The sequence below is a fragment of the Mesorhizobium shonense genome (assembly GCF_040545255.1).
Classification (GTDB): Bacteria; Pseudomonadota; Alphaproteobacteria; order Rhizobiales; family Rhizobiaceae; genus Mesorhizobium; species Mesorhizobium shonense.
Window position 1 is genome coordinate 280166 of sequence record NZ_JBEPLM010000007.1, and the last position, 50962, is coordinate 331127.

Consider the following 50962-nt stretch of genomic DNA (forward strand, 5'->3'; position numbering starts at 1 on the left):
CTGCCACGACGAACGATGATCTCCAAAAAGAAGCGGCCCTAAAGGTCATAAGATTGGCAATGGAACTGTCGATCGCGTGGGAAGCAGCATCCGAAGCCGGCGTTCCGATGGTCATTGAGGTGGATGAGATCCCTCTTGGTAAAGCCGGCCGCACGGTGAAGCAGGTTTTGGCTCGGTTGCTCGTCCCATAAGATACCCCCAACTCGCTGGTGTCCGTCCATACAAGAGCGAGTTTTTGCCGGGAGGCGTTGTCGGCGTGGAACGAAATGAGGTGTGGTTTATCGCGGTCGTCGCCACGACGATGGGGTTTCTCGCCGGGATGGTCTGGATGGACGTTGGCCACTCAGCGGGGAGGTTGGAGAGGTATCAAACCCTGATCACCGGCTTCTTAGCGGTTGGTGCGGCCTTCATCACTGTGAACGCGATGAAACGGACGGATCAAGAGCAAAGGGCGAGACACGCCGAGCAAATGGAGCAAGCAAAGCGACCTGAACGCCTTGCGCGCCAGCGCATCGTCGAAACCTACCCTGCGGTGTTCGACTATCTTGCATCGGAGGCGGAGCTCGTCGGCCTAGGTTCTGTATTCGTTTGCATCAGATCATGAAGGACGAAAGTATCCGATCGGCTCGCCCCTTCTTCGACGGCTCGATCGAGATGAATCTCAATTTTCTCGCGTACAAGGACGAGGAATTTGAAAAAGACGAATACCGGCAATTCCTGAAAGACCTGGCCATCAGCATTCTCGACGGCACGCCCCCGGACCCCGAAAGCAGGGACTATTTTTTCAGGTTGTGTCACGCCATCCAGGATATGAGACAGCCACTGACGGTCCTTTCGATTTACTTTGCTGCCTTTGCCGACGATCAAGCCTCTAGGGGAGCAAGAGCGGCACTATCGGAAAAAGCTTAAAGAGGGTTGGAAATGAAAGGCAAAGACAATGCGCATGTTATTGGCTTCCGCGAAAACAAGTTGAAGCCGGGAGAAGCTATCAAGGCTCACCTGGAAGGCTGGATCGGCGAAATGATGGGATCTGGCCGCAATACGCAACGCAACGGTCAGTTTGTTCTGACCAATGAGCGCGCCTGCTTCTACAGAAAAGGCTTTCTGGGCGAGGTCTTCGAAACGATACCGCTTTCGAAAATTACCTCGGTCGAGACACTCTCACGCTTGGGCTATCGCGTGCTTCGGCTGCACACCTCTCACGATGATCTGGCGTTCAAAACGTTCGAAGCGAAGGACGTTTTCGACGATCTCTACCAAAAGCTGGAGGCACTTAGGCATGGTCCTACAATTGATCGGCCGAAGTCCGCCCCGATCGATAGCCCGGCCGATCTTCTTTCAAGGCTAGGGCAGTTGCGTGATGCCGGCGTTCTGACCGAGGAAGAGTTCAAAGCGAAAAAGGCAGAGATACTTGCGCGGATCTAGCGTCTGCTCCGGAAAATCTCGCATGCGGCTTAACCGAGGGCTCTTCCGATTGTGGCTGGCATTGTCACTAGCGTGGATCGCCTTTTGGAGTTGGCGGGACAACGTGCCTTGCCTGCTCGGGTTCGATCTTACCGGTACAAGTCCCTGGTGCAAGACCGGGCTCTATTTAGCTGCCCGGCCCCGAATTGAAACGGCCGAATTGGTGCTGGGAGCGCCGTTTGCCGGCGCAGTGGTATTGACGTTACTCGCCTGGATCGCGGCGGGCTTCAGAAACACGAACTGACGCCTTCGGGATGCTGATCTTTTCCAGAAGGACCCTACAGAAAATGATCAACGGAGTAGCTGACCATCTCAGCTACCAAGAGATCGACCGAATAATCCAGCATGTCGACCAACCTAAGAGGAACGGTATCCCGTTCGTCTGGGAATTGGCGCTGTTGTGGGACCCCGATCATAAATCGGGGTCCAACGGACCGTCGGCGGTCCGACGAAGTGCGCCTCAAGAACGACGTCTAGCGGCAAGTTGGACAGCACGGCGCTGCTGTTGCATTGGTCACGCATCGGTGAGAAGCCGCTCTTCCTGGTGAAGTTGACCATTGTGCACGGCTAAAGTAGCATTACGCGACGAAGGCGTCTCCTCTTTTCATCGAAGGAGAAATGAAATGGGGAGGGTTAGGAGAAAGCTTTCAAGCTTGCCGGCAGCAATTGCACTTTGCGGTGTTGTTGCTACTGCTCCCGCCTGGAATACAGAAACGTATGCGGCCGAGCTGAATTCGCTCAGGTTGAAATTCGAATACGTTAATGACTTTGCCATCGGCTATGATTCAGCGAAGCATGTCTACAAAAACTCCTTTATCCAAAGCGCGATAACGGAGCCTAAGTCGCGGCCGATCAAAGCCAGCGTGTGCAATTCCTTGCCAAAAGCGCAGATCCGCACGACGTCGAGAGTTGACGGCAAGAGTTGCCAGCCACGCGAAGTGCGCCTGGCACCGGGGGCTGCCTCCTTCGTTTGGACATTGCGGGGGAAGCATTCGCTTCTAAACCGGTCAACTAACATCCAGACGGTTCGCAGAGATCTAAGGCATCTTTCGCGCGAGCCAGATGGAAGCGGCTGCATTCCTCTTCAGCTGCCGAAGGCCGCGTTGGCACCTGACAACGCCTGCCAAGTGAGCTTTGACGTGCCGCTGCGAACTGCGGCTGGAGCCGGAGTCAATGAGCGATTTTCAATTCATTTTGAAGCGCTCGACGAAAAAGGAACGGTGATTGAGTCGCGCAGCAGGGAGTTCGGCATGCCAGGGAAGGTGCCGCTGATCGTGTCGGTCGGCGACTCTTTCGCTTCGGGCGAAGGCAACCCTGATGTGCGCGGCAAGTCAGAAGATGACAACTTCAATCTCTTGGGCCAGCGCGACTGTGAGGACGATACCGTTGTCATGTATGCCCGCGACAAGAAACCGGAGATGTCGAAAAAGCCACGATGGCTCGATGATGACTATCACCGTTCCCTCCAGTCAGGTCCGGCGTTGGCGGCCAAGGACCTTCTAAAGGAGTGGCCTTACGTTCACTTCATTTCATTGGGACAATCTGGAGCTACAGTCTATTCAGGCAATCGTAAGAACGACATTATTGATCAGGTTACTTACGCCGGCGAGCTTTTGAACGAATATCCTGTCGACGTTCTACTGATCACCGCGGGAGGAAACGACGTCGGCTTTTCTAATGTGTTGGAGTGGCTGACGAAGGATTTCAAAAGGAACAGCATCAGAGAGGCCAACAAATCATTCAACAGCGGGCTCAGGCTCCTCGGCGACAATGACTACCCCGCCCTAGCGCGTGTAGTCAGAAAATTGAATGTCAAGACGATCTTCATCAGCGAGTATCCTAACGCCTTGTTCAACAATCGTGCCGGAAGACCGACAGAAGGTTGTGGAATATTTAAGAATACGGGCGTTGCGAAAGTTTCGAGAACCGATGCTAGGGCAATCACCGCGCTAGGCAAGCGCCTGAACGCGCAGGTGGCGGACTCTGCCCGGCAATTCGGCTGGCGTTTCGTCTCCGGGCTCACCGAGAGCTTCTCGAAGCACGGTTATTGCACAGGCAAACAGTCCTACTTTCGCTCGGCTGAGGATTCATGCGATTTCCAGGGTGACTTCAAAGGCACGATGCATCCTAATGAGCGGGGCACCGCGATTTACGCTAATATTCTTGCGGCCGAAATGCGCAAGGTCCTTCCGAAATCTGATGTTCCAACGGCCGCGGAGTAAAGGGCACTACTAGTTCCGGACTCACAACTGGTGTGATGTCCCTCGGCTGAATTTACGACGAACGAACCAGCATGTTGGCTTCAGTGCTGCAGCTGCAGGCCCGCAGAGATGCAACGCCTGTCTGTCAAAGGCAGCGCTTTGTCGAACATCCTGGTCCAAGGAAGCCCTTGATCCGTCAGGTTCTGGTTTCAGCCGAATGAACTCACCAGAGCGCACCTGACGCTTGCGGCACAACCTGATCACAATGGAGTGGGGAAACGTCCTTGGAGCCGTCTGAGCGGCGTCCTACGTCGTGAGGCACAAGGCCAGGAGGTGCGACCGTCCGCCGGCTGCTCGGCAGCAACCAGTCAGCTCGGAGCTGCGGCACGCGATGGGGGGGTGGCGGCTCAAGTTCAATGGGTTGGCTGAAAATCTGCAATCACCCCTGGCGGCCTAGTGAGATCGAGATTGTCGCCAAACTAGGATCGATGGGAGCTACCCGCCTCTCGAAGGCCAGGACGACAGCCGTTAGTGAACAAGGCAATGTCCCGGATCTGGTCAGAGCGCCCTTTCGGTCGCCCACGGCAGAACGCAGGCTTATGGCGCAACCGCGATCTCCAGCGCAGTCGCCGGATTGTCCGCTCTTGGGCAAGCTATCCTTCAATGGCCACCGTGAGGCGCAAGGCCGCTCTGCGGTTCTCAGTTTGTTCTGGCGTGGTGGAAGAATGGCGCGCCGCAAGAGATTCGAACTTTCATGTCGAACAGTGCGACCGGCACGGGGTCGCCTGCAAGCAACCAACTAATCGGAAGCTTTGAAGGACGTTCATGGCGCAAACTCACTTACTGGGTCAGCAGGACGATGACCGCTTTTGGTAGCGAAATGACTGACATGCGGCGAAATGCGGTCGTTCATCGGTCTGGCAAGAATGACTGGAACGGGTCAGACCCAGACATCACACCAGCCGATCTAAGAATCTGCTCTCGCAGGACGGTCCTTGAAAGCTGCCTGACCAGAATCGGCCCCGTTCCAGCCATTGCTAATATCACCGGAACTGACGGAATGGGCAGGCCTATTGACGTCAAAAACACACGACGCCCCTTCAATGTTCGCTTTTTGTGCTTCTAAAGTCGCATAAAAGGCAGTCTGTAATTAACGCATATGTTGCTCTCAAACAGGGCGCTGGGCTGCAGTGCTCGCCTCGTTTTTCAGCTTCTCAAGCCGCGCGCGGCAGACTGCTTCAATTCGCTCGATGAGGTCGGAGACGCGATCCGCAAGCCACTGAAGCGCTTCCGGGGTGATCTCGAAATGGCGAGAGTAGCGGGCCTTCACATAGGCTTCGTTGATGACGTTGAACCATGCAACGAAGCGCTGGTGATCGCGGGGCCATACCTCGGCGAGTTGCTGAGCCTGGTCCTCGGCAAGGCTGCGCAGGAATTTTATATTGTGAGATGCAGGGCTGTAGTTCGTCAAGATCAGCAGCAAGGCTGCATAGGCCTGCTCAATGGATTGGTGAAGGAGGAAAGCCGCTTCTTTATAATTCCCCTCTCCAATAAGAAATTGAACCGTCTTCGCAAACACTCGTGCCTGCGGCAGCCTGTCCTCGAAGTGCTCGCGCGCCACCCTCGCGACGTCGGCAGGCCTTGCGATGACCGGGGCGGCAAGCGGCTCCTGATCGAGCTCATAAAGGACGATCCCATCGCGGCGGATATCGACAAAGAAATACTGACCTTCGCGCAGCGCGGTGTTCACCTCGCGGCGTGAGTGCACGATGAAACTCACCGGAGTGTCGATCTCTCGCATCAACCGGTCGGCTGCTGCCTGCCAGTAGCCGGCGAAATCCGTCAGTTTGCGGTTGTTGACCACCACCAGGAGATCGAAATCGGAGCGGTAACCCTTCTTGGTATGCGGCTCGTCGACCCAGCCACCGCGGGCATAGGACCCGAAGAGGATGATCTTCAGAATGCGTCCGCGCTTCTTGAAATCGGCCGTTGCGCCCTTTAGCGCGTCGTCGAATTCCTCAAGCAGCACCTCCACCGTCCTGGTCAGCTCACGCTGCTTCGGCGGGGGCAGATGATCGATGCTGGATTTCATAAACAAAGGCCGATCGTCCACTACTAATGCATAGCCGAGATTAGGCCGCGAATCCTCATAGTGCCCCGCTTGTCCAAGCTAAGCAACGCAAATCGCAACTTTAAACTGTGATGATTTGTTGCATCAATGTGAAGAACATTGCAACTTGCAAAATCTACGCGCTTCAGCTCTCTACTGAGGGCGCTCACCGAGCGATTGATAATCTTTCCTGGATTTCGTCTGTGGGCAATCGGTGCGGCATCCTTGGGTGCCCGACTGCAATGGAAGAACCCCTCCATCTCTGCGTAGTCGACTCTCACCCGCGCGCTCCGTTCTCAAGGTCCCGCAGGAAGGCTAGAACTGCTTCGACCCGGCCGTCGGCGACAAGTTCTTCCGCGGTACGATGGCCATACTCGGCGATAATTCCGTTGCGGTACCAGTGGATCGCTTTATCTACGGCGCCGGTGTGTTCCGTTGCAGCCGAAATAGCCGTCACCATGTCGCGCATCCGACCCTGCAGTTGCTCCGATGACGGATTACGGAGTGTGTTGGGGTGAACGCCTGTCAACCTCGCCAGGTTGGCCATCTCCACGCCCAGCAGCTGCGACAGGCGTTTCGGGGAGATATGGGGTGTGCGCGGCTCCTGCAGCCTACGGACAAAACCTGAGAGCTCTCTCGAGTGCGCATGAGTCACGACAATCTCCGGGTGTCTTCTGACGCGCGACGTATGCATATTTCAGCGCCTGGCAAACGAACGGGGCTAGCCTCTTGTAGGGCCTTGCATGCGCCTGGTCACCATCGAATTGAGGTGTCGGCAGCAACGCGCCGCATGTCGGTCGTGGAATTCTGCCTATCGAATCATCAGGAGCAGGCCTCACATTTGGATCTCGTCACGATGCTCAACTGGGCGGTAGTCAGACGTGACCAGGCTGCTCATCGAAATCATTAAGGACGATTGCGGTGCGGCACGCCTCGCCGGGGGCGCTGCCCCGCGTCCCGCCTCAGGCGGCGCTATGCTGACGCTCCTTAGGCCGCCCTATTGAACCGGTCTCGGCGTCACGAACCGGCTCCACGATGAAATGACAATGTCCGTGCGGCGGACATTTCATCGTCTGCGCTTTGTACGCCCTCATTTGCTTTGGCCGCTGCGCGGCGCGGCTGACGCCGGAAACGGATGGAGACTTTTCCCCGGTGAGGAGAGGCACAGCATTGACGTCTCGAAAGTGTTGCTGAATGCGGACGGAATTTGTTACCGGGCCAAGACAGCGCAAATCAACAAGAGCGATACAATATCATATATCAGAACGGCGATATGATCATTATGCTACATCGGCCGGTTGAGAGCGCGACACGCTAGATATAATATCCTGATCACTTGAGCATTTTTATCCGGATTATATATCATGGCGTACCAGAGCGAAAACCTGATCGCGCAAGCACGCGAGGTCCGCGAGGCCTCCGGCGTTAGCCAGCGCGCGCTCAGCGAGCGGGCCGGGCTGACGCAGAGCCATATCTCGCAAATCGAGAGCGGCAAGATGGAGCCGGGACTGTCGAGCTTCATAGACCTGACACGGGCGCTCGATCTCGAGGTCATGCTCGTGCCGAAGAAGCTCGTGTCGGCGGTGCTCGGCCTGGTCAAGGCCCAAGCGACGCCGGACATGCATATCCATGCCGGTCAGCCAAACGACAAGCGTTTTGCCCGTGCCGAGCGCCTGGTCAAGAAAATGAAGCACCTTTACGGCAGCTCAGCCGACCTCGATCGCATCGAAGATACGCTGCGCTTTCTGCGGCGGGTGAATCTCAGCGATCAAGAGATGCAGCTCGTGCGCGAGCTGATCGCCCGCCTCGAGCGCTATCAGGCGAGCGCGCAGGCGGCACCCATCTTGCACGAGATCGCGCAGAACCTGCAGCGACTTCGCAACTCGCTCGCCCATCCCGTTCCGTCGGAGCCGCGACCTGCCTATTCGCTGGACGATGGAGATGCGGATGCCTGATGTCTCGGTTCTGGATGTACGGCTCTACGACGAGCCTATTGGCACGCTAACCCACCTGCAGGGCGATCGGACGATATTTGCGTTCAACGAAGACTACGTCGATAACCCGGATCGGCCGACCCTCAGCCTGTCGTTCAAGGACGACCTGGGCGGCCTCATCACCAGGATCCGCCCGACACAAAAGGTCGTGCCGCCATTCTTCTCAAACCTGTTGCCGGAGGGCGGCTTGCGTCGCTATCTCGCCGAGCGGGCCGGGGTCAATCAGCAGCGCGAATTCGTCCTGCTGTGGGTGCTGGGGCTCGACCTGCCCGGAGCACTCTCGATCCATTCTGCGATCGGTGACGGCCTTCCTCCTGGTGATGACGAGGATCTTCCGAAGAACGCCAAACCCAATGCGCTGCGCTTCTCGCTCGCCGGCGTGCAGCTCAAGTTCTCCGCGTTTCAGAACGCAGGGAAGGGCGGCGGCCTGACCATTCCCGCCGAGGGCGTCGGCGGATCGTGGATCGTGAAGCTGCCGTCCCAGCAGTTCACCGGCGTTCCGGAAAACGAGTTTTCGATGATGACGATCGCCGGGATGATCGGCATGGAGGTGCCCATCATCAACCTGGTCGATCTCGATGCAATCGTCGGTATTCCCGAAGGCGTGGGTGAATTAAAAGGGCAGGCGCTTGCTGTCAGCCGGTTCGACCGAACCAGTGACGGTCCTGTCCACACCGAAGATTTCGCGCAGGTGTTCGGGGTCCTCCCGGACGACAAGTACAAGCGTGCAAGTTACGCCAACATCGCGCGCGTGATCGGCACCGAGGCGGGCGATGTCGGCGCGCCGAGTTCATTCGCCGCCTCGTGTTCAGCGCGCTGATCGGCAATGGCGACATGCACCTCAAAAACTGGTCGCTGATCTATCCGGACCGGCGCTCGGCCGCGCTCTCGCCGGCCTACGACCTGGTGTCGACCATTCCCTATATGAAGGGCGAGGACACGGCTGCGCTTAATTACTCTCGGACGAAGAAGATGGCCAAGCTCGATACCGATGAGCTTCGGCATCTGGCGGCCAAGGCACTTCTGCCGGAAAAGCTCGTCGTCGACACTGCCGCGGAAACCGTCCAACGATTTCGGCAAGTCTGGGAGGCTGAGAAAACGCACCTTCCTCTCGCCGCTACCGTCGTGAACGCAATCGACGCGCACGCTCCGACCGTGCCGCTATTTAGCGAACTCGCATAATCAAGACTCGCCTCAGCACGCCGTCGCCTTGAGAGCATTCGATCTGGCGCATCCGCTCGGGTCTCGGCGGTCTTTGGTATAGCCTCTGCTATTTTGCGCGTCTGAGAGTAAGATGCGCCGCGGTTTTCACTCTCAAGGATGCGCATCGTGGAGATAGCGCACCGTCAAATAAGACGCCGCAGGGCAACACGGTCGCCAAGGCCGAAACGTCGCTCTCAATTGGCATCATCCGCCGCTTCTTCGACGACATCGATTTGTCCTTCCCGCCTTGCCGAGGATCATGGGCCATCATATCTGGATCGCCTCCGCTGCCCAACGCGGTCGGGATTTGCTACCGAGGCTTTGACCTGGTCGCTGTGGTTTGGGCGAACTGGACTTCGACAGAATTGGCCTGAGCTTCGGTTCCAGCCGGGAGAGCGCCTGCAATGGCATTTCGATTTGTTCATACGGCCGACATCCATCTCGATTCCCCTTTGCGCTCACTTGCGCTGCGCAATCCCGAGCTTGCCGAGCTCGTCGGGGATGCCAGCCGCCAAGCATTCACCGCGATCGTGGATCTGTGCCTGGCGGAGCGTGTCGACGCTCTCGTGATCGCCGGCGATCTTTACGATGGCGACCAGACCTCGATGAAAACAGCGCGCTTTTTGGCCTCCCAGATGACGCGCCTCCATCAGGCCGGCGTCAGGGTCTACACGATCCGCGGCAACCACGACGCCATGTCGCGGATTACCAAGCAGCTCGTCTTGCCGGACACGGTGACCACTTTTGGCGGCCGCTGCCAATCCGTGATCCAGCCTGGCGCCGGGGTGGACGTCACATTCCATGGGCTGAGCTTCGCCAGCCCCAAGGCGCCCGAAAGCCTGCTGCCCAAATATGCCGGCCCCCGAGAGGGAGTTGCGAACATCGGCATCATGCATACGAGCCTGGCTGGTTCTCCAGGCCATGACGTCTATGCACCTTGCAGCGTCGCCGACCTGCACGGCCATGGCTTCAACTATTGGGCGCTTGGCCATATCCACGTTCGCCAGGTCTATTCCGGCGCGAGCACGCTGGTGATGCCGGGAATTCCCCAGGGGAGGGACATCAATGAGGCGGGCGAGAAGTCGGTCACGCTGGTGACCATTCGCGATGATCGCTCCGTCGACATCGAGGAGAAGCTCACCAGTGTCGCGCAATTCGAGCGGGTGAACGTCGATCTGACCGGGGCATCGGAATGGAACGAGGCCATCATCCGGATCCGGGCAAGACTTGAACAAGCCAGGGAGGAAGCGAGATCGCGGTATCTCGTTGCCCGCCTTCGGCTGGTGGGCACGTCTACTCTTTCATGGTCGCTGATGCGTGACCGGGACCTGGCTGTCGCAGAGGCCGAACAGGCAGCGGAGCAGGTGGGCGACACCTGGGTGGAGAAGCTGGAGCTTGATTTTTCGGCCCCCGTTGTCGGAGACTCGGGCAATGTTGCCGATCCCACGCTTGAGCTCGCCCAGTCCATGCGCGCCAATGCGAGCTCTGAAGCATTTCGAGCGGAAGCGCGGGAATTTGTGTTGAAGACGATCGCGGACCTGCCGCCCGATGCGCGGGGCTTCGCCGGCAAGGATGAAACAGGGTTGGAACAGTTTCTCGACCATGTGCTTGCCGGAAGCGTTGACCTGGTCACGGCAAGGCTCAAGTCAGGTGCGACGCGATGAGATTGCGGCGCCTTGATCTGACCCGTTACGGCAAGTTCACCGATAAGGCGATCGACTTTGGAGAGAAGCCTATTTCAGCTCCCGATCTGCATATCGTTTTCGGCCTCAACGAGGCCGGCAAGTCGACCGCGCTTTCCGCCTACCTTGATCTGCTCTTCGGCATCGAGGAGCGCAGTCGGTATAATTTCCTGCACGACTATAGCTCGATGCGCATCGGCGGGCTGCTCGAATTCGAGGGACGGACGCTTGCCGTTTCGCGCACCAAAAGCCGCAGCAACTCCCTGCATGATGCCGAAGGCAAGCCGGTCAGCGAAATTGCTATCTCCGCGCAGCTCGCCGGACTGTCGCGAGAAGCCTACAGCAGCATGTTCTCGCTGGACGACGAAACGCTGGAAGCGGGCGGCAAGGCGATCCTTGAATCGCGCGGCGATCTCGGCAAGCTCCTTTTCACCGCCAGTGCTGGGCTTGGCCATGCCAGCGATGTCCTGGCCGCATTGGAAACGGAGGCCGATGGTCTTCATCGAAAACAGGCGCAGAGCACGGAAATCGCGCTGCTGAAGAAGCGGTTCGCGGAACTCAAGTCGCGCAAGGAGGCGATCGACACGCTGGCCTCGACATTCGAGGCGCTCGAGGCGGAACGCGTGGAAGCCCAGGAGAAGTATGACCGCTGCCTCGCTGAACGCGCGGCGATGTCGGCCCGGCTCGCCACGATTGACCGATATGTGCGCGCCGTGCCGCTCCTGGCCGAAATGAAACGCAAGGCAAGCAGGCTGGCTGAGCTGCCGGACATGCCGTCTCCTCCCAGGACCTGGAGCGGCAGCGTCGCGGAATTGATCGATCAGGACGCGCGGCTGAGAACCCGTCTCCAAGCGAATGGCGATGAGATCGATCGGGCGAAGGCAAAGATAGAAGCAATCACTGTCGACGACGCTGTGCTGGCGATCTCCGAGCAGGTGCGAGGACTGGCCGACCGCAAGGCGCGCTATTTATCCGCGGGCATGGATCTGCCGACCCGCAAAATGGAACTCCAGGTGCTCGACCAGACGGTGGCTAACTGTCTCGCCGCGCTTGGAAGGTCGGCCGAACAGGATCCGTCCCGGCTCATCCTGCCGGCCGTTGTGGTCGGCACGCTTCGCAACATGGTCGAACAACGCTCCGGCATCACGACGAGCCTGCGGATGGCGCGCGATGAGGCCGCTGCCGCGCTCGACGGACTCAACGCTGCGCGAGGTCGCATTGACGAGGAGAGGGCAGTGCCCGAGCCAGCAAGAGCCAGGCTGATGGCAGCGGTGTCGGAGGCCAAGGCCAGTGGTCACACACGGGAAATCAGAGAGGCGTACGCATTCGAGGACGAGGGGGAAACAGGGCTGGCCGATGCGATGCGGCGCCTTCGGCCGTGGTCGGGAGAGGGGGAGGCACTTTCGAAAATGTCGGTTCCAGTGCCGACGCAGATGGCCGCCTGGAAGAAACTGGCCGCGGACCTTCAAAGGGACAGGGCGGTCTTCTCGGAGCGTCTGGTTGAGCATGAACAAAGCCGGATCCCGACGTCGGCTCGTCTGGCTGCTGTCCGCGCGTCGGCCGACATCGCCGACGACGAAACCGCCGCAGCCATTCGGCGTGAGAGGGAAGAGGCCTGGCGAAATCACCGGGCGGACCTAAAGGCCGAAACGGCTGATGTCTTTGCGGCGGCACTGGCCAGGGACGATCAGGTCGGCGCGGCTCGATTGGCTCATTCGGGCGAGCTGGCGGACCTGCGTGCAATCAAGCAAAAGGCGGGGGAGATCGAAGCGGCAATAGAGCGCATAAGCCTCCAACTCGGTACTGTGGCTGAGCAAGCAGAAATGGCTTCCACTGAAATCAAGCGAATGGCCGGAGCCTTGCTTGAGGATTGCCAGGCGCAGTCGCTCGACCTCTTGATCGGTCTTCTCGAGGAGCGCCTTTCCGCGCGTGCTGACGCGCTTGCCGCTTGGGACGGCATCCTGCTCGCACGCGCAAGGATTGAGCGCGCGACAGCCGAAGGAGAGCGAATCCATCTCGGACTGACCTCAGCTCTTCGAAGCGTTGGAATTCAGCCGGAAGCCGGTGAAGCCCTGGACGTGATGGTGGTCGCCGCCGACCGCTTTCTCGACAGGCAGGCGAAGGTCGACGCGGAACGAGCGGAAGCGCTAAGAAGCGTCGCCGCGAAGGAAGAGGAGCTGGCCGCAAGGCGGCTCGCTGTTGAAATCGCCGAGCGGCGAGAGGGTGCATGGCAGGCCGAGGTCAAGGAAACGCTGAAGGGCACCTGGCTGGAAGAAGGCATCGCCGGAACCGGGCTTGGCAGCGTCCTCGATCAGCTGTCGGAGCTATCAAAGGCCCTGCAGGATCGTGAGGCCATGCGTATCCGCGTCCGCAAGATGGAGGCGGACAGGACTGCATTTGCTGAAGAGGTGGCCCGGCTTGGTGCGCAGGCCGGGGAGCCCGCGAGCGACGAGCCGCCAGAACAGGTGAGCGTCAGGCTGACAGGGCGTCTGGAGCAAGCCGAGCGTGCCCGTGAGGCGAGGGCAAATCTACTCCTTGACGTTCAAAAGTTGCAGGACGTTCGAGAGGCACTGAACGCTGATGTCGCGGTACACGAGACAACAAAGCAGGCAGTGCTCGATGCCTTCGGGGTAAGAACGCTGCCGGAGGTCGGGGAGCGCGACGAACAGCTTCGCGAGCGAGACGGTCTCCATAGTGCCAGGGTCGAGCTTGAGGAAAGACTGACGAGCGAGCTCGCTCTCGACGACTTCACCCAGGCCCGGTCGTTGCTGGAAGGCCTCGATCTTGATGGGCTTGCAATTGAAAAGGCCGAAGTCGAGCGGCGTCTCGCCGACCTCGATGACTCACTGCAACAGCAACTCGTCCGACGCACCCGGGCGACCGACAAGCTCGATGCGATCGGCGGCGACAGCGCAGTTGCCCGCATCGATGCCGATCGTCGCACCGTCCTTCTCGAAATTGAGGAAAAGGCCGTCCGCTTTATCGAGTTGAAGCTTGGGGTGATGTCGGCATCGAGTGCGCTGCGGGTCTATCGCGAACGTCACCGCTCCGGGATGATGAGCGAGGCCTCCGACGCCTTCGCACTGATCACGCGAGGGCAGTACACAGGCTTGACGACCCAGCCGGTAAAGGGCGGCGAGGTGCTCATCGCGACACAGAAAGATGGCCAATCGAAGGTCGCGGACGCTCTGTCGAAAGGCGCGCGTTTTCAGCTCTACCTGGCTCTACGCCTCGCCGGATATGACGAGTTTGCCAAGGTCAGGCCGGCTGTTCCGTTCATCGCCGACGACATCATGGAAACGTTCGACCATCTCCGGTCGGAGGAAGTTTTCCGATTGTTCGGCGAGATGGCTAGTGTGGGCCAGGTGATTTACCTCACGCATCATCAACACCTGTGTGAGATTGCGAAGTCGGTTGTCCCTAACGTGGCCATCCACGACCTCCGGTAATTCAAACGGCATCGTTGCTGGCGCGTTCTCGAGATAAGTGGCATCGCCAATGACCGCTTCGCGCCGATTTCGGACGCTCAAGCAAGTTTGAACAGCTCCGGAAAGCGGACATATCCTGTATTGGCTCCTTCGTTTTGACTTTCTGATCGTCCGCAAATCCAAGCGGCCCCAAGTTATGACAAAACTCGGCTCGGCTTCAGATCACCGCTTTCTATCAAACGGATCAAAGTGCGGCGCGCTCACTTCTGCCCTCAAGCGATTGAGCGCTTCCTGCTGCCACGCTCCCGCTCGAGCCGGTAGACGTCGGGCAATGGTTGCCAGTCCTTCGGCGTCAGCCGCATGCACCATTTCTCGCGCCTGTAGCCTTAGTGCGCTAGCCCGACCATGTCGGACCCGTCAAACCACACTGACACGTTGAGCTTGGGAAAATGCAGGCACCTGGCCGCCCACCAGACCCTGTCGATGTCGGCCTCGCCGTTGCCTTCCTTCCATGGCGTCCAGCCGCAGCTAGGTCGTTCGGTAAGCTCATCGTCACGCATCGGGTCTCCTCCGCTTGTTGGCGTCACCGCATGATCCGTGAATTGTTGGTTTCGATCGTCGCGGCCGGCGTTTCGGCACTCGTGACAGTAGATGATTTCGATCAGATCCCGGTGCAAGCACCTATGGTCCGGCCCGAGCCGCTTCACCAGCTCGGCGACGTCTAAATGAGCTTTTCGCTTGCAGGTCAAGCAGTCGACCGAGAGACCTGTGCCAGCCTCCAGCTTCTTGCCAGGCGTGTTTTCTACGAAGGGGAATTTCATTGTCATTGGCGATCTCCGAAAATGAGGTCGCCGCACCAGGGAAGATTATATTCCTGATCGCCTGGCATTTGCCAGGGGCAGGCCGCCGTCTCAATGGAATAAGGGGCTATATGCTTCGTTTATTCGGACCAATGCGCTTGGAAGTCTGGACCTCGGTCGATTTGCGGGCCTGCTGGCAAATCAGACAGTCTCCCGATCGCGCCGGCTGATAAACCCCAAGCCCCCGCCCATCAGTCGGCGCATAGCCCGGCTTGCGAACCTCAATCATAACCCCAAAAGCAAGCCGGGCTCATCTAGCGCCGAGGCCGCACTTCGAAGCGCCGGCCGCCGCGCCGTAGGGCAAGATGCGCTGTTTTGGATAACCAGCGCGCGCTGGCCTGGTCTTGCACTGGCCTGGGTTTGCCAATGTCCCGTTTCGGCACCAAAATGCTGGCACCCGCCTTGCAACTGAAGAGATTGCCGGTGCTAATCCTCCCACCGGGTCCTGATCGGGGGATCAGGAAAATAAGCTCTCGCCGGGCTTGAGGTGCTTGGGGTTCCTCGCCCGGCGAGTCTTTCTTTCAACGCAGCACCAGCGCGCCGACGACCTTGCCGCAGGAAAAAAAGCGCTATGTTTCGCGCGTCGATCTTGTTGAACGAACGTTGTTTTCGCGCATTGGCGCCCTGACGATTTTTCCTCTCAATTTCGAAACTGGAGCGTATGGCTGCCAGCCAGACGCGATGATTTGCACCGATTTGAAAGGAAATCGTATGGCTACTGGAACAGTGAAGTTCTTCAACGCTACCAAAGGCTTCGGCTTTATCGAGCAGGGTAATGGGCAGCCGGACGTGTTCGTCCACATCTCTGCCGTTGAGCGCGCCGGCATGCGCACGCTTGCGGAAGGCCAGAAGGTCAACTTCGACGTCGTGAAAGATAACCGCAACGGCAAGAGTTCGGCTGAGAACCTTCAGGCCGCGTGAGTGACAACCCTTCTGGCTTGCGACCACGGATGTACTGGCGCGGCCATCGAAGCGATGATGAGAAGGTCGGGCATGTCCCGGCCTTTTTCGTTGTAAGGATTTATTTATGCGCCCCACAATTCCGAATGGCGTTTTTAAGCCGAAAGCTTCTCCCGGCGAGGTGAAGCAGGACGCCACAAACAGAGCAGCCAAGGTGATCATAGAGAACGAGGCCGCAGCGAGGGAGGCGAAAACCGAACGTTTGCGACGTGCGCGGCTTGCTAAAGAAACAGCCGAGCCGGAGACCCCGCCGAAGAAACGCTAATCGACGCTTTATCGCGCCGACCTATGGAAGCCGAGCCGACGCTAGTGGGGGCGTTTCCTCTGACGGTCCATGTCATTCAGAAAACCAACTAAGTCGAGCACCAGCCAGAAAGGCATGCTTTCGAGCAGGAGGCCGCAGATCTCATGGGGAAGCCCGGTCATAACGTCGATCACCGAAAAGGTACCGTCCGGGTCGCTTTCGATATCGTAACGTTCTGCCACCATGCGCCGAACATATACGGCAAATGAGGCCTGTGGATAGTAACCGGGAATTCAACGAGGCTCCGTGCCGAGGCAGACGTGATTTGCCTTGTGAGCGTGGCAGACCTAGCGTGCCCGTTTTAAGGGGGGCCGCTACACATGAAACCAGCAGTATCCAAGCCGGGGCCTTGTCGGCATTTTCTGGTAGTACCGCCGCATGGTGCCAAGTTCGACAACCTAGTGATGCTGATGAGGATCGAGGCCGGCCTGAACGCCGAGTTCGCTGGCTTTACGTTTGTCGTCACCACCGACGGACAGCGCTATGACGACTTCTTTCTGGTGCCAATACTCGGCACTGTGAACGACCCGGCCGCACCCCCTTTGCAGGTCAAGCCGGATGTCCAACTCTGCATGAACATCGCGAGCTTCCTTTCTCGCTACGTCAACGAGGAACGGCCCAGGCTGAACTGACAAAAAAGCCCGCCGACCGGAGCCAGACTTATATGCCGGCCAGCGACTACGAAGACGACGAGATCGGGATCATCTGTCCCGCCTGCGACTATGAATCAGGAAAAGCATCGGCTGGATTCGCAGGCACGTACAGCTCGAATGTCCCGGTTGCGGGCAGGTGATCGACATCGAGAGCAGGAATTTCCGAATGCCTGCCGGACACGCCCCCCCCCGCGATCCATGACGCTGATACAGCGGGGCGAGAGAAGCGCCCTCCGCAGTCGGCAAACAAGTGCGGAGAACCGGTGGCATCCCGCCGCTCACGCGGACGACGGCCTAAAGCTGCCTCCACTTTCGACAGTTCGTTGCGCCCCCGGCGCGGGCCGACGCGGTAGCGGACCTTTTCCTTTTGGCTGAGGCAGCAGGCCTTCTCTCTGTGCGCGCTTCCTGGCCAGCTTATGTGCTCGTCTGATGGCTTCGGCTCGTTGCCTAGTCTTTCTCTCGGAGGGCTTCTCATAGGCCCGGCGAGCCTTCATCTCACGAAAGATGCCTTCACGCTGCATTTTCCTCTTCAAGACCCGAAGGGCCTGTTCGATATTGTTGTCGCGTACGAGTACCTGCATTGCATCTCCCTTGCTGTCCCGTCGCTTTGCACGGGCGTTGCGGTCTGCCAACCTGGCGAACCGTGACGCGCACCATAGTCCTTCTCACAGGAAAGACGACCTCCACCGGGGCCTGTGCATGCTACTTGTTCTTTTTCAGAAGACGCGCCTCGCGAAGAAGCGAGCTCGCATCTAAGCCGATCATACCGACAAGTTCACGGGCCTGGGCCTCGGTAATGCCCGTTTCGTTCATAAGGAACTGCACCCGAAATTCCTTCGCTGCCTGCAATTGCAGTTCGCGCTCTTGCTTGGTCTCGGCCATGGGATGGGCCTTCGCACGAGTCAGTTCTTGTCAGATGCCCTGACCGAGGATTCTTGCCTGATTTGACCCGCTTTAGAATCTGGTGGGATTGTTCGATCAGGCGACGGCTTTCATCGATGAGGTGCTGTGTCTCATCAGAGCGTAACTCGGCGCGACGTCGAGCGCGGCGAATGCTTCGCAGATAGGTGTCACGGCTGTTGTCGTGGGCTGACATGCCCCCAACGCCCGAATGCGCCGAATGGTTCAAAAGCTGGACCTGCAATGCGAGTGCGCAACTCTTTAACACTCTTGCGGCAATGCTCTTGCTGCGCTTTTGGAGGATGCGCTCATCCTCATCAGGCAGCTGGCACACGGCACGTGGACTAAAGGTTGGCAAAGCAAGGAATGCAAACCCGAGATGCCTTGAAGGACTCAACTATGTCCTGACCGAGGTGGTTGCGACAGGGCCAACGTCAACAGCCCGATGGCCACCTGGCGGAGCAGTTCCTATTGCTTCAAGCCACGCCTCGGCGGGCGTGGGATCCGAAAGCAGGGCCAAGGCTTCGGTCGGCGTTAGTCGTGGAAGCCGCTGCTGCCGACAAAAAAGCGACAGGCGGCGTTCTGGACGGCCACCGTCTTGCCGATGATTCCAATGATGTTGGTTCCTCCACTATCGGAGCCCACGCCGTCGACACTTGACGTCGGTTCCCGACGAAGCGCCCGGGCGCAAATCGGTCGCTGGACGAACGGTCGGCTTTCTAGCCCAGAGCAACCTGCCAGGTCTTGCATCGTGTCGGGACCAGATCATTGGCACAGTGACTCGTCGCTGCTAAAGACCCCTATTGCTCCACTCCAAGACGAAGCCGGACCGAAGCCTCTAGGTCTTTGGCAAAACCAAGCGCCAACTGAAGAACCGTCGTTTCATTCGAAGCGACAGATCCTTGGCCCTCGATGGCGATCGGCAGTTCAATTTTGCCAGCGGGTGAAGTCACGCGAACATTAAATAGAAGCTGGCCACCGGGCCGCTCCTCAACTGTTATCAATTCTACAGTTGCCATTATCACTTTCCCACTCGTCAGCCGTTCCCTGAACCCCAACCTTGCCTCGCTGGGAAATGCAGTTTTCGGCTCTAATCACGATGGCGGCTGTTGCGGTAGACACCTTTTGGCCAACGAAGGCCTGGTTCAAATCAGGCGGTTGCGTTCCGCGAGTTCGCGTGCCCGCCTTAGAGTGCCGTCGGTGTCGGCGATCCTGCGCCTTGCTGCCTCGTCCGTTCTGATCGTCAGCCGCGCCGACATAATCTTGGATGATTTGGCGACGGCCACGATCATGATGGGCGGGGCATCCAGTGTTTTCATGGTTCTCATGGGTATTATCCTTTCAAGCGAAATGACTGCAGGAGGCAGTCGACATTCGGCGATTGCTCCATGACCGGGCCAGGAGCGCTGAACCGCAATATCGGCCTTGCCAATCAGGATTCCCGGCCGGCCTCTTCCCGCCGCTTGGCGTCCTGAATGTTCAGTTCGCCAACAATCTTTTCAGCCCGGCGCGTCTTGATCCCGACCATCATCTTCTTCTCGAACTTGGCAGGTTGGCCGGCGAAGATGTCGAAAACGGTCCAGCTATTCGGCTCGTCCATCCGCAGCGCGTAGTGGTTTGCCATGCTCGCATCTTTCTCGTTTTCGCCTCTCGACGAATGCCGACCGGGTTCAGGCTTTTATGCTGACGAAAACCGGGGCCAGCAGAGCGACGATCCAGAGCGCGACATATATCTTCAAGGCGAGTTGACCGTATGAAGAGAACGCCCCCCATGCGCGTCGTCACGTTCTCAATCCCATTCGCGCTAGCCCGCCCCGCCGTGACAACGAGCGGCGCCTTCGTGGCAAGCATACCGAACATCCGAGGCGGTTCACGCACGGACACGACCCCGGATATGCTCGGGATGCCAGGCTTCACGGTCGGCATGGCTATCGGGCGACTAGGCTTCAGGTGGCAACTTCTTTCTTGTGGCGGAACGGGTGTGCATATCCTTCTATAGACCGCTTGCCTCGCGATAGATAGGAGCACGGAAATTATTTGCCACGCCCGCTAAATTATCGGTCGGAATAATTGCGAGACTCAGAAAATATCGCCCTGGATGAGGTGAATTCCTGCCGATTTTTTGACCCTGTGTTTGGCTTTTTTATTTAACCAAGAAAAATAAAACGCCGCCACCGCCTTGTTCGCAGCGCAATTGGGGCGCATATATAAAATTCGTTGATTTGGTCGAGGTGGCTTCGTCATAGTGAATCCTCGCCATCCGCCTCCGAATTTTCGATAGTGAATGCATTGCGCCGCTCCCGGCGCGGCGTCTCGCTTCGTTCGAACCCTGAAATGATGCTAGCGCTGACCACGGATGTACTGGCGGCATCGGACATTGTTTCGCGGGTTCGACTTCGAATTGAAGCGGAAGGCGCATGCGCGCTTCCGCAGAAAGCCGCAAGTGACCACTCGCACCACGCCGACCATCGTTCGCTTCAATGCGGCGTTTATGCTGCCGGGTTTCGATGCGCCGCAGCCGGCCGGAGAGTATCGCGTCGATCTCGATGAGGAGCCTCTCGAAGGGGCTTCCCGCACCGCATGGCGCCGCGTGGCCACGTTCATTCACCTGCCAGCGATCTCCGCGAAGGGGTCCACGCAGCAATTGGTGCCAATCGAACCGGCCTCACTCGAGGCGGCGCTCGACAAGGACCGGAGACAACCATGACCACCCTCATGCAACGCAACGCACGCCCCATCCAGCACGGAGCCCCGGCACGTCTTTTTGACATCGGACAGGCGGTCCGGCTGAAGGGCGGTCTCGGCCTCGGTCCGAATACCGGCGAAATCTACCGCATCACCCGTACCCTGCCGCCGAGGGGAAACTCGCCGCAATACCGCATTCGCAGCGACGCCGAACCGCACGAGCGGGTGGTGACGGAGGACAGGCTGGAGCCAGTCGACGAAGCGTCGGACGGCGGCATAATGCTCATCGAAAGGACATTCGGACATGGCCAAGGGACAGAAACGCTCGAACAGAGAGATCAGGAAGCCGAAGCAGGAGGAGCTTCCGGTGAAGCCTGAGAGTGCGTTCGGCCAAATCAAGGGCGCCGGCGGCACCCGAAGCAAGAGCAAAGGCTGACGGCAGGATGTTTGCGCGCGACAGGCTCGGGATGAAGGTCGTGATCGAATTCTATCGCACGCGCGTTGCCAACGACGCGCACGCCGTCGTTGGCCGTGAGACCGTAGACGCGGCCGACCTCGACGCGGCGATCGAGATCGCGCGGCTTCTGGCAAGGACGCTGAACATGCCACAGTGGCCGGATGCCGTCGCAATCGCCGACGCCGACGGCCCGACGATCTATTCCAGCGTCATTGCCGCGCAGGCGGGCACAGACAAATGGCCGACATCATGAACGCCAGCAACCATCCCACCCATGTCGCGCGCAACGCCTGGGCACATCCGGGCCGGGAAGATGCAGGCGGCGCGCAGGCATGCGCCTTTAGGGACCATCAATATGGCCGCCGGGTCGAGCCCGATCGTTCCTGGACCGTCTATCACGTCTTCACCGGCATCCCGACGTATGTGGACGGCGCTTTCATGATCGGGCTCAGCCGTTCGGAAGCGACCAAAAGCATGCTGTCCCTCAACCTTCGCAACAGCGAGCGCCGCAAGGAGAGGATCGCCGCGTGGTCAGTTCTTGTTGGCGTTCCCGAAATATCGGGAGGCCGATCATGACTCTAGCCTTCCCCAATCCCAGCCGTAGCTTCGATGAAGCGCGCAATGCCGTCTGCTTCATCGGCCATGACGGCATGTTTCAAATCCGTTTCTTCATCGAGGTAGAGGCGCTGGCCAAATCCGGCGTTGCCCTGGGTGGGAAGGTAAGCACCGAGACAGCCTGTCTTTCGGCATTTGACGCCTTACGGACCTCCATCCAGGATGTGGCCGGCAAGGTCTATGCCCGCAGCCGCCGCGACTCCTATATTTTGACCGCCGCCGATTTCCCGTAGCAGCATTCGGATTCGATAAAGGCAGGTTAATAATACGTCCTGCCACGCTCGTCTTTCCACGCAATCAGGCGTAGTTTGCACGATGGCTGGCAAAAAATTCCGGGTTCCCGTGGTTGTCTACATCGCCGGTCCGATCGGCTTCACGCTCATTGAGTCCGTCGCACAGGCATCCGATTTCCTGTTTGACCATTGGCCTGGACACGACAGCCTGGCTTGGTCGGACGCAATGAAGTGCTGCACCGAAGATGCTGCTGCCGATGACGCGAGTGTCGCATTCCTCAGCGCGCTTAAGGATGCGGGGATCAGCTACGACCGCACGGTTGAGATTTACTGAGCTTGCGACAAGCGACTGCGCGGTTTTTAGCCACGTGCGCTGGCCGGATTGCGATCCACCATTCCAAATCTCAGCGAGCACTTTTGCTTAGCGAGACTACCATACCTGCATACGGAGAGTTCGAATGGCGATGAAGCCGAATTATCGATACGAGCGGAGTCAACGAGACAGGGCCAAGGCGGCCAAGAAAGAAGCCAAGCTTGCGGGGAAAGCTGCAAAGGAGAAACCTTCATCCGTAGAAAAGAAGGAAGCGCAGATGCCCGCTGCTGATGAAAGCTAAGGCATGGCGATGACAGAGCGCGAGACAGACAACTTCGAAATCGACGTAGAATGTCCCCGTTGCCATCATCAGGGAAAGACGCTCGTCGGCTGGATTCGTACTCACACCCAGATGGAATGCTCGAACTGCGGCGACATCATTGACATTGAAAGCAAGAACTTCAGGTGGCATGAACAGCGCTAAGGAAAGCCCTATGACGCCTTCCGAACCTCGGTCGCCGCGCCTTGCCGTTCTGATCGATGCCGACAATGCCTCGGCCAAGATTGCCGACGGGCTGTTCGAGGAGATCGCCAAGATTGGCGAGGCCAGCGTGCGTCGCATCTATGGCGATTTTTCCAGCTCGCGCTCGAAAGCGTGGGCAGACGTCCTTTCGAAGCACGCCATCATACCCCAGCAGCAGTTCGCCTACACGACAGGCAAGAACGCCTCGGACATCACGCTCGTCATCGACGCGATGGATCTGCTGCATAGCGGCCGGTTCGACGGTTTCTGCCTGGTTTCCTCCGACAGCGATTTCACCCGGCTCGCGGCCCGCATCCGCGAGCAGGGCATCGACGTGTTCGGCTTCGGGGAGCAGAAGACACCGGAGAGTTTCCGCCAGGCTTGCCGGCGATTTGTCTATACCGAGAACCTGCTGCCGTCCGCGCCCGCGAACGAACCTGAGGCAGTATCGAGCATGAAGCCATTGCAGCCGCCTTCAGCTGCTGTGCCGATCATCCGGAAGATCATCGCGCAGATGGAAAGCGAGGATGGCTGGGTTCCGCTCGGTTCGGTTGGCACGCAGCTTGCCAATCTGGCTTCCGACTTCGATCCGCGCACCTTTGGTTTTCGCAAGCTGAGCGATCTCGTTCGCAAGACGAACGCATTCGAAATCGACCGTCCCGAGGGCGGAGCGTTACGCATCAGAATCAAACCGGAGGCAGCGCGAAGGGGCGGGCGGAAGACCTAATCGGTACGGTGCACGTTACGGAGTCCCTTGCAGGTTTGGCTATCTATCGACCGCCTAGCTTTTCCATGTCCTCCCGGTCCTGTTCCGTGCGCAGTTGGTCGAGCAGATCGATCAAGGCTTTGCTTCGGGTGAGCCAGGTCCGCGGGCCATGAACGTCTCGATGTCAACCTCGGAAGGTTGACCGCCCGAGGCCCGGTTTGGCTCATGCCTCACGAAAATCTCGTCGCGCTCGCCGACCCCGACTAGCCAGCGGTCGCCGCTCGAGCTTGTGTAGAATGCCCGGGACGGGTTGGACATTAGAACGTCCTTTGGCCTGTCTGCCAACGACCTGACGAAGACGGTCGTCTTCCGTTTACTGCCCGACCAGAATACCAGCCTGGCGCGCCGCCAAAGCGAACGCCCGCCGAACGCTCGATATGGGCTTTTTGTCCGCGCTGGCATCGTGGCAGGCCTGGAGCGGGGCGCGATGTGACGGCCCACGCTTGCCCCGCCACTTCCGAAGCAGAAATGACGAGCATTCATAGACGTCGGTGATGACCGTCTCGGGGTCTTGGGTGCTGGCGCCCGAACCGTCACCGGCTGAATGAATTTGGGATTTTGCATTGCTGTCGATAGGGCATTGCCACACGGATAGCGAGGCAATTCCATATCTCGCTCGGAATTCCCAGCCGAGCTCTTGGTGTTCGCGACCTTCTCCTCTTCGATCGACGAAACCCTACGCTTGATCTTGTTTGCGCAGACGGCATGCCGTCTTGGCGCTCGCAGAGAAGGAAACTTCCTCATCTCGCGCACGTTCACGGCGGAGCGACAGTGGAGGCGATGGCGCGCCTTCCGCGATGCGAGCCGCAAACGTCGCGCAGATGGAAGTTGGAAGAACCCCTTGCTAACGGAGAGCCGTCCATACACGGCCGCCACGAACCCGAGCGGAGCGACCCATTGGCAGGCCTGCAGATACCAAGAGGTATCGAAGAGCCTGCCTTTCCAGCGCAGCCACCAGCTCGCCGCCACCATCGCAAGCATTAGTAGACCGATCCCGACCATTATGCGGAAGGCAAAGAACGGAATGGCCACCGGTGGCCTCTGGTCGCGCGGCCATTCCTTCAGGCCTCGGATCTCGCCATTGAGATCGTGGATTAGGACCAGACTGCCAAGCAGGGGCACCTCGACCGTATAACGGTTCGCTTCGTTCCGTTCATCGGGTAGAGCGAACAGCACTAGCGGCACGCGCCGTCCGGTTTCCCAATGCGCCTCGATAGCGGCCAGCTTCGTCGGCTGGTGTTCGAGCGTGTTCAGCCCGTGCTCGTCGCCGAGCAGGATCTGCAGCGGAACCAGGACCGTCAGCAGCCACAGGGTCATCGACAGCATGCGCGATCCCTCGGGCACCGAGCGGCCTCGCCGGACCAGCCAGGCCGCCACCCCTACGACGACGAAGGCTGTGGTGACATAGAAGCCGACCACCGTATGGCCGAAGCGGTACGGGAAGGAGGGATTGAAGACGATCGCGAACCAGTCCTTCGGATAGAAGCGGCCGTCGACCAGTTCGTAACCAACCGGCGTCTGCATCCAGCTGTTGGCGGAAAGTATCCAGAAAGATGACAGCAGCGTGCCGAAAGCCACCATCAGCGCCGCCACGAAGTGCGCCCAGCGCGGAACCAGATTCCGGCCGAACAGCAACACTCCGAGAAACGCGGCCTCAAGGAAGAAGGCGGTCAACCCTTCGTAGGCGAAAAGAGGCGACAAGACATTTGCCGTGGCATCGGAATAACGGCTCCAGTTGGTGCCGAACTGGAATGGCATGACGATGCCCGAGACGACGCCTATGCCGAAGGCGACGGAAAAAATCTTGATCCAAAATCCCGAAATGCGGAAGTAGATCTCCTGTCCGGTGAAGAAATGCATGCCTTCCAGGAGGGCGATATAGGACGCGAGGCTAACGGTGAAGGCTGGCAGCAGGATGTGCCAGCCGATGACCCATACGAACTGAAGCCGGGAAAGGAGCAGGGGATCGAGTTCCATCGATGGCCTTGCGTGTGCTCGGCCCCGTTAGGGAGGGACCACGTGGGGACGATAGCACGGCGACTATGGGGAACAAGTCCGAAAGCCAAGCGGCAACGCGGCTTTCAGCACATTGGGGACGAACCGAGCGCCTGATCGATGCTCGCTTGTGCCACCATCGTGGCTGTGCAGTCATTGGGTCGTTCCGAGTAATTTGACTCCCATAGTGAAATCAGGGGAACAGGGCACGTATATCGGTTCGTAGCGTGGGAAGAAGTTCGTTCTCGAACCACGGATTCTGTTTCAGCCACCTATTGTTGTGCCATGACGGGTGCGGCAGTGGTAATCGGAGCAATGAGGGATCGGCTCGATAAATCTGGCGCCAGGCTCGTACAGTCTCGTTAACGCCTTTTCCGGCAAATGTTGACCCAAAGTGCCATCGATGCGCATATCCGCCGACAACTAGCAGCAATGCCAAGGTCGGCAGGCGTGCAAACAGCTTTCCCCGCCAGACCTCCGCGCACTCCCGGCGGGGCGGCAAATCGCCCCCAGTGGGGCTTAGGCCAGGAAAGCAGAAGCTCATGGGCACAATCGCAACCATGGAGGGGTTGTAGAATTCCTCCTCATTCATTCCCAGCCATTGCCTAAGCCTCACTCCCGAAGGATCGTCGAACGGTCGCCCGCTTTCATGCGCGCGGATTCCGGGAGCTTGGCTGGCTATGCAAATGCGTGCCCCCTCTGATGCTTGAAGGATCGGTCGTGGCTCGTGGTCTAGCGGCAAGCCATAACTAGGCTGGTCACGGCAGATCCTGCAGGCGCGAATGGTGCTCACAAGCGTCGAGAACGGTTCCGGCTCATCCGCTATCGTATTGGATCTGTCGGATTTGTTCTTTCCTTGCATCTTTCGCTACCAGAGATGAGTGCTGCGAAAGATTATGCCATTCATCGGATGGTCTCCTAATATTCTTGAGGGCAGATCGTAAGTGTAGCTGGCTTGTTGCTCTCATCTGCTTCAGCACGGCTAGCGCGATCTGTCTTTTTTCTGTTTCGCTGGTCTGCGATCCACGTTCTTGGTGCTATTTCCCAGCGGGCGGCGGGAGCCGGATAGAAGATTTTCCGTCGCCGGCGCGTAACGCGGGGGGAGTGGGCCTGGCGTGTTGGGTGTGACCCAAGCCCTTCAGATGGTCGATGGCGTGCCCGCTCTAGAGCAGATAGTCGGTTATGATGCGGCGGTCGCACAGCCACCAGACGGTCTCCAAGCGTATCAAGGCCGGGCGACGGGCGCGGCCGAAAACGGAACAGTTCTTTGAAGGCGATGATAAATTCGGGCGCCCGGAACTCCGGACGCGCCAGAAGGAGTTGAAAATTTCATCGACGTTTCAGCCGCCGTCCACCCAGAGCGGGCAATGCCACTGTTGCGACAGGCAGCCGGTCGATGTTGCAGGGTGGATTGGCACGCGACCGGGGAAGGATCGGACGTCGATCAGTGGGTCGACCTGCGCCGCGCCCAGCATGTCGAGAAATTCCTCGAGCTGAGTGCGGAGTGGCCGATGGTTTGAATCGGGCAGGCATCAGCCGATCTTTGTCAGTGCACTTTCCTTGTGCGCGGCGACGTGATCGGTCTTGTCGCTCAGGATTTCATATTGCGGGTCGTTCTTCGACGCATGGCGACGATGCCCCTTGTAGTCGAAGTCCTGGTGATGGACCTTGATGATCTTGCCGCTGACCCGGCCGGCTTCTGAATTCCAGCTGACATGGTCGCCAATAGAATATTTCGTCATGATCTTCTCTTCTCCAATCATGTGAGGCGCCGCTCCAAATGTCAGGGCGTCTTTACGAAAGCTAGACGAACATCATGATGACAACCGCCCCGATGACTATCAGGACAAGCCCACCGATCAACATGGGCAGCAGGCTGTTGTCCGGATCGATACCAGACTCAATCTCCCCCATCGCCTGCTCGTCGTTCTTTTTCGGCTCAGCCATGGCTTGTCTCCATCGGCGTAATCAGTGTGGGTCGAAGCTCCGCAACATTATTTGCCATTGCGTGCTGCCTCAGTACGGGTGGGCGGTGTCGGGCCGCCGGGGAAGTCCTTGAGTGGCAGGTTGATGTCGGCAAGCGTGTAGCGGTCGAGGACGCTCTGGAAGGAGGCTATCGCTTCGCCGAACATGCTTGAAAGCTTGCAGCAGCCGGTGAGCACGCATTGGTTTCCGGTGGTAAAGCACTCCACAACAGCGAAATCCGGTTCGGTCAGCCGTATGACGTCGCCGATCCGGATCATCTCGGGGCGGAGCCCCAGAGCGAGGCCGCCGGAGCGGCCGCGTACCGCCTTCAGGTAGCCGCCGCGCGTCAGGGTATTGGCGACTTTGTTGAGATGCGTCTTCGACACCTTGAAGGTGCGGGCGGTTTCCTCGATCGTGATCAGGCGATCGCCGGCCGAGGCCGCGTACATCAACATCCTCAAGGCGAAGTCCGAGAAGTTGGTCAGCCTCATCGGCGGTTGCTCCTTGGATTGACTTGTCTTTATGGGAAGCACTCATTTGCCAATTCTGGGTCATAAGTCGTTCTCAGCGATCGGTTCGATGCCAATCGTTGTCTCGCCCCGGCTGAAGGCGACGGCCAGGCGAAAACTGTGGGCAATACGCAGGGCTCGATTCATGAATAGCGCCGCAACGTCAGGCGGACAGATGTGGCGCACCGTGGCGCGAAACAGCTTCAGCCAACGCCGGAAATGCGCCTCGCCGAGGCCTACGATCGCGAGATGTGGCGGCAAGGGCCGTCCTTCGTAGCGGGCCGTCCGCAGCAATGTCGCGGACCAGAAGTCACACATTTTTGCCAGATGACCCGGCCACTCGCCAGGCTGTATCCTCTCATGGAAGATAGGGCTTAGAAGCTCATCGCGGCGAATTTCATCATAAAAGCCGTGGACCACATCCCGGATCATGGTCTCATCCAGCACATCCGACAGCGGGACGCCATCGACGATGATCGTTCTGTTGCTCCGACTGTTTCCGCCCATTTGCGCGTTACCGTCTTCCTCAAGGCCAATTTCAGCATTGTCTCCAGGACCCCGGCTTCGAGAGTTTCTTGCGAGTGCTTGCCGACCGCCGGCGCGAAGCTGCTTCGCGCGCACCGAAAACCCGCAAGCAAGCAGCCACGTCTTGCAAGATCGATGAGTTTGCTCACGGGGTCCTGATGGTCGACACAGCATTCCAACAAAAACATATATTGTCAATATATGTTTTAACGCGACCGCTAGTGAAAACGAGGTGCCATTAGCGGACCTTCTGGTGAACCCCACCCTTCGGTCGGCAGGATTTATCCTGAATGACGTGCTTGCGCCCCCTGCAATGCGTCGTCAAAGCGCGGGCAGGTTGGACATTCCGCATGGCGCACCATCGCGAAGGAAGACGCTAACGTGTTGGGCAGACAAGGGGGAATCGATACTCCACCCGGCGCCGACGGCGTGCTTCCGCGACAAATTGAGCCTAGGCATTGTTGAACTGCGTCGGCGTGACAATGCCTAGGCCTGCTCTGCAGGGGCTCGAATTGGTGGAAAGGGCCGGAAACGGGTCAGTGCCGAGTGTCGCCATCACCTCATTGGCTGACTGTGCCCCTCGCAGTCCCTCTCGAGTCCGAGGCGCCCGAAGCACCCGGCACGCCTGTGAGAGAACCGGGAGAAAAGTGGAAACGGCGGAGCACGGCCAGAGCAACGTATAGACGATGTCGACGGGCTCGTCGTCTGGCCCCTGGAAATCGACGGGCGGAGCCAGTCGCGTGAAAGACGCGACAGGCGAAGAGATCGTGTCGAACAAGACGTGTGGGACCGCGACGCCACGACCGATGCCGGTCGAGCCAAGGCATTCGCTGCGCCAAAGACCACGGAGAACCAACTGCTCGTCGAGTCCTGATCTCCGTGCAATCCTGACAGCTATTCTCGACAAGGCCGAATGCTTTCCCTTTGTCGCGAGGTCAAGCGAAATGTCTTCTTCCGACAAGATGTATGGGATCATCACTGTCGCCTCTAAGCGATCTCGAACAGGGGCTCGGCCAAACAGCCAACCCAAGGCATGTTCAATCTGTACTGGAAACCTGACTATCCCCGGACGCAAAGCCAGGGCCTTTTCGCGTCCGGGCTAGAGGCCTGCTTTGAGACGCTGCGGGTCCTCGCCGGAAGGTTACAGTCATAATATGCATAGCAACTAAAACGTAATGACGGCTTTTTCGAAATCAAGCGGCGCGACGCCGGCGGTCGCCTTGGGGCCTATTCGGTGTATTGCAAGGACGTTCCCCCAAATCAACCATGGCGCGTCCTCGACTCGGTTTCGCGACCCCATCGCCATGATTTGGAGTCTTGGCGATGCGCATTCCAGAGGTTTCGCTATCGAATGCGTGAAGAGAATTGCCTGACTGCGGACCGGATTCCAAACGTAACCAAACAGCGCAAAAATAATGCACTGAAATGCTAGTTAATTTCGTTTGACGAACATAGCCATCTTCTCCTTGCTGGGCGAGCCCGAACGGGCCGTGTCAGCGCGACAGGGATCGGATTTCAAGCCTTCCAATTTTTCGGCTGCCGCGCGGCTTCTTATCCAACCAAGGAGTTACCGTGATGAAAAAGCTTGCCCTCGCAGTTGTCGTGACAATGGCCAGTTCGCTTTGTGCCATGGCGGCGAGCGATGTCACCAAATCTCCGCCACCCGCTCCTTACGAACAGGTCAGCAAACTCGTGAAATTGCCCGACTTCCTTCCGGGCATGGGCGCGCTCTTCGTCGATCCGGCGACATTGCCTGCGGGTCCGTTCCTTGCCTATGACCACGGCGGCAAGCTTGTCAGCACCATCTACATGCTGCCGATCAAGGATCTCAATCCGGACAAACGTTTTGACAACCTCGCGGCGCCGGGCGGCAATGTCGACCATGTCGACGTTTACTACAATGCCGGGCACCCGGGCGTTCCGGAACCGCATGTCCACGTCGTGCTGTGGCATGTCCCGGCCGCCGACGAAGCGCGGGTCGCCAAATGATGCTCACGCGTCGTCAGGTGCTGGGCGGGGGCGGCGGGCTCGTCGCCGCCCTTTCCCTCTCTTCCCAGGTCGCGTGGGCCGACGACGTGGTGGAAATCAGGATGCAAGGGCGCGACGACGGCTCACAGGTCTGGTTCGACCCGATAGGCATTCTGATCAAGCCAGGGCAGACTGTCCGCTGGACAAATCTCAATTCCGGCAATTCGCACACGACAACTGCCTACAGTCCGGCCAACTCCGATCGGCCGCGCCGCATCCCCAAGACGGCAAGACCTTGGGATTCCGGCTACCTCCTGCCCAACGAGAGCTTTTCGGTTACCCTCACCGAACAGGGGACCTATGACTACTACTGCGTCCCGCATGAGCACGCCGGGATGGTCGGCCGCATCATCGTCGGCGCGCCTGAGGCGCATGACTGGAGTGAAATGGTCGGCGCGGATGGCGATTTGCCGGAGGCGGCCCTCAGGGCATTTCCGAACGTCGAAGACATCATGACACAAGGAATCATCCGGCGTGGTTAGATCATGCCCACGAAAAAAGCCTGACTGAACAGGAGGACTGAGTACGACGATCAGACTGGGGGCGCGGCTTCCTTGGCTATCGTCAGTGACGGCAGGGGGCGGCTTCATGACGGACAAGGTGTATCCATGCGAAAACAAATCGCAGTCTCAACTAGAACGAGACGGGCGCTCCCAGTTGCCGGCCGCTTCCCTCGATGCCTTAACCGCAATCGAACGACGCGAGCATACGGCCTATCGGCTTGCCGCGTTGGGCGAGATGACGAGCGGCATCGCCCACGATTTCAGAAACCTGCTGGCGGTCATCGAATCCGGGCTGAGGCTCGCGGAAAAAAGAGCCGACGAGCCCGAACGTGTGCGTGCCTTCATTGCGATGGCGCGGGAAGGGATCGATCGCGGGATCGATTTGACCTCGCAACTGCTCGCTTTCGCAAAGCACCGGGAACTCGAAGCACATGCTGGCGACCTGAATGAATTCCTCAGGTCCTTCGAGCCGTTGCTGAGGTACGGCGCCGGACCCGACATACGCGTCCGGCTTGAACTTTCCTCCGATATTCCGGATTGCCTGATCGATCCCGCGCTATTCGACACCGCGGTGCTCAATCTCATCGTCAACGCGCGGGACGCCATGCCCGACGGTGGCGAGATCGGGATCGTAACCGAGCCATTGGTGCAGGAGACCGCGACGCCTGACCCGCCGGGACCAGGAACCTTCGTTTGTGTTCGCGTCAAGGACCAAGGCTGCGGCATGACCGCGGAAGTCCTGCGAAAGGCGTTCGATCCGTTCTTCACCACCAAAGGCGAGAAGGGCACCGGCATAGGGCTGTCACAGGTGCAGGCATTGATACGGATGGTTGGCGGCCATGTCCGCATTGCAAGCGAACCGGGGCTTGGGACGACAGTCGACCTGCTGTTCCCTTCGATCCAACCGGAAGCCGAGGTCTCATCAAAAGTACCTATGGCTTGATGTCGCCGTCCGCAACAGCATGCAGTCCCGCCAAGGCAGGGCCTACCGCACTCTCGTCCGCACTTGCGGATTGCACTGCGTAAACCGGATAGGAGAACTGCGGCATTTCAGGCACAAGATGAAGCCGACCGGCCTCTATGTGGGGTTGCACTGAGCTCATTCTGAAATATCCGGAGCCGCCCGTCGCAAGAACATAGCTCAGTGCGAGCGGTCCCAAATCGAAAGAAAGATCCGGCGCAGCACTCGGGAAATTCATCCCGTGGTGGAGTCCAAAATCCGGCCCCCAATCCATATAAACATAATCGGATTCGTCCAGGACGCGCGCTTCGGAATTTGTAGTTACGAGGACGAGTTTTTCGTCGATAAGCAGATCGATCTTCAAACCCGGTCTGTGGGGCGGCGCGTACATGATTGCCAAGTCGACCAGTCCCGACGCGACCTGGTTGATCAAATCCTGCGGCACGTCGACGTGTACTCTAAGCGCAATATCCTGAAGCGAGCGGCGCATCCATCGGACCCAATCGAGCAGAAGAGGTTGCGCAAGGCTGACTTCGCTGCCGACCGTGAGAACAGCTCGGCGGCCCGGCGGCACGGCAACCTGATGAAGGGTGCGCTGCCATAGCTGGACGAACATCGGCGCGTGACGCAGGAACTGTTCGCCGGCAGGGGTGAGCGAAGCTCCACCCTTGTGCCGGACGAAGAGCGCGCGGCCGAGCTGTTGCTCAAGGTTGCGGATACGCGCGCTCACCGTCGTTTGAGCCACGTTCAGGCGTTCAGCGGCCCGAATGAAACTCCCGGTCGAAACGATCTCGATAAAGGTACGGGCGAGTTCAATGTCCATATCGCGGATAGCATAAAAATTGCGCTTAAATGTCAATGAATTTCGTTTGCCACATAACGAGCGCGAACATTAGGCTTCACGAAATCCACTGAGGCTTAGCGCTGGATGCTGCGCAGCGCCGGGTTGGTGCGGGCGCGAGCCCTCTCCAACCTCACCCACCGTTTTGCCTGCAGCGTCCAGGAGAAATCATGTCGACAAAAGAGAAAAGCGACCGGGGCGATGTAGGACGTCGTGACTTTCTGAAACTGTTCGGCGCGGCCGGGGCGGCCGCAGGCACCCTGCCGTTTAGCGGATCCGCATCGGCGGACGAAACCATGGCTGCGGCCTCCGATACGAAACATCATCACGTGACCGCCGCCACTGACCCTCATGCTGGAGGGCCTGGCTATGAATTCTTCAACGTGAACGAGTCCGCCTTCATCGAAGCGGCGGTCGATACACTCATTCCAAGCGACGCAACCGGTCCCGGCGCCAAGGAACTTGGCGTAGCGACCTACATCGACCGGCAGATGGCCGGCGGATACGGCAAGGGCGACCGGCTGTACCTTGAAGGGCCGTTCGGCGAGGGCACGCCGGAGCAAGGCTATCAACTGCCGATGACGCCGTCGGAATTGATTCGGGCCGGCATCGCCGATGTCAGCGCCTATGTGCAGAAGGAGCGCAAGAGCACCTTCGACGGCTTGTCGGCAAAAGACCGTGCCGCAGTGATGGCCGACCTCGACAGCAAGAAGGTCGAGCTTCCGACAGTGCCGACGGCGACCTTCTTTGGGCTCCTGCTGCAGCTCACGATCGAGGGTTATTTCGCGGACCCGATGTATGGCGGGAACAAAGGCGCGGCTGCCTGGAAGATGATCGGCTTCCCCGGCGCGGACGCCATGTACGCGGACAAGATCGAGCCGTTCCGGAACAAACCCTACAAGGCTGAGCCGAAGGGCATCCAGGACCTCATTTGACCGGCGGAAGAAGAAGGAGACTTTGACATGGCCACCAAACTGAACGCTGTCGATGTCCTGATTGTCGGCCTTGGATGGACAGGCGGCATCATCGCTAAGGAGCTTGCGTCCACCAAGCTGAAGATCGTCGCCCTCGAGCGGGGAGGCCCGCGCGACACCAATCCGGACTTCATCGACCCGGAAATCCATGACGAATTGCGCTACGCCGCCCGTCACGACCTCATGCAGAATGTGCGGCGGGAAACCATCACGTTCCGCAACAACGGATCGCAAACGGCGCTGCCGATGCGTCAACTTGGCTCGTTCCTGCCCGGCCAGGGCGTTGGTGGCGCGGGCGTGCACTGGAACGGCGTGACCTGGCGCTGGCTCGAGTGGGACCATCAGCCGCGCACCCGGACCGTCGACAAGTACGGCGAAAAGATCATCCCGTCGGACATGCACCTGCAGGACTGGCCGATCACCTATGACGATCTCGAGCCCTATTACGACAAGTTTGAAAAGACCTGCGGCACCTCCGGCAAGGCCGGCAATATCAATGGCCGAAAGATCGACGGCGGCAACATCTTCGAGGGATCGCGAAAGGAAGAGTACCCCAATCCTCCGATGATTGCCGCGCAGAGCATGGTGATGTTCGAGAAGGCTACCCGCAACCTCGGCTACCACCCTTTCCCCAACCCGTCGTCGAACGCGTCAAGGGACTATGTCAATCCCGATGGCGTGGCCTTCGGCCAATGTCACTATTGTGGTTTTTGCGAACGTTTCGGTTGCGAGGCCAATGCCAAGGCGAGCCCGCACTTCACCGTCATTCCGCTGGCGCTGAAGAACCCGAATTTCGAACTGCGCACAAATTCGATCGTGCTGAAGGTCAATCTCGACTCGACCCGCAAGAAGGCGGTCAGCGTCAGCTACCTCGATGCACGAGGCCGCGAGTTCGAACAGCCTGCCGACCTCATCGTCCTGTCGGCCTATGCGCTCGGCAACGTCAGTCTGCTGCTGCAGTCGAGGATCGGTGTGCCCTACGACCCCGCAACGGGCAAGGGCGTGGTCGGCCGGAACTATGCCTATCAGTGCGGTGGCGGGGCTACCGCCTTCTTCGACAAGAAAACTATCCTCAATCGCTACATGGGCGCCGGCGCGCTCGGCACCTGCATGGATGATTTCAACGGCGACAACTACGATTTCGTGAAAGCCGGCTACATCGGCGGCGGCGGCATCAGCTGCAGCAACTCGGGCGCCCGGCCCATCCAGTCGCATCCAACGCCCCACGGCACGCCGCGGTGGGGCTCCGACTGGAAGAAAGCAGTGGTCGACAATTATGACCACGCGGCCAGTGTCGGCAATCAGGGCGCGGTGATGGCCTACCGCCAAAACTATCTGAGCCTTGATCCGACCTATACGGACGTTTTTGGGCGTCCCCTCATGAGGATGACATTCGACTTCCAGGACAACGAGATAAAACAGATGAACGCTCAGGCCGACATCTGCGTGACCATCGCAAAGGAGATGGGCGCCACCAGGGTCGATCGAAGCGTGCCGCTGATACCCTACTCGATCGTGCCATATCAGAGCACTCACAACACAGGCGGAGCGGTTTTCGGCGCCGACCCAAGCACCAGCGTACTGAACAAGTATCTTCAGGTCTGGGATGTTCCGAACGTGTTCGTCACCGGCGCTTGCGTGTTTCCACAGAACGCCGGGAAGAACCCGACCGGGCCAGTAGGCGCTCTGGCGTACTGGGCAGCGGACGCGATCAAGCATCAGTACCTCAAGAATCCCGGCCCCCTGGTTGACGCCTGATACAAGCCTGCCGGATCCGCAGGCCGGATCCGGCAGGCTTGGCCGTGCATCGTACCCGGATCTTTTCCACAGGCAGACTTGGCGGAATCCAATCCGTCGCTCATTGAAGGCAGCAAAAATGAAACCGACCGTGCCTGCACTAGCAATCGCGATTCTTACTGTAATCAGTTCGGCGCAGGCGCAGAATCCATCTCCCGGCGACGCCGGGGCCGGCGCCGTCGTCTTCAAGAGGTGCATGGCCTGCCACCAAGTCGGTCCTGACGCAAAGAACGGAGTAGGACCTGTCCTGAATGGGGTCGTCGGCCGCCCGGCCGGTACGTATCCGGGCTACAGCTATTCCGCGGCGAACAAGAATTCGGGTCTGACCTGGGACGAGCCGACGCTGACGACCTATCTGCGCGCGCCGCGCAAACTGGTGCCAGGCACAAAGATGACATTCGCCGGTCTCAGCAAGGACCAGGAGATCGCCGATGTGATCGCCTATCTGAAACAGTTCAACGCCGAAGGACAGAAGGTCGCCCCCTGAGTCAGAGGGCGACCTGTTCCCGGCTTTGCAAAGCACAATCTTATGAAGTTCGTCCTGCATCGGGGTCTGGGGTATTCCACGGTTCATCAGATCGGTGACTATCTGCGCAGCCATGGAACCGGCCATCACTGGATCGAGCGATATCGCGGCGACATCTTCGTGTTCGTCTCGGATCAAGCCGACGAGGCAATCCTTAGAAAAGAATTCTCCGGCGTTCTCGATGCTGTTGACGACACGGAGACGGAAGGGACACGACGTCGATGAGCGAAAAAAACTTCAGCGACAGAGTAAAATTGAAGCGGGCATATGAGAGCCCTGTTGCTGACGATGGCACGCGGGTGTTGATAGACCGACTTTGGCCGCGTGGGGTCAAGAAGACCGAGGCCGCCATCGACTATTGGATGAAAGAACTCGCGCCAAGCACCGAGCTTCGGAAATGGTTCGGACACGATCCAGCCCGCTGGGAGGAATTCCGCCGGCGATATGCGGCGGAAATCCGTGAGCATCGCGATGAACTCGATCGGCTGCGCGACCTGAACCGAGCGGGCCCCGTCACACTCGTCTACTCGGCTCATGACGAGGCCCACAACGATGCCGTCGTCCTCAGAGAGATTCTGCTGAGACATCGATAGAAACGTCAGGTCGCTCCTGTTCACAGGCATGTGCGATCAAGACACCGAGAACAAATCCATCGGAAACCAAACCAGTGAAAACCCATCCAATCATCGTTGGGCGCATTCGCCTTAAGGAGAATGGCAATGAAATTCTTTGTCGATACCGCCGATATATCTGAAATTCGCGAGCTCGCTGCCGCTGGCGTCCTCGATGGGGTGACCACAAACCCGTCCCTTATCGCTAAGACCGGCCGACCGATCAGAGATGTGATCGAGGAGATTTGCCAGACGATCGAGGGCCCGGTTTCAGCGGAGGTCACGGCGATACACTTCGATGACATGATCGCCGAGGGAGAGCGTTTGGCCAGCATCGCGCCAAATGTGGCGGTCAAGGTGCCCTCGACCTGGGATGGATTCAGGGCTTGCCGTGCGCTCAGTCAGCTCGGGCACAAGGCCAATGTCACACTGTGCTTTTCGGCCGACCAGGCCCTGCTCGCAGCCAAAGCAGGCGCGACCTTTATTTCGCCGTTCGTCGGCAGGCTCGACGATCTCGGTCTGGACGGCATGGAGGTGATCCGGGAAATCCGCGCGATCTACGACAACGACAAATCCTTGAGGACGGAAATCCTCGCGTCCTCAATTCGCACCCCGCTCCATGTCAAACAGGCGGCGATTGCAGGCGCCGATATCGCCACTGTGCCACCCGCAGTGCTCAGAAACCTCGCCAAACACCCGCTCACGGACAAGGGCCTCGAATCCTTTCTCGCCGACTGGGGCAAGACGGGGCAAACGATCCTATAGCTGTCAGCCTTGGGATCGCTGGGCCAACATAAAAGTTGCACGCAATTGCCGATTAAATTCGTTTGCGTGCCACCAAAAATGGCAGGAAACTCGCGCCTGAGCGTTGCTCAATCTCGCGACAGTGACCAGGCGGGGCGCTTGGCGCGAGCGGTGCGACGAGGGCAAATCCAGCCAGGCACGATGCGATCCGAGGCTGCGCAGGTGGAAGATTTGCCGCTTCTCGGCCGTGTGCGAGCGATTACGACATCGGATCGCCAATGGAGAAAAACGTGGCTGAAGGCGCTACCAAGCTAGCCGGACCGGATCTGGTCCAAGGCATCGCGTTGTCCGACCTTCCCGATGGCGGAAAACTTGTCGGCCATAGCAGCGGAGAACAGGTATTACTCGTGCGCCGAGGGACCGAAGTCTTCGCCACCTCTGCGACATGCACGCATTACGGCGGGCCGCTGGCGGAAGGTCTCCTGGTGGCGGACACCGTCCGGTGTCCGTGGCATCACGCGTGCTTCGATCTGCGAACTGGCGAAGCGCTGCGCGCTCCCGCCTTCAATCCATTAGCCTGCTGGGCCGTCGAGCATCGGGATGGCCGGATATTCGTCGGCGAGAAGCTGAAACGGGCGGCTCGGAAACCGCGCTCCAGAAGCTCCGGCCAGGTGCCTGACAAAATGGTAATCATAGGCGGCGGCGCGACGGGGTTCGCAGCGGCCGAAATGTTGCGGCGGGAACAGTTCCAGGGCAGCATCGTCATGGTCAGCGACGATTGCGCGCCGCCAGTCGACCGGCCGAACCTCTCCAAGGACTACCTCGCCGGAAAAGCCCCGGAGGACTGGATCCCGCTCCGCGGGGAGAAGTTCTATGCGAAGAACAACATCGACCTGCGGCTCAACACGAAGGCCGACCGCATCGACCTTCGTTCCTTGGAGGTTGTCCTCGCAGACGGAAGCAGGACTCCGTACGACAGGCTGCTGCTTGCGACCGGCGCGGAACCTGTCCGCCTAACCGTCCCAGGGGCCGACCGACCGCACGTCCATACGTTGCGCTCGTTCGCGGACAGCAAGGCGATCATCGCACGCGCCGCCGCCGCGCGCCGCGTGGCCGTGCTTGGCGCCAGCTTCATCGGGCTCGAGGTTGCCGCTTCTTTGCGTGCGCGCGACATCGACGTCCATGTCGTGGCACCGGAGAAGCGGCCCATGGAGCGTGTCCTGGGCCCACAGATGGGCGACTTCATTCGCGCCCTGCATGAAGAGCATGGCACCGTATTCCATCTGGAGGAAACCGCAACCAGCATCGACGGCGGGAAGGTGCACCTTAGCGGCGGCAGTACCTTGGCGGCCGATTTCGTGGTCGTCGGCATTGGCGTGCGGCCGCGCATCGGGCTCGCCGAAGCGGCAGGGCTGGCCGTTGACCGCGGCGTCGCCGTCGACGCCTTTCTGGAGACGAGCCAGCCGGGGATCTTCGCGGCCGGCGACATAGCGCGATGGCCCGATCCCCACAGCGGCGAGAACATCCGGGTCGAGCACTGGGTGGTTGCTCAGAGGCAGGGGCAGACCGCCGCGCTCAACATGCTCGGCCATCGCGAGAAGTTCGTCGCCGTCCCGTTCTTCTGGAGCCAGCATTACGACGTCCCGATCAACTATGTCGGACATGCCGAGAGATGGGACGAGATCGTCGTCGAGGGCGATGTCGCCGCCAGGGACTGCCTGCTGCGGTTCAGGAGCAAAGGACGCACGCTGGCTGCCGCCTCGATTTTCCGGGATATCGAAAGCCTTGAAGCCGAGGTCGCGATGGAGCGGCAAATGGCAACAGAAGACGCTCGCGGGTAGCTGGGAGCACAACCAGGATGAACGGGTGTTTCATCGTGACCGAAAGGAGTTCGACCTATGTCCACACTGCCGCAGGAACTTGACGCAGTCGCCGGTTTGCCCACACCTGCGCCCGCTCAGCACTGTTCAAAGATCGTCGAGTTCGCCGAGGAGATTGCCAAGGAAGAGTCCGACGAGATGCCGACCTCGGTTGAAATCTTCGCGGATGGCAGCCGTTGGTACTGCCGGGTGCGTCGCGGCAATGAAAAGACCCGGCCGATGGGTCCCTATACCAAACAACAGGCCCAGCGGATCCAGGAAGTCCGGAGAGCGTTAATCGCCAAAAGAGGTACCGCCCGGATCGTGTTCGAGTAGGGTGGTGTCTTTACGATCACGGCCAGCCGGAGCCCTTCCCTGATCGTTCTTCATAAGATTTTGGAGCGTTGCCGGGGAGGCCTCCGGCGTTGCCGAGGTCACGTGTCCAGGCAGGATGCCTGCTGACGTTTGGAGATACTTCGCGCCGAGCTATAGGGGACATGCTGGCGGGGCGGTCTTATATGGCGCGGCTCTGGCCGAGCAGATCCGATTGAGAAGCCGCCCGATGATAGCGCTATTCGCCTTCCGTGGCGATCAACATCCAATTCCGTTTCTTTGACAGGGTTTCACAGGCGAACGTCCATGTATCGATCATCTCGACGATCTGCCGTGGATCGCCGGCGACGACCGCATCATCGGCGGAGCGTGTGACGCTGACCACGTCGGAATCGTACCGGACAACGATCTCAGCGACGCCATCCTCCTCGAGGGCGTCGACGACCTTCGCTTCACGCGTGCCAATGAAGGTGAGTTGCAACGTCTCCTCACGGTTCCGACGTTCGGCGATCTCCCGCTCAAACGCATCAAGCACTTCAGCCTCGACGAGGCGTTTCAACGTCGGGATGTCGCCGTCCGCATAGGCCCGCAAGATAGCTTCATAGGCGCTCTTGGCGCCGGATAGGAATGCGGGGAGGTCGAAGTTCGCGTCGATCTCTCGAAGCGCATCCAGGGGCGTGTCCACAGAGGGCGCAGGTTCCATACTGCCGTTCGGCCGCGTCGACGCATCGTCCCGCTTGGCCCTCTCCTCGATCCAACGCGACAGAAGCTGGCTCCAACTGCCCAGCATTGCCCACCAAAACGCGAAGATCGCAACGAGCAGAATCTGGCTGGTCGGGTCTGTGGTCTCGTTCATGACATTCACTAGACAGTTTGTCGAAGCATCCAGCGAGCCGGTTGCTCAACGGATGCGGGGCAGCTGTTCCCATTGATGGAAGGGCGGCGGCGACGGCAGCTGCCATTCAAGCGTGGTCGCCCCTTCGCCCCACGGGTTGGCGCTGGCCGGGCGCTTGCGGCTGAAGGCTTCCGCGACCGCGATGAAGAAGATAATCAGTCCGGCCGTCGAGATGTAGGATCCGATCGACGCCACGAAATTCCACCCGGCGAAAGCGTCGGGATAGTCGGCGTAGCGTCGCGGCATGCCCGCCATGCCGAGGAAATGCTGCGGGAAGAAGACGAGATTCACACCTATGAACATCGTCCAGAAATGCAGTTTTCCCAGGGCCTCGCTGTACATGTAACCGGTCATCTTCGGGAACCAGTAGTAGAAGCCTGCGAAGATGGCGAACACCGCGCCCAAAGAAAGCACGTAGTGGAAGTGGGCGATCACGAAATAGGTGTCGTGCAACGAGCGGTCGATGCCGGGGCTGGCGACCATGATCCCGGTGACGCCGCCGATGGTGAAGAGCAGGACGAAGCCGGTCGCCCAGAACATCGGCGTCTTGAACTCGATCGACCCGCCCCACATCGTGGCCAGCCACGAAAACACCTTCACGCCCGTCGGAACGGCGATGACCATCGAGGCGAAGGCGAAGTAGCGCTGGCTGTCGAGGGAGATGCCGGTCGTATACATGTGATGCGCCCAGACGAGGAAGCCGATCGTGCCGATCGCCACCATCGCATAAGCCATGCCGATGTAGCCGAAGATCGGCTTCTTGGCGAAGGTCGAGATGACGTGGCTGATGATGCCGAAGCCGGGGAGGATCATGATGTAGACCTCCGGATGGCCGAAGAACCAGAACAGGTGCTGGAAGAGGATCGGGTCGCCGCCGCCGTCGGGGACGAAGAAGGTCGTGCCGAAGTTGCGGTCGGTGAGCAGCATCGTGATCGCGCCGGCCAGCACTGGCAGCGACATCAATAGCATGAAGGCGGTCACCAGCATTGCCCAGGCAAAGAGCGGCATCTTGTGCATCGTCATTCCCGGCGCGCGCATGTTGAAGATGGTCGTGATGAAGTTGATCGCGCCGAGGATCGACGATGCCCCCGCAAGGTGGATCGAGAGGATGACGAGGTCGACCGCGGGGCCCGGTTGTCCCGAGGTCGAGAGCGGCGGGTAGAGCGTCCATCCGCCGCCATGGCCCAGCGTGCCTGGCGCTCCCGGCACGAACATCGAGGTGACGAAGAGGATAAACGCAGCCGCGAGCAGCCAGAACGAGATGTTGTTCATGCGCGGGAAGGCCATGTCGGGCGCGCCGATCATGATCGGCACCATCCAGTTGCCGAAGCCGCCGATCAGCGTAGGCATGAGGACGAAGAAGATCATGACAAGGCCGTGGGAACTGACGACGACATTGTAGGCCATCGGATCGCTGAACATCTGTAGACCGGGCTCCTGGAGCTCCATCCGGATCAGCACTGAAAGCGCGGTGCCGAAAATCCCCGCCATGATCGAGAACAGCAGATAGAGCGTCCCGATATCCTTGTGGTTGGTCGAGTACAGCCACCTGACAAGAAACCGGGGCTTGTGTCCGTCGAAGGATGCCGCTGGGTTCGACATGGTGCTCTACCTGCCTTTCATTCAGGCATGCAGGATGGTTGTCGCGATCGACGATGTTCAGCCGCCGTCGCGATCGGGAAACCAAGCGCTGTCTGCTTCGTGCTTCAGTCGTCCGCGACGATGACGTCCATTGGAATGTCGTGGGGTTGCGGATGGATCGTTCGGAGCCTGCTTCCGGCGTAACCCACTCCGATGACCAGTGGTCGTCTGGGAATCGCTGCGAGGGTCCTGTCGAAGAACCCACCGCCGTAGCCCAGGCGGTAGTTCGCTCCGTCGAAGCCGACCACCGGCGCGACCACCACGTCCGGCACGACCGAGGGGCCGCGTGATGGCACCAGGATGTTCCAGACGCCGCGTTCAAGCCGGTCGCCCGGCCTCCAAACCCGAAACTCCAGCGGCCAGCCTTTCCTGATGACGACGGGAAGCGCGATCCTGCCGCCGCGTTCGATGATCTTGATCGCCCAGTTGCGAAGGTCCGGCTCGCCGCGGAAGGGCCAATAGCCGCTGACGATGCGTCCGCTGACCTTGCCGATGGCGAGATCGAGGCGCGGAGCGATGCGGTCCGACCTGGCCTTCCTCTCGTCGGCGTCGATAGCGAGGCGCTCTTCGATCAATCTCTGCCGCTCCGCCTTGCGCCAGCGCAGGACATCGCTCCAGCAATCCCCCGGTCCCGATTGTCCGTCATACGCGGATGAAAGTTCGTGGGCAAAACAGGGCGGAGACGCGTATTCCCGGACTTCAGGATCGTTGCAGCTCTTCTCGGTCATTGCTAGCTCCGTGTCCGTGCGCCCCATTACGTCTGCTGGAACGTGCTCCGCAGGAAACAGGAAGGCAAACGGAATTAAATGCTGTATGAGTGCAAAATTATTGCATTAACAGGAGGAGTTAGTGGACATCGATCGCGCGCGCACGGTCCTTGAAATCGTCCATTCAGGCAGTTTCCTAAGGGCCGCGGATCGCCTGCATGTCACGCAGACCATTGTGAGCTCGCGCATACGCGTCGTTGCCTGGGGCGGTGAACTCAGTGTCTGGAATCCGCTCCTAGTCAGAGAAACTTGCCGAGGGTGTGAACGCCCGAGCCGGCGGCACGCCTGTCTACCCGCCTGCGTGGGCTTCGGCTCAGTCGAATATGTCAAACGGCGGCGGACTTACTCGTCGAACTGAGAAGGTCGCCATGATCTCGTTCGTCGCTTGCAATTCGACGGCGATTGCATATGTACCAACAAATGCCAGCTATTGCTGGATTCCGTCTCGGACGACAGGAAAGTTTACCATGGACGAACATGACGACCAGAAAGGCGCTTCGCCAGAGGACGTCCGTCACGCATTAAGAGGCTGGGGATTTTTCTTCGTTCTGATGACTTCTATATTTGGTGTCGCCTACGTCCTTGTTGAGATGTAGTAAAGATCTGCATCGCGACGGCTGAGTCTCATTACGACGGCGCTCGAGTCGTCTGGTGGAATATAGCCGACGATTTTAGGGGTCACGAGACCGCAATGGGGCAGACCCGGAAGAGAATATCGCAACGCCCCACGATGCTGTCCGGAAGTCAAGGCAGCGCCTCGTCCGCCGACGGGCACCGATCTGGGCCTCGGTTCATGCGTTTCAGTTTACTGTTTGCGGCCCTGCATGGCGGCAGCTCCACCACATTCGGAAGCCAGGAGTGCTGGTCGGGCTCGGCCCGCTGGGCTTGAGTTATATCCTGCGCGCCGAGGGAATGGGCTATTTCCGCAGGGGCGCCGCGGCTCCCCAGATCGAAGCGGGACAACTGGAGATCGTGGAGGGCGCGCCGAAATTCACCTAACTGGCTATGCTGTCTGTCCCAAGGCAGGCGAGGCGATAGCCGATATCTAGGAGGCGCTTCGAGGCCCGAAGCAAGTCGTCCTCCCTGGCGCGAGCTATGTGGCTGGAAGGATGGACGCCACGGATTGACCGAAAATGTTTTACCCATTCTACACCATCGGTCATTCGACCCGGTCGATCGCCGAATTCGTTGCCCTGCTGCGAGTTGGAGAAATCACCTTGGTGGTCGACATAAGGACCGTCAGACGCTCGCGGGCGAACCCGCAATTCAACAGCGAGGTGCTTCCGGAAAGCCTGGTGCCGTTCGGCATCGGGTATGAGTACATTGCCGAGCTTGGCGGCCTGCGCGGCAAGGCACACGACGTTCCACCGACGCTCAACGCATTCTGGATCAATCAGAGCTTTCACAACTACGCCGACTAGTCGAACCGGCTGATCATGACGTCACGGACGTTAACGGCACGCGCCGCTGCCTCGAGCCCCATCGCCTGGGTTTCCGCAGTGGCAGCGAGATAGACGAAGATCGCAACGAATATGAGCCGCACGTTGCCGGCGACGAGACCGGTGAAGCCGAAGGCGAAGGCGGCGAACTGGCCAACGGTCCCTGCAATCTCCGTCGCGCGCACGCGGTTGTAGCGCGTGGCGAGCAAGGCGCGCAGCACGCGCCCGCCATCCATCGGAAAGGCCGGAATGAGGTTGAACAGGACCGCCGACACGGAGGATCGGGTAGGACCACTGCATGATGTGACTCCGCCGGGGTCGGGAAGCAGGCCGCGCCCGCCGAGCATACCCCCGTCTGCAGTCGCATCAAGTGCCTCGTCATTCGTTCGAGCGCACGGGTCCGGCCGCCTGTCAATGCAAGGGATTTCATAGGCTCTTCCTCGTGGCCTGCTGAACCGCTTCGGGTTCCGACTCCAAGGCAGTCGGGCGGCAATGCGCCGCGTTTCAGCCAACTGTGCGCCGCGTCGCCATCCTCGCAATCTACCAGTCGCTCATCCGGCTCGTCACGGGAGGCTTGAACGACCGGCTTTCGGAACTTTCCCGCCGTCCGCTTTCAGTCTGCGGAGTGCGATAGCGGACGCTCAACTCAACCAGCCAGCGGCCGCATCTCTCGAATAAGATCGATAAGCAGGCGCAACGCGGTTGGGATCTGTCGACGGCTGGAATAGTAAGCATGAAACCCGCTACTCATCGATGCCCAATCGGCGAGCAAAGGCAACATTATGCCGCCGATTGGGCAGATGAAAATCCGTATGGACGAGGCAACCCTCGCGAACGGCGACATCAACAAAGTGCCGCGTACTCGATCGTGACGTTGGCCTCAAATCCCAGCTTGGCTAGAGCTCGTAGCTGCTGAACCCCATTCACCACGTCGCGCTCATCTGCACCAACTACGAGAGGTCGCGACGGTTCTACGTCGAACTCCTCGGCCTCGATCTGATCCGGGAGGTCTCTCGTGAGGAGCGGCAGTCATGGAAGGCGGATCTGCGGATCGGGTCCGTCCAGCTGGAATTGTTCTCCTTCCCTGCACCGACGATGCGGCCGTCCCATCCAGAGGCGACGGGTCTGAGACATCTGGCATTTGCCGTTGCGAATCTTGATCCCGTTATTATGCGCCTGGAAGCCGCCGGCGTATTTGTTGGTGTCGAAGCGAACCGTGCAGGTCTTCGACACCGAGGCCGGCACCGTGTGGAATCCGTCGAAGGGGCCGCGGTATTCGACCAACTTGCCGCGCTCCTCCTCGAACACGTTCCAGATCGTGCGCTCAGGCTGTTCGACATGACAGTGCGCCTTGGCGTAGGTGACGCACTTGTCCTGCAGCCAGGCGTTCAATTCCTCGTAGGTCTTGAAGCGCAGCCTGGGCGTGAAGAAGCGCTCGCGCACCAGCCCGACCTGGTTCTCGACCTGACCCTTCTCTCAGCCCGACGCCGGCGTGCAGGCTACCGGCTGCACCAGATAGGGGCTGCACATCTGGAGGAAGCGGCGATTATATTGCCGGTCCTTGCCGACGAACACCGTCTCGAACCAGGCGCCATGTACGCCATTACTCTTTGATGACGGCAGGCGGCCCTGCCAAAGACGTCGCGTTTGGATTTGCCCAAAACCATTGGGTGACATCGGTAGTCTGGTTGAGACAAGCTGCGATGGCATGCCGACGCTCCTACATAATGCAGGCGTCGACCTCGAACGTCAGCTTTTACGCCTCAGTGCAGCGGAGGTCGATGGCCGTCTGTTCAACGGTTTGCGATTTCGTTGAACATCGCGTATGTTCTACAAAGCTTATTTTTGTTGAGCACGCACGATGTTGGACCGTCATTCGACAATCGCCCATTCAGCCTATCATGATCTGCTTGCATCCTTGCGCGATGAGGCTATTGCGGAAATTCGTGGAACCCCGACCCGAGTAGACCGCGGGGGCCGAACCTACTGGTATGACACCTACCGTGTCGGCTCTGACGTCAAAAAGACTTATGTTGGGGAAGACAACGAAGAGCTCCGCACCCGGATCCAGCGCATTAGCGCCCTCCGAGAGGGACGCGAGAATCGCAGGCGCAACCGCGCCCGGCTGGTCCGACTTTTGCGTGCCGAGGGGTTTCTTGGCATCGACGCAGCCATCGGCAGCCTTCTGCACGCACTTGCCTCAGCCGGCGTATTCCGCCTTGGCGGGACCGTCGTAGGAACCCAGGCGTTCCGGCTCTACGAGGGTGAACTCGGCGTTCGTTTCACCTTCGACCAGACAGCCCAAACAGCCGACATCGACATAGCAAGCTTCGAGCGCCTTTCCTTAGCGCTTGAGGATACCGTATCGAGCCCGCTCGACCATGTCCTGAAGGATTTCTCATTTGAGCCGGCGCCCGCGTTAGAGCCCGGCAAGACATGGCGCTGGAAGCAAACGCGTAACGAGATGCTGGTCGAATTTCTGACGCCGTCCTTCACCGAAGACGAACCCCTGCGGCCATTGCCTGCCCTGGGAGTCCACGCTCAATCGCTGCATCACCTGAACTATCTGCTCGCCGAGCCAATCCTGGCCGCAGTCACATATCGCGACGGCGTTCTCGTCCAGATACCCAGGCCGGAACGCTTCGCGATCCACAAGCTCATAGTCGCGGACCGGAGACTTGATGGGCCAGACAGCCTCAAGGCGCTCAAGGATCGGCTCCAGGCCGAATTTCTGATCAACGTTCTGGCCTTGGACAGGCCGGATGATCTGCAGGAAGCCCTTGAGGATGCTCTGTTACGAGGAAAGCGCTGGCGCGAACGGATCAAGAAGTCGATCGACAAGTCGCCATCGCTTCAGGCTAGGCTGGGTCCGCTCACCTAATCGACAGTTGCATGTCCCGGGTACTGAAGCGCCATCAACCGAATACGAGCACTAAGCCGGAGGAGGCCGTGAGCGCGTAGCGGATGATCTACGGGCGCCTTGCTGCTTTGCCGAATCGCGCTCAGGAAGGCTTTAAACGCTCGAAGATTTCCGGAGCGAACTCATACTGCCACGCGGTTCCTCGCCCCGCCGGGCGGAAGGGCTGGGCAAGGTTCTGCCCCGACCCTCTAATTTGAATGCGGGCTGGTCAGGCGCAGGTCACCATCGGAGAATGCCGCATTATCGGTTCGAAGTCGTTTGGAACGGGGACAGCCTGGGGTAGGCCTGGCCACCATTAACCACGCGCGGAAGGAAGCGCTCAAAGCCACGACATCGCTGGCGAGGCGCGAGGGCGCCTGGAACCGGACCAGCAACCGCATCTCTGATTCCGGCTGCCCGTGTACCAAGCGCTGAACTCAACCCATCACGGGTGCTTTAGTCGGGGACCTTCACGCGCAGACCTATCCGCCGGCCCACCATGCCCGCTCCGCCAGGCCGGCCGCGGTCCAAAACAGCGCCCCGATACGGCGGCTTTGGCCGGTGATTTTGTCCGTCCAGGAGTGCGTCTCGTTGCCCGCGGCAACATCTTGGCCTTCGGCGGCTGCCGCAAAGTTCGATCCGACATCACTTCGTCAAAGCCATGGTCAGTACAATCCAGATTGCTGCAGCGCAGCGTGCACCGCTTCGACGCAAAACTCAAACGGACAAATGAGGTGTTTCCAACCGGATAGCTACTGACATATCGACTGATGGATTGTGGCGTTCCTTTTGGGCCAGTATCGAGCCTAGCGGTTGACGTCCCCCGGGATGCGAGTGACGGTTTCCGCGCCAAGGCCGGCAATGGTATTGCGCAAGGACGTCTCGAGATGCGTCTGGAGCGCCTTCATGGAGCCTGCCTGATCATGTTTGGCGAGCGCCTCATGTATCGAGCGATGCTGAGCGATCGCTTCTTGTCCTGCGCTAGGATGGGTGAGAGCCAAGAGCCCGCAGCGATCCATCACGGCCTTCGAGACGTCGATGGCCTTCCAGAGCATGGTAAGCCCGTTCACCTCCGCGATGTAGCGGTGAAAGTCATCATCCCAAGCAATGGCTTCATCAATACGGGAGCGCTTCACTGCGGTTTCATGGGCGTTGATGATGTCCTCCAGATCTTGGATCTGGCTGGTCTCGATCATTGCGGCCGCACGCTTGATGCTCTGAAGCTCAAGGGCGACCCGGATGATGTAGGCCTCCTCCATCTGCTTACGATTGATTTTGGACACAAACGTGCCGGTCTGAGGAAAGACCTCGATTAGGCCTTCATCACTGAGTTTCTTGAGCGCCTCGCGAACCGGGGTACGCGACATGCGGAGCTTCATCGCAATTTCGATTTCATTTACGAAGGCGCCCGGAGCCAGTTTCCCCGTGACGATAGCCTTGCGGATGAGCGTATAGACCTGATCCCGCAATGGGATAGCTCGGGTGAGCGAAGCGCTTTCCAGAAATTCGACCAGCTTGTGTTCGGCCGCCTTTGTCTGCTGGCTACTTATACTGTCTGATGTTTTCGAAGCCATCGACCTCAGTGCCCCTTTTCCGATGTGCTGGACGCGGTCTGTCAACGCGTACACTCAAATCGATGCTTACGATAGACGGGCTTATCAGAAAGGAAAACTCAGAAATCAAGAGAGCCATTGGACGAGACAGACTTGGCATCTACGCGTCAGGGCTCCATAAATGCCTATTTGTCGGCCTCGAGGAAGTAGGTCCGAGCGGTGCCGAACTTGTCGAAATCTTGGCCGCGCTCGACTTCACTTCGCGCAAGTGCGCTCTGCGCTGAAGCGGCAGCCGCTGGCCCTGTCAAGATATGCGAGCGTGCCGAGCGGCATTCGCTTGAGCGGTGGGCCAAAACCTCCCTAAGGCAACCGGCGGTCGTAACGTCGGCTCTGGGGTTTAGCGCGGCACGCATGCTCGCCGTTGAGAAGCTGATTAAGGATCGACAGCAGCCTGCCAAGCACGTTACGTGACGGGCCTAGCCTGCCTTTTTACTGGACGTCACTCTGGATGAGAGCCTTCATGCGGATGAGGCTTCTACCGGATGGGCGTACAAAGTACATGTATTGCGTTAACTAATTCATCGAATTGCACGTTGACGAACGCGGGGGAAAGTTAATAATGTCCTAATACAGGGGTGGCGTGAACAAGCTCTCGATCGGCAACAACGAGCGACGGCGCTACTGCGGGCAGGGAAAACGGGGCGCGGCATTCAAAGCCGTTGCAGCCATAACCATGAGCCACCGTCTGTCTGTGAACCGCCATTGTGGGGTGGCCGTCACTCCGGTTGCGCTTGGTTGCATGGCATTTTGATCATTTTCCTCTCCCCGCGAGACTGGGCGCCGATTCGTTCGGCATGGGGTGGTTTGTCGTCGGTTCGACGGCATTGAGCGGCGCCGAGGCGTCCGCCAAGGGGTGGGAAAGATGGCTACGACTGTTGGCACGAGCAGCAACGACAATCTGGTTGGCGGCAGCGGAGACGACATTCTGTCCGGGGGCGCCGGAAGCGACCGTCTGAATGGCGGATCTGGTGCGGACACGCTCGACGGAGGCTCGGGCTTCGATACAGTCTTGGGCGGCTCTGGCGCGGATACACTTATCTATCGAGCTTGGGAAAATCAGTACAAGATTGGCGGCCAGGTTTACGGCACGGGCACAACGACCGGGCAAACGATCTTTTCCGGCTACGATGTCTATGACGGCGGCAACGGAAGCGCTGCCAAAGGCACAGCCGAGATCGATACGCTTTTCATCTATCTAAGCAATGACCAGCTCAATAACGCCTCGTTTATGGCGACGCTTAACAATGAGATTGCTCAGTTCCGCGCTTTTATCAGCGCAAATTCGAACACCAATACCGGCCAGGCGGGCCAGGCAGAATTCACCTTCACCAGCATCAATTTGAAAGTCTCCGCGATCGAGCAGGTTGTCGTCGCCCGTGACCCAGGCTCACCTGTCGGAGTTAACGACACCAACGCCGCGGATCAGGTGCGCGAGGCCGGTGTTGGCCCGGGAAATACACCTATAGCGGGCGATCCCACAGCCGCGGGCAACGTGCTGTCTAACGATACGGATGCGGACGATGGCCAGGCGTCCTTGGTTGTCTCGGCGGTTCGGACAGGTCCGGAATCCGGATCTGGAAATGGGGGGACCGTCGGATCTCCGTTGGTTGGCACCTATGGTTCACTTGTTCTGAATGCGAACGGAAGCTACACCTATACGCTCAACAACACCGATCCCGACACCAACGCGCTGGCGCAGGGCACCACTGTCACCGAGGTGTTTACATACACCGTCCGTGACCCCCACGGGTTGACGGATACGGCGCAGCTGACCATCACGCTGACCGGCACCAACGACGCCCCGGTGGCGGTCGCCGACACCAATGCCGGCCTTGAGGACACCACCATCAGCGGCAGCGTCGCCACCAACGACAGCGATGTCGATGACGGCGCGACCCTGACCTACACCTTGAACGCCCCGGTCGCCGGCCTGACGTTCAACGCCGACGGCAGCTACAGCCTCGACGCCGGCAATGCCGCCTACCAGCACCTGGCCGCCGGCGCCACCACCGACGTGGTGGCCAGCTACACCGTCACCGACGAGCACGGCGCGACCTCGGTCGCCTCGCTGACCATCACCGTCACCGGTGTCAACGACGCCCCGGTGGCGGTCGCCGACACCAATGCCGGCCTTGAGGACACCACCATCAGCGGCAGCGTCGCCACCAACGACAGCGATGTCGATG

Annotated in this window: 59 protein-coding genes and 4 pseudogenes (1 of these 63 only partly in view); 38 read left to right on the forward strand and 25 right to left on the reverse strand. The window is 59.3% G+C overall.

All coding sequences use genetic code 11. The features are described from left to right. The 5 genes from ABID26_RS20085 to ABID26_RS20105 all read left to right on the forward strand — a co-directional run. Positions 1-191, forward strand: the 3' portion of a protein-coding gene (locus ABID26_RS20085; RefSeq protein ID WP_354416107.1) for a hypothetical protein. 4 nt of this gene lie to the left of the window's left edge; the window shows 191 of its 195 coding nt (coding positions 5-195); its start codon lies beyond the left edge, outside the window; it ends in the stop codon at positions 189-191. A 65-nt stretch (positions 192-256) separates the two neighbouring features. Then, positions 257-604 carry a hypothetical protein gene (locus ABID26_RS20090; RefSeq protein WP_354416109.1) on the forward strand — a complete coding sequence of 116 codons (348 nt, stop codon included), beginning with the start codon at positions 257-259 and terminating at the stop codon, positions 602-604. Continuing rightward, on the forward strand, positions 601-909 hold the full coding sequence (locus ABID26_RS20095) for a hypothetical protein (RefSeq protein WP_354416111.1): 309 nt from the start codon (positions 601-603) through the stop codon (positions 907-909). The genes ABID26_RS20090 and ABID26_RS20095 overlap by 4 nt, the downstream gene beginning before the upstream one ends. Positions 910-921: 12 nt before the next feature. After that, positions 922-1425: an SHOCT domain-containing protein gene (locus ABID26_RS20100; protein ID WP_354416112.1), complete on the forward strand. Its 504-nt coding sequence runs from the start codon at positions 922-924 to the stop codon at positions 1423-1425. Between the two features lie 692 nt (positions 1426-2117). After that, positions 2118-3686: a GDSL-type esterase/lipase family protein gene (locus ABID26_RS20105; RefSeq protein WP_354416114.1), complete on the forward strand. Its 1569-nt coding sequence runs from the start codon at positions 2118-2120 to the stop codon at positions 3684-3686. A 1147-nt stretch (positions 3687-4833) separates the two neighbouring features. Here the strand turns inward: ABID26_RS20105 and ABID26_RS20110 are convergent. Then, the gene (locus ABID26_RS20110) at positions 4834-5757 is read right to left on the reverse strand and encodes a nucleotidyltransferase and HEPN domain-containing protein (RefSeq protein ID WP_354416116.1); all 924 of its coding nucleotides are present in this window, start codon (positions 5755-5757) and stop codon (positions 4834-4836) included. A gap of 295 nt (positions 5758-6052) precedes the next feature. After that, positions 6053-6430, reverse strand: a complete 378-nt coding sequence (locus ABID26_RS20115) for a hypothetical protein (protein WP_354416118.1) — start codon at positions 6428-6430, stop codon at positions 6053-6055. Between the two features lie 709 nt (positions 6431-7139). On the opposite strand from ABID26_RS20115, the gene ABID26_RS20120 reads away from it, so the two are divergent. The 4 genes and pseudogenes from ABID26_RS20120 to ABID26_RS20135 all read left to right on the forward strand — a co-directional run bounded on the left by ABID26_RS20120 (position 7140) and on the right by ABID26_RS20135 (position 14103). Next, positions 7140-7730, forward strand: a complete 591-nt coding sequence (locus ABID26_RS20120; protein WP_354416120.1) for a helix-turn-helix domain-containing protein — start codon at positions 7140-7142, stop codon at positions 7728-7730. Continuing rightward, positions 7723-8951 (forward strand): annotated as a pseudogene (locus ABID26_RS20125) (type II toxin-antitoxin system HipA family toxin). The gene ABID26_RS20120 and the pseudogene ABID26_RS20125 overlap by 8 nt, the downstream one beginning before the upstream one ends. 425 nt (positions 8952-9376) lie before the next feature. Next, positions 9377-10636, forward strand: coding sequence for a metallophosphoesterase family protein (locus ABID26_RS20130; protein WP_354416122.1), 1260 nt, complete (start codon positions 9377-9379; stop codon positions 10634-10636). Continuing rightward, the gene (locus tag ABID26_RS20135; protein ID WP_354416124.1) at positions 10633-14103 is read left to right on the forward strand and encodes an ATP-binding protein; all 3471 of its coding nucleotides are present in this window, start codon (positions 10633-10635) and stop codon (positions 14101-14103) included. Before ABID26_RS20130 ends, ABID26_RS20135 begins: the two co-directional genes overlap by 4 nt. A gap of 365 nt (positions 14104-14468) precedes the next feature. Here ABID26_RS20135 and ABID26_RS20140 read toward each other — a convergent pair whose 3' ends face one another. Continuing rightward, positions 14469-14909 (reverse strand): hypothetical protein, encoded by a 441-nt coding sequence (locus tag ABID26_RS20140; RefSeq protein WP_354416126.1) that lies wholly within the window; start codon positions 14907-14909, stop codon positions 14469-14471. 744 nt (positions 14910-15653) lie between these two features. Between ABID26_RS20140 and ABID26_RS20145 the strand changes: the two genes are divergently transcribed. Both ABID26_RS20145 and ABID26_RS20150 read left to right on the forward strand, forming a co-directional pair. Beyond that, positions 15654-15863 carry a cold-shock protein gene (locus ABID26_RS20145; protein ID WP_292345520.1) on the forward strand — a complete coding sequence of 70 codons (210 nt, stop codon included), beginning with the start codon at positions 15654-15656 and terminating at the stop codon, positions 15861-15863. 106 nt (positions 15864-15969) lie between these two features. Beyond that, positions 15970-16167: a hypothetical protein gene (locus ABID26_RS20150; RefSeq protein WP_354416128.1), complete on the forward strand. Its 198-nt coding sequence runs from the start codon at positions 15970-15972 to the stop codon at positions 16165-16167. Positions 16168-16208: 41 nt separating this feature from the next. On the opposite strand, the gene ABID26_RS20155 is transcribed toward ABID26_RS20150, so the two are convergent. Continuing rightward, the gene (locus ABID26_RS20155) at positions 16209-16391 is read right to left on the reverse strand and encodes a hypothetical protein (RefSeq protein ID WP_126098374.1); all 183 of its coding nucleotides are present in this window, start codon (positions 16389-16391) and stop codon (positions 16209-16211) included. Positions 16392-16526: 135 nt separating this feature from the next. Here ABID26_RS20155 and ABID26_RS20160 point away from each other — a divergent pair, with 135 nt between their 5' ends. Then, positions 16527-16838: a hypothetical protein gene (locus ABID26_RS20160; protein WP_126098375.1), complete on the forward strand. Its 312-nt coding sequence runs from the start codon at positions 16527-16529 to the stop codon at positions 16836-16838. Positions 16839-17137: 299 nt separating this feature from the next. Here the strand turns inward: ABID26_RS20160 and rpsU are convergent, their stop codons facing one another. The 6 genes from rpsU to ABID26_RS20190 all read right to left on the reverse strand — a co-directional run bounded on the left by rpsU (position 17138) and on the right by ABID26_RS20190 (position 20003). Continuing rightward, positions 17138-17440 (reverse strand): 30S ribosomal protein S21, encoded by a 303-nt coding sequence (gene rpsU / locus ABID26_RS20165; RefSeq protein ID WP_126095070.1) that lies wholly within the window; start codon positions 17438-17440, stop codon positions 17138-17140. Positions 17441-17561: 121 nt separating this feature from the next. Continuing rightward, positions 17562-17741: a hypothetical protein gene (locus ABID26_RS20170; protein ID WP_354416131.1), complete on the reverse strand. Its 180-nt coding sequence runs from the start codon at positions 17739-17741 to the stop codon at positions 17562-17564. An 818-nt stretch (positions 17742-18559) separates the two neighbouring features. After that, positions 18560-18778 (reverse strand): hypothetical protein, encoded by a 219-nt coding sequence (locus tag ABID26_RS20175; protein ID WP_126098377.1) that lies wholly within the window; start codon positions 18776-18778, stop codon positions 18560-18562. Positions 18779-18904: 126 nt separating this feature from the next. Beyond that, the gene (locus ABID26_RS20180; RefSeq protein ID WP_292341693.1) at positions 18905-19087 is read right to left on the reverse strand and encodes a hypothetical protein; all 183 of its coding nucleotides are present in this window, start codon (positions 19085-19087) and stop codon (positions 18905-18907) included. A gap of 104 nt (positions 19088-19191) precedes the next feature. Next, positions 19192-19359, reverse strand: coding sequence for a hypothetical protein (locus ABID26_RS20185; protein ID WP_348628916.1), 168 nt, complete (start codon positions 19357-19359; stop codon positions 19192-19194). Between the two features lie 479 nt (positions 19360-19838). After that, positions 19839-20003, reverse strand: a complete 165-nt coding sequence (locus ABID26_RS20190) for a hypothetical protein (protein ID WP_189521460.1) — start codon at positions 20001-20003, stop codon at positions 19839-19841. 199 nt (positions 20004-20202) lie between these two features. On the opposite strand from ABID26_RS20190, the gene ABID26_RS20195 reads away from it, so the two are divergent. The 7 genes from ABID26_RS20195 to ABID26_RS20225 all read left to right on the forward strand — a co-directional run bounded on the left by ABID26_RS20195 (position 20203) and on the right by ABID26_RS20225 (position 22363). Continuing rightward, positions 20203-20466 (forward strand): hypothetical protein, encoded by a 264-nt coding sequence (locus ABID26_RS20195; protein ID WP_126098380.1) that lies wholly within the window; start codon positions 20203-20205, stop codon positions 20464-20466. Further along, complete coding sequence (locus ABID26_RS20200) at positions 20463-20822, forward strand: hypothetical protein (protein ID WP_126095063.1); 360 nt, start codon at positions 20463-20465, stop codon at positions 20820-20822. Before ABID26_RS20195 ends, ABID26_RS20200 begins: the two co-directional genes overlap by 4 nt. A gap of 89 nt (positions 20823-20911) precedes the next feature. Beyond that, on the forward strand, positions 20912-21154 hold the full coding sequence (locus tag ABID26_RS20205) for a hypothetical protein (RefSeq protein ID WP_126098381.1): 243 nt from the start codon (positions 20912-20914) through the stop codon (positions 21152-21154). Continuing rightward, positions 21139-21477 carry a hypothetical protein gene (locus ABID26_RS20210; protein ID WP_354416134.1) on the forward strand — a complete coding sequence of 113 codons (339 nt, stop codon included), beginning with the start codon at positions 21139-21141 and terminating at the stop codon, positions 21475-21477. The genes ABID26_RS20205 and ABID26_RS20210 overlap by 16 nt, the downstream gene beginning before the upstream one ends. After that, the gene (locus ABID26_RS20215) at positions 21474-21749 is read left to right on the forward strand and encodes a DUF1488 family protein (protein WP_126098382.1); all 276 of its coding nucleotides are present in this window, start codon (positions 21474-21476) and stop codon (positions 21747-21749) included. The genes ABID26_RS20210 and ABID26_RS20215 overlap by 4 nt, the downstream gene beginning before the upstream one ends. Positions 21750-21831: 82 nt before the next feature. Continuing rightward, entirely contained in the window at positions 21832-22083 is a 252-nt protein-coding gene (locus ABID26_RS20220) for a DUF982 domain-containing protein (protein ID WP_354416136.1), read from the forward strand. 124 nt (positions 22084-22207) lie between these two features. Beyond that, positions 22208-22363 carry a hypothetical protein gene (locus ABID26_RS20225; protein ID WP_189350210.1) on the forward strand — a complete coding sequence of 52 codons (156 nt, stop codon included), beginning with the start codon at positions 22208-22210 and terminating at the stop codon, positions 22361-22363. On the opposite strand, the gene ABID26_RS20230 is transcribed toward ABID26_RS20225, so the two are convergent. Next, positions 22313-22684, reverse strand: a complete 372-nt coding sequence (locus ABID26_RS20230) for a hypothetical protein (RefSeq protein WP_245460403.1) — start codon at positions 22682-22684, stop codon at positions 22313-22315. The two genes, ABID26_RS20225 and ABID26_RS20230, sit on opposite strands and share 51 nt — an antisense overlap. Here ABID26_RS20230 and ABID26_RS20235 point away from each other — a divergent pair. Further along, on the forward strand, positions 22638-23312 hold the full coding sequence (locus tag ABID26_RS20235; RefSeq protein ID WP_245460326.1) for an NYN domain-containing protein: 675 nt from the start codon (positions 22638-22640) through the stop codon (positions 23310-23312). The two genes, ABID26_RS20230 and ABID26_RS20235, sit on opposite strands and share 47 nt — an antisense overlap. Positions 23313-23423: 111 nt before the next feature. Here ABID26_RS20235 and ABID26_RS37085 read toward each other — a convergent pair whose 3' ends face one another. The 7 genes from ABID26_RS37085 to ABID26_RS20275 form a co-directional block, all read right to left on the reverse strand. Further along, entirely contained in the window at positions 23424-25328 is a 1905-nt protein-coding gene (locus ABID26_RS37085; RefSeq protein WP_435528590.1) for a cytochrome ubiquinol oxidase subunit I, read from the reverse strand. Between the two features lie 211 nt (positions 25329-25539). Then, positions 25540-26208, reverse strand: coding sequence for a uracil-DNA glycosylase family protein (locus tag ABID26_RS20250; RefSeq protein WP_292341694.1), 669 nt, complete (start codon positions 26206-26208; stop codon positions 25540-25542). A 670-nt stretch (positions 26209-26878) separates the two neighbouring features. After that, a complete protein-coding gene (locus ABID26_RS20255) occupies positions 26879-27088 on the reverse strand; it encodes a hypervirulence associated TUDOR domain-containing protein (protein WP_126098385.1) in 210 nt (69 codons plus the stop codon). Between the two features lie 61 nt (positions 27089-27149). Continuing rightward, positions 27150-27293 (reverse strand): hypothetical protein, encoded by a 144-nt coding sequence (locus ABID26_RS20260; protein WP_189521461.1) that lies wholly within the window; start codon positions 27291-27293, stop codon positions 27150-27152. Between the two features lie 47 nt (positions 27294-27340). Next, a complete protein-coding gene (locus tag ABID26_RS20265; protein ID WP_126098386.1) occupies positions 27341-27802 on the reverse strand; it encodes an RrF2 family transcriptional regulator in 462 nt (153 codons plus the stop codon). A 60-nt stretch (positions 27803-27862) separates the two neighbouring features. After that, positions 27863-28327 carry a group III truncated hemoglobin gene (locus tag ABID26_RS20270; RefSeq protein WP_354416139.1) on the reverse strand — a complete coding sequence of 155 codons (465 nt, stop codon included), beginning with the start codon at positions 28325-28327 and terminating at the stop codon, positions 27863-27865. A 469-nt stretch (positions 28328-28796) separates the two neighbouring features. Next, on the reverse strand, positions 28797-29321 hold the full coding sequence (locus tag ABID26_RS20275) for a PTS sugar transporter subunit IIA (RefSeq protein WP_354416140.1): 525 nt from the start codon (positions 29319-29321) through the stop codon (positions 28797-28799). Between the two features lie 599 nt (positions 29322-29920). On the opposite strand from ABID26_RS20275, the gene ABID26_RS20280 reads away from it, so the two are divergent. The 3 genes from ABID26_RS20280 to ABID26_RS20290 all read left to right on the forward strand — a co-directional run bounded on the left by ABID26_RS20280 (position 29921) and on the right by ABID26_RS20290 (position 31819). Next, positions 29921-30334, forward strand: coding sequence for a DUF5602 domain-containing protein (locus tag ABID26_RS20280; RefSeq protein WP_292299256.1), 414 nt, complete (start codon positions 29921-29923; stop codon positions 30332-30334). After that, complete coding sequence (locus ABID26_RS20285) at positions 30331-30855, forward strand: plastocyanin/azurin family copper-binding protein (protein ID WP_354416142.1); 525 nt, start codon at positions 30331-30333, stop codon at positions 30853-30855. The genes ABID26_RS20280 and ABID26_RS20285 overlap by 4 nt, the downstream gene beginning before the upstream one ends. A gap of 106 nt (positions 30856-30961) precedes the next feature. Beyond that, positions 30962-31819 (forward strand): two-component system sensor histidine kinase NtrB, encoded by an 858-nt coding sequence (locus tag ABID26_RS20290; RefSeq protein ID WP_126098391.1) that lies wholly within the window; start codon positions 30962-30964, stop codon positions 31817-31819. Here ABID26_RS20290 and ABID26_RS20295 read toward each other — a convergent pair. Then, a complete protein-coding gene (locus tag ABID26_RS20295) occupies positions 31809-32696 on the reverse strand; it encodes a LysR family transcriptional regulator (protein WP_245460230.1) in 888 nt (295 codons plus the stop codon). The two genes, ABID26_RS20290 and ABID26_RS20295, sit on opposite strands and share 11 nt — an antisense overlap. Before the next feature lie 152 nt (positions 32697-32848). On the opposite strand from ABID26_RS20295, the gene ABID26_RS20300 reads away from it, so the two are divergent. The 8 genes from ABID26_RS20300 (at position 32849) to ABID26_RS20335 (ending at position 39525) form a co-directional block, all read left to right on the forward strand. Further along, positions 32849-33613 carry a gluconate 2-dehydrogenase subunit 3 family protein gene (locus ABID26_RS20300; RefSeq protein WP_354416145.1) on the forward strand — a complete coding sequence of 255 codons (765 nt, stop codon included), beginning with the start codon at positions 32849-32851 and terminating at the stop codon, positions 33611-33613. 195 nt (positions 33614-33808) lie between these two features. Then, entirely contained in the window at positions 33809-35410 is a 1602-nt protein-coding gene (locus ABID26_RS20305; RefSeq protein ID WP_354416147.1) for a GMC family oxidoreductase, read from the forward strand. A 118-nt stretch (positions 35411-35528) separates the two neighbouring features. Beyond that, the gene (locus tag ABID26_RS20310; RefSeq protein ID WP_126098394.1) at positions 35529-35936 is read left to right on the forward strand and encodes a c-type cytochrome; all 408 of its coding nucleotides are present in this window, start codon (positions 35529-35531) and stop codon (positions 35934-35936) included. Positions 35937-35978: 42 nt separating this feature from the next. Continuing rightward, entirely contained in the window at positions 35979-36200 is a 222-nt protein-coding gene (locus ABID26_RS20315) for a hypothetical protein (RefSeq protein WP_126098395.1), read from the forward strand. After that, positions 36197-36568, forward strand: coding sequence for a DUF488 domain-containing protein (locus ABID26_RS20320; RefSeq protein ID WP_126098396.1), 372 nt, complete (start codon positions 36197-36199; stop codon positions 36566-36568). The genes ABID26_RS20315 and ABID26_RS20320 overlap by 4 nt, the downstream gene beginning before the upstream one ends. 126 nt (positions 36569-36694) lie before the next feature. Further along, on the forward strand, positions 36695-37351 hold the full coding sequence (gene fsa, locus ABID26_RS20325; protein ID WP_126098397.1) for a fructose-6-phosphate aldolase: 657 nt from the start codon (positions 36695-36697) through the stop codon (positions 37349-37351). Between the two features lie 257 nt (positions 37352-37608). After that, positions 37609-39171 carry an FAD-dependent oxidoreductase gene (locus ABID26_RS20330; protein WP_354416150.1) on the forward strand — a complete coding sequence of 521 codons (1563 nt, stop codon included), beginning with the start codon at positions 37609-37611 and terminating at the stop codon, positions 39169-39171. A gap of 57 nt (positions 39172-39228) precedes the next feature. Then, the gene (locus ABID26_RS20335) at positions 39229-39525 is read left to right on the forward strand and encodes a hypothetical protein (RefSeq protein ID WP_126098399.1); all 297 of its coding nucleotides are present in this window, start codon (positions 39229-39231) and stop codon (positions 39523-39525) included. A 235-nt stretch (positions 39526-39760) separates the two neighbouring features. Here ABID26_RS20335 and ABID26_RS20340 read toward each other — a convergent pair whose 3' ends face one another. The 3 genes from ABID26_RS20340 to ABID26_RS20350 all read right to left on the reverse strand — a co-directional run bounded on the left by ABID26_RS20340 (position 39761) and on the right by ABID26_RS20350 (position 42786). After that, the gene (locus tag ABID26_RS20340) at positions 39761-40378 is read right to left on the reverse strand and encodes a Tim44/TimA family putative adaptor protein (RefSeq protein ID WP_292299126.1); all 618 of its coding nucleotides are present in this window, start codon (positions 40376-40378) and stop codon (positions 39761-39763) included. Positions 40379-40423: 45 nt separating this feature from the next. Continuing rightward, the gene (ctaD, locus tag ABID26_RS20345) at positions 40424-42019 is read right to left on the reverse strand and encodes a cytochrome c oxidase subunit I (RefSeq protein ID WP_354416152.1); all 1596 of its coding nucleotides are present in this window, start codon (positions 42017-42019) and stop codon (positions 40424-40426) included. A gap of 104 nt (positions 42020-42123) precedes the next feature. Then, positions 42124-42786 (reverse strand): 5-formyltetrahydrofolate cyclo-ligase, encoded by a 663-nt coding sequence (locus ABID26_RS20350; RefSeq protein ID WP_292299130.1) that lies wholly within the window; start codon positions 42784-42786, stop codon positions 42124-42126. Between the two features lie 121 nt (positions 42787-42907). Between ABID26_RS20350 and ABID26_RS20355 the strand changes: the two genes are divergently transcribed. The 4 genes and pseudogenes from ABID26_RS20355 to ABID26_RS20370 form a co-directional block, all read left to right on the forward strand. Next, the gene (locus ABID26_RS20355; protein ID WP_126098403.1) at positions 42908-43183 is read left to right on the forward strand and encodes a LysR family transcriptional regulator; all 276 of its coding nucleotides are present in this window, start codon (positions 42908-42910) and stop codon (positions 43181-43183) included. Positions 43184-43292: 109 nt separating this feature from the next. After that, positions 43293-43421, forward strand: coding sequence for a hypothetical protein (locus ABID26_RS20360; RefSeq protein WP_354416155.1), 129 nt, complete (start codon positions 43293-43295; stop codon positions 43419-43421). Between the two features lie 262 nt (positions 43422-43683). After that, the gene (locus ABID26_RS20365; protein WP_189521462.1) at positions 43684-43824 is read left to right on the forward strand and encodes a hypothetical protein; all 141 of its coding nucleotides are present in this window, start codon (positions 43684-43686) and stop codon (positions 43822-43824) included. Between the two features lie 134 nt (positions 43825-43958). Then, positions 43959-44243 (forward strand): annotated as a pseudogene (locus ABID26_RS20370) (DUF488 domain-containing protein); the annotation flags it as partial. Here ABID26_RS20370 and ABID26_RS20375 read toward each other — a convergent pair. After that, positions 44243-44539, reverse strand: a complete 297-nt coding sequence (locus ABID26_RS20375) for a site-2 protease family protein (protein WP_354416157.1) — start codon at positions 44537-44539, stop codon at positions 44243-44245. The pseudogene ABID26_RS20370 and the gene ABID26_RS20375 overlap by 1 nt on opposite strands. Positions 44540-45203: 664 nt before the next feature. Between ABID26_RS20375 and ABID26_RS20380 the strand changes: the two are divergent. Continuing rightward, positions 45204-45440: pseudogene (locus ABID26_RS20380) on the forward strand (VOC family protein); the annotation flags it as partial. Here the strand turns inward: ABID26_RS20380 and ABID26_RS20385 are convergent. After that, a pseudogene (locus ABID26_RS20385) lies at positions 45414-45845 on the reverse strand (IS21 family transposase); the annotation flags it as partial. The pseudogenes ABID26_RS20380 and ABID26_RS20385 sit on opposite strands and share 27 nt — an antisense overlap. A gap of 280 nt (positions 45846-46125) precedes the next feature. On the opposite strand from ABID26_RS20385, the gene ABID26_RS20390 reads away from it, so the two are divergent. Beyond that, positions 46126-47145 (forward strand): nucleotidyltransferase family protein, encoded by a 1020-nt coding sequence (locus tag ABID26_RS20390; protein ID WP_126098406.1) that lies wholly within the window; start codon positions 46126-46128, stop codon positions 47143-47145. 824 nt (positions 47146-47969) lie between these two features. Here ABID26_RS20390 and ABID26_RS20395 read toward each other — a convergent pair. Continuing rightward, a complete protein-coding gene (locus tag ABID26_RS20395; RefSeq protein WP_354416159.1) occupies positions 47970-48782 on the reverse strand; it encodes a GntR family transcriptional regulator in 813 nt (270 codons plus the stop codon). Positions 48783-49638: 856 nt separating this feature from the next. On the opposite strand from ABID26_RS20395, the gene ABID26_RS20400 reads away from it, so the two are divergent. Continuing rightward, on the forward strand, positions 49639-50962 hold a 1324-nt coding region (locus ABID26_RS20400), incomplete at its 3' end, for a VCBS domain-containing protein (protein ID WP_354416161.1).

Coding starts and splice junctions, on each gene's coding strand:
- ABID26_RS20095 (WP_354416111.1), top strand. CDS start 601: ATGAAGGACGAAAGTATCCGATCGGCTCGCCCCTTCTTCGACGGCTCG.
- ABID26_RS20100 (WP_354416112.1), top strand. CDS start 922: ATGAAAGGCAAAGACAATGCGCATGTTATTGGCTTCCGCGAAAACAAG.
- ABID26_RS20110 (WP_354416116.1), bottom strand. CDS start 5,757: ATGAAATCCAGCATCGATCATCTGCCCCCGCCGAAGCAGCGTGAGCTG.
- ABID26_RS20120 (WP_354416120.1), top strand. CDS start 7,140: ATGGCGTACCAGAGCGAAAACCTGATCGCGCAAGCACGCGAGGTCCGC.
- ABID26_RS20130 (WP_354416122.1), top strand. CDS start 9,377: ATGGCATTTCGATTTGTTCATACGGCCGACATCCATCTCGATTCCCCT.
- ABID26_RS20135 (WP_354416124.1), top strand. CDS start 10,633: ATGAGATTGCGGCGCCTTGATCTGACCCGTTACGGCAAGTTCACCGAT.
- ABID26_RS20140 (WP_354416126.1), bottom strand. CDS start 14,909: ATGACAATGAAATTCCCCTTCGTAGAAAACACGCCTGGCAAGAAGCTG.
- ABID26_RS20145 (WP_292345520.1), top strand. CDS start 15,654: ATGGCTACTGGAACAGTGAAGTTCTTCAACGCTACCAAAGGCTTCGGC.
- ABID26_RS20150 (WP_354416128.1), top strand. CDS start 15,970: ATGCGCCCCACAATTCCGAATGGCGTTTTTAAGCCGAAAGCTTCTCCC.
- ABID26_RS20155 (WP_126098374.1), bottom strand. CDS start 16,391: ATGGTGGCAGAACGTTACGATATCGAAAGCGACCCGGACGGTACCTTT.
- ABID26_RS20160 (WP_126098375.1), top strand. CDS start 16,527: ATGAAACCAGCAGTATCCAAGCCGGGGCCTTGTCGGCATTTTCTGGTA.
- rpsU (WP_126095070.1), bottom strand. CDS start 17,440: ATGCAGGTACTCGTACGCGACAACAATATCGAACAGGCCCTTCGGGTC.
- ABID26_RS20170 (WP_354416131.1), bottom strand. CDS start 17,741: ATGGCCGAGACCAAGCAAGAGCGCGAACTGCAATTGCAGGCAGCGAAG.
- ABID26_RS20175 (WP_126098377.1), bottom strand. CDS start 18,778: ATGGCAACTGTAGAATTGATAACAGTTGAGGAGCGGCCCGGTGGCCAG.
- ABID26_RS20180 (WP_292341693.1), bottom strand. CDS start 19,087: ATGAGAACCATGAAAACACTGGATGCCCCGCCCATCATGATCGTGGCC.
- ABID26_RS20185 (WP_348628916.1), bottom strand. CDS start 19,359: ATGGACGAGCCGAATAGCTGGACCGTTTTCGACATCTTCGCCGGCCAA.
- ABID26_RS20190 (WP_189521460.1), bottom strand. CDS start 20,003: ATGACGAAGCCACCTCGACCAAATCAACGAATTTTATATATGCGCCCC.
- ABID26_RS20200 (WP_126095063.1), top strand. CDS start 20,463: ATGACCACCCTCATGCAACGCAACGCACGCCCCATCCAGCACGGAGCC.
- ABID26_RS20205 (WP_126098381.1), top strand. CDS start 20,912: ATGAAGGTCGTGATCGAATTCTATCGCACGCGCGTTGCCAACGACGCG.
- ABID26_RS20210 (WP_354416134.1), top strand. CDS start 21,139: ATGGCCGACATCATGAACGCCAGCAACCATCCCACCCATGTCGCGCGC.
- ABID26_RS20215 (WP_126098382.1), top strand. CDS start 21,474: ATGACTCTAGCCTTCCCCAATCCCAGCCGTAGCTTCGATGAAGCGCGC.
- ABID26_RS20220 (WP_354416136.1), top strand. CDS start 21,832: ATGGCTGGCAAAAAATTCCGGGTTCCCGTGGTTGTCTACATCGCCGGT.
- ABID26_RS20225 (WP_189350210.1), top strand. CDS start 22,208: ATGGCGATGAAGCCGAATTATCGATACGAGCGGAGTCAACGAGACAGG.
- ABID26_RS20230 (WP_245460403.1), bottom strand. CDS start 22,684: ATGCGACGCACGCTGGCCTCGCCAATCTTGGCGATCTCCTCGAACAGC.
- ABID26_RS37085 (WP_435528590.1), bottom strand. CDS start 25,328: ATGGAACTCGATCCCCTGCTCCTTTCCCGGCTTCAGTTCGTATGGGTC.
- ABID26_RS20250 (WP_292341694.1), bottom strand. CDS start 26,208: ATGCAAGGAAAGAACAAATCCGACAGATCCAATACGATAGCGGATGAG.
- ABID26_RS20255 (WP_126098385.1), bottom strand. CDS start 27,088: ATGACGAAATATTCTATTGGCGACCATGTCAGCTGGAATTCAGAAGCC.
- ABID26_RS20260 (WP_189521461.1), bottom strand. CDS start 27,293: ATGGCTGAGCCGAAAAAGAACGACGAGCAGGCGATGGGGGAGATTGAG.
- ABID26_RS20265 (WP_126098386.1), bottom strand. CDS start 27,802: ATGAGGCTGACCAACTTCTCGGACTTCGCCTTGAGGATGTTGATGTAC.
- ABID26_RS20270 (WP_354416139.1), bottom strand. CDS start 28,327: ATGGGCGGAAACAGTCGGAGCAACAGAACGATCATCGTCGATGGCGTC.
- ABID26_RS20275 (WP_354416140.1), bottom strand. CDS start 29,321: ATGATCCCATACATCTTGTCGGAAGAAGACATTTCGCTTGACCTCGCG.
- ABID26_RS20280 (WP_292299256.1), top strand. CDS start 29,921: ATGAAAAAGCTTGCCCTCGCAGTTGTCGTGACAATGGCCAGTTCGCTT.
- ABID26_RS20285 (WP_354416142.1), top strand. CDS start 30,331: ATGATGCTCACGCGTCGTCAGGTGCTGGGCGGGGGCGGCGGGCTCGTC.
- ABID26_RS20290 (WP_126098391.1), top strand. CDS start 30,962: ATGACGGACAAGGTGTATCCATGCGAAAACAAATCGCAGTCTCAACTA.
- ABID26_RS20300 (WP_354416145.1), top strand. CDS start 32,849: ATGTCGACAAAAGAGAAAAGCGACCGGGGCGATGTAGGACGTCGTGAC.
- ABID26_RS20310 (WP_126098394.1), top strand. CDS start 35,529: ATGAAACCGACCGTGCCTGCACTAGCAATCGCGATTCTTACTGTAATC.
- ABID26_RS20315 (WP_126098395.1), top strand. CDS start 35,979: ATGAAGTTCGTCCTGCATCGGGGTCTGGGGTATTCCACGGTTCATCAG.
- ABID26_RS20320 (WP_126098396.1), top strand. CDS start 36,197: ATGAGCGAAAAAAACTTCAGCGACAGAGTAAAATTGAAGCGGGCATAT.
- fsa (WP_126098397.1), top strand. CDS start 36,695: ATGAAATTCTTTGTCGATACCGCCGATATATCTGAAATTCGCGAGCTC.
- ABID26_RS20330 (WP_354416150.1), top strand. CDS start 37,609: ATGGAGAAAAACGTGGCTGAAGGCGCTACCAAGCTAGCCGGACCGGAT.
- ABID26_RS20335 (WP_126098399.1), top strand. CDS start 39,229: ATGTCCACACTGCCGCAGGAACTTGACGCAGTCGCCGGTTTGCCCACA.
- ABID26_RS20340 (WP_292299126.1), bottom strand. CDS start 40,378: ATGAACGAGACCACAGACCCGACCAGCCAGATTCTGCTCGTTGCGATC.
- ctaD (WP_354416152.1), bottom strand. CDS start 42,019: ATGTCGAACCCAGCGGCATCCTTCGACGGACACAAGCCCCGGTTTCTT.
- ABID26_RS20350 (WP_292299130.1), bottom strand. CDS start 42,786: ATGACCGAGAAGAGCTGCAACGATCCTGAAGTCCGGGAATACGCGTCT.
- ABID26_RS20360 (WP_354416155.1), top strand. CDS start 43,293: ATGGACGAACATGACGACCAGAAAGGCGCTTCGCCAGAGGACGTCCGT.
- ABID26_RS20390 (WP_126098406.1), top strand. CDS start 46,126: ATGTTGGACCGTCATTCGACAATCGCCCATTCAGCCTATCATGATCTG.